We start from the raw sequence: 56396 nt of genomic DNA on the forward strand, positions 1-56396 counted from the left end.
GCTGAACATGGAACTGACCGCGGATGTCGGGAAGGGCTATGTCGCCGCGGTGCAGAACCGCCCGGCGGATGCGCCGATCGGCCTGATCCCGGTCGATTCGCTCTACTCGCCGATCAAGCAGGTGAGCTACAAGGTCGAGAACGCCCGTGTCGGCCAGGAACTGGACTACGACAAGCTGAACCTGACCATCGAAACCGACGGTACGGTCACTCCCGAGGACGCCGTGGCCTACGCTGCGCGCATCCTGCAGGACCAGCTGACCCTGTTCGTCCACTTCGAAGATGGCATTCCGCAGCCTTCCAGCCCGATGATCGGGATGGCTGCAGAACCGCAGGAATCGGATGCCAACCAGCTCAACCGCTACCTTCTCAAGAAGGTCGACGAGCTGGAGCTTTCGGTGCGTTCGGCCAACTGCCTCAAGAACGACAACATCATCTACATCGGCGATCTGGTCCAGAAGACCGAAGCCGAGATGCTGCGCACGCCGAACTTCGGCCGCAAGTCGCTCAACGAGATCAAGGAAGTGCTTTCCAGCATGGGCCTGCGCCTCGGGATGGACATCCCGGGCTGGCCGCCGGAGAACATCGAGGAAATGGCCAAGAAGCTCGAACAGGAGCTGCTCGGCTAATTGGGCCTGCGGGCTCAAGAACGGGGTGGGGCCGGACCCGCAAATTCCGGCCCGTATCGGGCTACCTCATACGGGCCCCCTACGAACGAAGGACTAGAATATGCGTCACGGACTTTCGCAGCGTAAGCTGAGCCGCAAGTCGGGTCACCGCACCGCCATGTTCCGCAACATGTCGGCCGCCCTCATCAAGCACGAGCAGATCCTCACCACGCTTCCCAAGGCGAAGGAACTGCGCCCCTACGTTGAAAAGCTGGTGACGCTGGCGAAGCGTGGCGGGCTGTCCAACCGTCGCCTCGCAATGGGCCGTCTCCAGGACGAGACTCAGCTCAAGAAGCTGTTCGACGTTCTGGCAGAGCGCTATTCCGACCGTCAGGGCGGCTATGTCCGCATCATCAAGGCGGGCTACCGCGCATCGGACAGCGCACAGCTGGCGATCATCGAATTCGTCGACCGTGACGAAGACGCCAAGGGTCAGGATAGCGGCCCGGTGATGACGGACGAAGACGAATACGAAGACGCCTGATCGCAAGGCGCGTTTCGAACGGATTGAAAGGGCCGGGGGTGATCCTCCGGCCCTTTTCTTTTGCGCGCAAGCTGGCACACTCGCGCGCCATGATCCGCACCAGCCTAGCCGCACTCGCGGCGCTCGCCCTGCCAGCATCGCTCTCGGCACAATCGACCACGCAGGACCAGTTCGATGTGCGCTATGATCGCGCGCTGGCGGCGGGCTACAAGGCGCTGTTCCTGTGCAGCGCGCTCGCCAATGCGCAGCGCAACGGGGCCGAACGCACGCCGGAGAGCGTCGAGCAGTGGGAGTTGACCGGGGTCTATCCGCGCATCCAGCCCATCATGGACGAGCTCGAATACACGATCCTCCCCGATGCAGCGGGGCGGGTGGCGCTGGTGCAGGTCGACTGGGCGGACGACATGCCGCCACGCTTCGCCGAGGGCTCTCACGATCAGGGGTGTCGGCTCGCCCCGATCGGCCTCGATGCGCCGATGCCGGAGATGCGCGTGCCGCCCCGGCCTGGCGAAGAGGGGCCAGCGGGCACAGGCAAGGTGCGCAAGGGAGGCGGCCTGACCATCCCGGTCAAGGAGGTCGAAACGCACGGGGGCGCCACTGAAAGCGCGCCCCGTCCGCTCGATCCGGTTATCGATCGCGCGTTTGGCGCAGATTACGGTGAGGGCACCAGGACCACGGCGGTTGTGGTGCGCCACGCGGAAGACCGCAACGGGGTGCTTGGACAGGGCCGCTACGCCCCCGGTTTCGGACCGGACACGCCGCAGCGCACCTGGTCGGTCGCCAAGAGCATCGCAGCCACGCTGATCGGCGCCGCTGTCCAGCGCGGCGAGGCCAAAGTCACCGATACGCTGGCCTATGGTGACTGGCGGTGGGATGCGCGCCGCTCGATCACCATCGACAATCTCCTGCGCATGGCCTCCGGCCGCTACAGCGATACGCCGGGCAACCGCACCGATCCGCTATACATGGGCGGGGCGCTGGTGGAAGAAAGCGCGACTGGCTGGCCGCTGCTCCACCCGCCGGGCACCGTGTTCCGCTACGCCAACAACGACACGCTGATGGCGGTCAAGGCGATCGAGGATACCTTCGACGATTACGATCCGGCGGACCTTTTCGCCGATATCGGGATGACCGGGACCGTCGCAGAGACCGACTGGGGGACCGACTACATCCTTTCCAGCCAGGTGTGGGCAACCGCAGAGGATCTCGCCAAGCTGGGACAGCTCTACCTCGACGATGGCGTGACGCGGGACGGCAAGCGTCTGCTGCCGGAGAACTGGCGCGATTATGTTTCCACGCCATCCGGCCCGCAACCGGGTAACGGCTTCGGCTACGGCGCGTCGTGGTGGCTATTCAACGTCCATCAAGGCATTCCCGCCGATACCATCGCGGCGATGGGCAATCGCGGCCAGTTCGTGGTTGTCGTGCCCAGCCGCGATATCGTGATCGTGCGCCGGGGCGAAGACCCGGTTGGCAGCCGGTTCGATATTGTCGCCTTCACTCGCGACGTGCTCGCCTCGATCCCGTGAGTTGCACGGTCCCACCGGCGAACTAGATATATTCGCACGATTTTTCCCAAGCCCCAGACACAAGAGGTTCCCATGTTCCGCAACAGCCTTCTCGCCGGTGCCGCCAGCGTGCTCGTCGCCAGTGCCGCCCCCGCGATCGCGCAGGGCCAGGACCTTACCGCGCCCGAATATCCCGAAACCCGCGCCGGCGATGTCGTCGACACGCAGTTCGGCGTGGATGTCGCCGATCCCTATCGCTGGCTCGAAAACGACGTCCGCGTGGACGAGGAGGTGGCCGACTGGGTCGAGCGTCAGAACGCCGTCACCAACGCCTTCCTTGCCCAGCTGCCGGGCCGTGAGGCGCTGAAGGAGCGCATCACCCAGCTGACCGACTACGAACGCTTCGGCCTGCCCACGAGCAAGGGCGGGCACTATTTCTACACCCGGAATGACGGGCTGCAGAACCAGAGCGTGCTTTACGTACGTGACGGGCTGGATGGGGAGCCGCGCGAGCTGATCGACCCCAACGAGTGGGCAGACGACGGCGCCACCGCGCTGGCCGACTACGCCATCACCGATGACGGCTCGAAGCTGCTTTACGCGATCCAGGATGGCGGCAGCGACTGGCGCACGGTCAAGGTGATGGATGTGGCCACGGGCGCGGTGCTGGAAGACACGGTCGAGTGGGTGAAGTTCTCCAACCTCGACTGGGCGAAGGATGGCAGCGGCTTCTATTACAGCCGCTTCCCCGCCACCGGCGAGGGCGAGACCTTCCAGGCGCTCAACACCAATCAGCAGGTCTATTTCCACAAGCTGGGCACCGAGCAGGGCGAGGATCGCCTGATCTACGAGACGCCGGACCAGCCCGAACTCAACCATACCGCGCAGGTGAGCGACGATGGCCGCTGGCTTGTCGTGACGAGCTCCAGCGGAACGGATGAACGCTACGAGATCAACCTGATCGATCTGGAGCGGCCCGAAGCGGAGCCGCTGCTGCTCGTTCCCGGGTTCGACCACGACTACACGTTCGTTGGCAATCTCGGCCAGAAGTTCTTCTTCACCACCAATGACGGCGCGCCGCTGATGAAGGTGGTTTCCGTCGATATCAGTGCGCCCCAGCAGGGTTGGACGACAGTCATTCCCGAACGTGAGGAAACGCTGGGCGGGGCCTCGCTGGTCGGTCGCAAGCTGATCGCCAGCTACCTTGTCGATGCCAAGAGCAAGATCGAGGTGTTCGGGCTCGACGGTACGCCTCAGGGCGAGGTCGCGCTGCCCGGTATCGGCAGCGCAGGCGGCTTCGGCGGCGATCCGGACGAGACCGAAACCTTCTACGCCTTCTCCAGCTACAACCGGCCCACGACCGTCTATCGCTACGATGTGGCCAGCGGAGAGAGCACCGTGTGGGCGCAGCCCGAAGTGGCGTTCGATCCGGACAATTTCGTGGTGGAACAGAAGTTCTACACCTCGAAGGATGGCACGCGCGTGCCGATGTTCCTCGTGCGCAGCCGCGAGGTTGCGGAAAGCGGAGAGGCAGCACCCACGCTGCTCTACGGCTATGGCGGGTTCAACGTCAGCCTGACCCCGGGCTTCAGCCCTTCGCGCCTTGCGTGGATCGAAGCGGGCGGTGCCTATGCCGTTGCGAACATCCGTGGCGGCGGCGAATACGGCAAGGCCTGGCACGACGCCGGGCGGCTCGACAACAAGCAGAACGTGTTCGACGATTTCATCGCCGCGGGCGAGTATCTGATCGACCAGGGTATCACGCCCGAGGATGGCCTGGCGATACAGGGTGGGTCCAACGGCGGTCTGCTGGTCGGCGCGGTTGCCAACCAGCGGCCGGACCTGTTCGCGGCGGGCAACGCGGCCGTCGGCGTGATGGACATGCTGCGCTTCAACCAGTTCACCGCCGGGCGCTACTGGGTGGACGATTACGGCTACCCCGACAGGGAAGACGATTTCCGCACGCTGCTGGCGTATTCTCCGTACCATAATGTGCGCGACGGGGAGGATTACCCTGCGCTGCTCGTCACCACTGCGGATACCGACGACCGCGTGGTGCCGGGTCACAGCTTCAAATACACCGCCGCGCTGCAGGCGGCGGATCTGGGAGAGCGGCCGCAGCTGATCCGGATCGAGACGCGGGCGGGCCACGGCTCTGGCAAGCCGACCGACAAGGCAATCGAGGAGGCATCGGACATCCTCGCCTTCCTCGCGGCCTTCACCGGGCTCGATCTGAGCGAATAGGGTGTCCGGGCGGCGGAGCGATCGTTTCGCCGCCCGCAGCGCCAGCTCGTCCGACCGGCGGTAACGGGCCATCAGGATGGTTAACGATTCGGGTCGCGCGCTCAGTGCAACGGGCCGGAACTGGCTGAACAATGGCTGTCGGGTGGGTCTTGCCGGGCCACACCTGACGGCGGGCCGAACCATGATCGATTGGCGTCAGGGCGCGGAAAACCGGGCTAAATCGCCACATCCGACTTGTTCAGGTTTGTCGCCATTTGTATGAACGGCGGCTTTCCCCGCAATTCAGTCCCACCTCACGGCGCTCCTCCTAGAACAACAGGCGTTCGGGCAATGGAGCTCGGCACCACAGTGAGGAGACCCCCATGCAAAGCTTCACCAAGGCCGCCCTGTGCACCGCTGCTGCCGGCGCCATGGCCTTCACCTCCGCCGCCCCTGCCGAAGCCCAGCGCTACAGGGACCGCGACAATGACGGGATCAGTGCGGGCGAAGTCATCGCCGGTGCGCTGATCATCGGTGGTATCGCCGCGATCGCCTCGGCTTCCAACAAAGACCGCGATCGCTATCGGGATAACCGCTATCGCGACAACTACTATCGTTCCAACGGCAATCCGCGCCGCGCGATCAACAAGTGTGTCCGCGTTGCCGAGAACCAGGCGCGCCGCGCAGGCTATCGCTTCGCCAATGTCGTCGACATCAACCGGGTGCGCGATACGCGCCGTGGCTGGAACATCACCGGCCGGATCGAGGTCGATGGTGCACGCGGCTATCGCGACCAGCGTCGCGGCTACCGCGATTACGACCGGCGCGGCTATAACCGTCGCGGGGACACCGGCCGCTTCAGCTGCCAGATCCGTCGCGGACGCGTCGTCGATGTCGACTATCGCGGCATCCGTGGCCTGAACCGCATCTAACCGACGGTTTCGTCGCGCTCTTGCCGGAAACCGGCGGGGCGACAGGGGAAGGCGGTTCAGCCCCATGACAGGGCTGGCCGCCTACTCGCGTGCAGCTTCTTTTTATGGAAAGAACACCTCATGGGCCGGATTTCCCAATTTTCGCTCGCCTGCGCGGCGGCCGCAATGGCTGCAACGCCTGTCGCCGCAGCCGAACTGCCGCATCGTGCGGCACCTGCGCCAGCGTATTACCCCCATGTCTCGCAGACCGTCCTGAACGATGGTGGCGACGAAGCCTCCCAGTACCGCCGCTATCGCTATCACCGGCGCCATCGTGACCGGATCGATGCGGGCGACATCATCGCGGGGGCCGTCATCATCGGTGGCATCTTCGCGATCGCCTCGGCGGCCAGCAAGAACAGCAACCGCAATGATCGCTATGACGATGATTACGTGAACAGTTCCGATTTCGACCGCGCGGTCGACAGCTGCGTGAACCGCGTCGAACGCGACCGGCGGATCGGATCGGTCGACAATGTGGGGCGCACCCGCAGCGGCTATTCGGTCAGCGGGACTCTCAGTAACGGCTCCGGCTTCCTGTGCGAGGTCAATGGTGCGGGCCGCGTCCTGCGGGTCGATTATGGCTACAGCGGCGTGACCTACCAGTCAGGCGGCGACACCTATGGCGATCCGCAATATTCCGACGAGACCTACGCCCGCGCGAGGGCCAGCACCTATTCTTCGCCCGACAGCTATTCCTCGCAGGACGGTTACGCCTCGCCGGACAGCAGCGCCCAGCCTGCCTATCCGGGCGGGCCGCTCCCTGGCGAAGACGGTTACGGCGACACCTATGACGGTTCCTACGGCGACGATTACGAAGGCGAACCCTACTAGGGCGTGCCGCCGAACCCCGGGCTAGACCCCGGGGTTTTTCTCGTCGACAGTCACGGCGTCCTCGAAATAGAGGCCGTCGCTTTCCGGGTCTGCCGCTTCTGCCTCGGCCACGGCCTCCACGCCGATCTCGGTCTCGCGTTCGCTCGCCTGGCCGCGTTCGTGGAAGGCCGGCAGGCCGAGGTTGTAGCGGATCGCCGCGCTGCGCAACGCCAGCCCCGCCAGGGCGGCCACCGCCCAGAGAGCCCAGTCGATCCCCCATCGGTCGGGCAGCAGCCACATGCCGAAACTGCACATCGAGGCAGACAGGGCAGCCGCCGTCACATAGAGTTCGGGTTTCATGAGGATCGACGGACGGCCTGCGATCACATCGCGGATAATGCCGCCGACGATGCCGGTGATGATCCCCATGATTGCGGCGGGAACGGGCGGCAGCCCGTAACTCATGGCCTTCGCCGCGCCGAGCACCGAATAGGCCGCCAGCCCGATCCCGTCCGCGTAGTCGAACAGCCTGCCCTGCCACCAGCGCGTCGGCGTGTTCCACACGATGGCGGCCATGGTGATGCACAGGGCAGCGTACCAGGGGTGCTTCACCCAGAACACGGGCGCATCGATCAGGATATCGCGCACCGTGCCCCCGCCTACGCCCGTGACGAGCGCAAAGAAGCTCATGGTGACGAATGTCTGCCGCTCGCGCGCAGCGATGAGCGCGCCGGAGAGCGCGAACAGCGCCACGCCGAACAGGTCCAGCCAGTCGAGCACGGGGGTCAGGATTACGGCAGCTTCGGCTACGGGCATGGCGCGCTGCTAGCGACGATGGCCCCGCCGCACAATCGGCGCGAGCCTCACTCGCTGGCGAAAAGTTTGTCCGGGTCCGCCATCGCCTTGATCTCGAGCGCATTGCCACTGGGATCGCGGAAGAACATCGTCGCCTGTTCGCCCGGGGCATCGCGGAAGCGCACTGTGGGTTCGATGATGAATTGCAGGCCGGCCCCGGTCAGCCGGTCCGCCAGCGCCTGCCATTGATCCATTGGCAGCACGACGCCGAAATGCGGGACCGGCACGGCTTCACCGTCCACAGCATTGCGATCCTCACCTGCGGCGCGCGCCGCAACGCTGGCGGGGGCCACGTGGGCTACGATCTGGTGGCCGAAGAAATCGAAATCCACCCAGTCCTTGTCCGATCGCCCCTCCGGGCAGCCAAGCAGTGCGCCATAGAAATTGCGGGCGGCGTCCAGATCGTGGACGGGGAAGGCGAGATGAAATGGTGGCAGTGTCATGGTGGCGATTGTGTCCCAGCGGGCAGGGCGAAGGCAAGGGTGTGGGCGAATGCGAAGCCGATAATCGCCGCCGCGCCATATCCGGCGAGCGGGGTGGGATAATTGTTGATCAGCGCGGCGAGCAGGAAGCCGACCAGGCTCATCCCCAGCGGATAGCGCGCCGTGCGGGGCAGGCCGGTGCCGAACAGCATGGCCACCACCGAGCCCGCCAGCGCCAGAGCGAGGATCGCGGCCATCGCAGGCGATGCCGCAGTGGCATCCTGCAGCACCCGCTCCACAAAAGGCGCCGGCGGCAGTTCGCCGCGCAAGGCGGCCGATATGGCGATGAAAAAGCCCGCGATTATGACCAGTCCGATCCGCCAGTCGCCGCGCACCTGATAGAGGCCGATTGCCGCCCCGGTGAGGGCAAAGGCGCTCGCGAAATCGGGCTGGGCGAGGGCGACCAGCAATGCGGCGAACAGCGCAACTGGCCCCAGCACATTCTCGCGCGCTGCCAGCACGCCGAGGGCGGGGATCGTGAGCATTCCTGCATGGAGGATAAACGGGCCGAGCGGCAGCCACCGGGCTATTCCGCTGGTCTCCGGCCCCGTCAGCAGCGGCAGGGCAAACAGCGCCAGCAGGCCTGCACCCGCAATCCGGCGCGCCCGTTCGCCGACTTCGGGAAGCCCGACCAGCACAAGCGCGGCCGCGAGGGCCAGCGCGATCGCGTTGACGATCGGATAGCTGGGGGGCGCGCCCCGCAGGGCCATGTAGGCAAGCCCTGCCAGGACCGGCAACGCAATGGCGAGGAGCGCGGGAAACCTTTCTTTCCAGCGCTCCGCCATGATACCTGCCACTCCAGGCTCAGAAGTGGATCGGCTTGCCCTGAACCGCCATCGCCGCTTCCTTCGTGGCTTCGGCATGGGTGGGGTGAGCGTGGCAGGTATAGGCGATGTCTTCCGACGTTGCGCCGAACTCCATCGCGATGGCCGCCTCGGCGATCATCGTGCCTGCGGGCACGGCGATGGCCCATACGCCCAGCACGCGGTCGCTTTCCGCCTCGGCGATCACCTTCACGAAGCCATCGCCCTCGTGATTGGTGCGGGCGCGGCTATTGGCCAGCATCGGGAACTTGCCGACCTTCACCGCCTTCTTGTCGCCGCCCATCTTCTCGATGGCTTCCTCGGTCGTCAGGCCCACGCCCGCGATCTCGGGCCAGGTGTAGACGACGCTCGGGATGATCGCGTGGTTCACGATGCCGGTCTGCCCGGCGATGTTCTCCGCCACGGCAATACCTTCATCCTCGGCCTTGTGCGCCAGCATCGGGCCGGGGATGCAGTCGCCGATCGCCCACACGCCATCGACCTCGGTGCGGAAATCGTGATCGGTTTCGATCTGGCCGCGCTTGTTGGTTTCCAGCCCGATCGCATCGAGGCCAAGGCCGTCGGTGTTCGGCTTGCGCCCGATCGAGACGAGCACGCAATCGGCTTCCATCGTCTCTTCGTCGCCGCCTGCGGCAGGCTCGAGCGTCAGCGTGGCGGTCTTGCCCTTTACGGACACACCGGTGACCTTGGTCGAGAGCTTGAACTCGATCCCCTGCTTGCGGAAGATCTTGCGCGCTTCCTTGCGGATGTCGCCGTCCATGCCGGGCAGGATTTCGTCGAGGAATTCGACGCAGGTGACTTCCGCACCCAGACGGCGCCAGACCGAGCCGAGCTCCAGGCCGATCACGCCGCCACCGATGACGACCATCTTCTTGGGCACCTTGGGCAGTTCGAGCGCGCCGGTGGAATCGACCACGATACCCTTGTCGTTGTCGATCTCGACACCCGGCAGGGGGGTGACCGAGGAGCCGGTGGCGATGACGATGTCCTTCGCGGTCACCGTCTCCTCGCCCACCTTCACCGTGTGCGCATCCTGGAAGGTGGCGTAACCCTTCTTCCAGTCGACCTTGTTCTTCTTGAAAAGGCCTTCGATGCCGCCGGTCAGGCCCTTCACCGCATCGCGGCGCTGGGCGTGCATCTGGTCGAGGTTGAGCTTGGGCTCCACGTCGATGCCCAGTTCCTTCATCGCGCCGTTCTTGGCCGCGTCGAAAAACTCGCTCGCATGCAGCATCGCCTTGGAGGGGATGCAGCCGACGTTGAGGCACGTACCGCCCAGCGTCTCGCGCCCTTCGGCGCAGGCGGTCTTGAGGCCCAGCTGCGCGGCGCGGATCGCGGCGACATAGCCGCCCGGGCCTGCACCGATGACAAGGAGGTCGTAATCGTATTCGTGGTCAGCCATTCTCTTCTCTCGTCATCCCCGCGAAAGCGGGCTTCCCGCTTTCTTCATTGTGCTCCCGATATAGGAAGCGGGACCCCCGCTTTCGCGGGGGTGACGGCAAACAGTCTTACAGGTCGATCAGCATCCGCGCCGGATCCTCGATCGCTTCCTTCATGATCTTCAGTGCGGTCACGGCCTCGCGCCCGTCGATAAGGCGGTGGTCGTAGCTCAGCGCAAGATACATCATCGGGCGGATTTCGACCTTGCCGTTGATCGCCACGGGGCGATCCTCGATCCGGTGGAGGCCCAGCACCGCGCTCTGTGGCGGGTTGATGATCGGGGTGCTCATCAGCGAGCCGAACACGCCGCCGTTGGAGATGGTGAAGGTGCCGCCCTTCATGTCTTCCATCGTCAGCGTGCCGTCCTTGGCGCGCGCGCCGAAGTCCGCAATGTCCTTCTCGATCTGTGCGAAGCCCTTCTTGTCGGCGTCGCGGATCACCGGGACGACGAGGCCGTTGGGCGCGCTCACCGCGACCGAGATGTCGACGTAATCGTGGTACACGATCTCGTCGCCTTCGATGTAGGCATTGGCGGCGGGCACGTCCTTCAGGGCAAGGCACGCGGCCTTGGCGAAGAAGCCCATGAAGCCGAGCTTGATGTCGTGCTTCTTGGCGAACAGGTCCTTGTACTTCTCGCGCGTTTCGATGACCGCGCTCATGTCGCAATCGTTGAAGGTGGTCAGCAGCGCGGCATTGTCCTGCGCGCCTTTCAGCCGCTTGGCGATCGTCTGGCGCATGCGCGTCATCTTGACGCGTTCCTCGCGGCGTTCGCCCGAGGCGACGGTCGCGGGCGCAGAGGGTGCGGGCGAGGGCGAGGACGAAGCGTCATCGCCCTTGTTCTTCGCCGCGGCGATCACGTCTTCCTTGGTCAGGCGGCCGTCCTTGCCGGTGCCCTTGATGCTGCTCGGGTCGACGCCGTATTCGAGCACCGCGCGGCGCACTGCGGGGGAAAGCGTCTGGCTGCCTTCTCCGGTGCCTTCGTCGTGATTGCCGTAAGCGGCCTGACCCGCATCGGCGTCCTTTGCCTTGGCGGGCTCTGACCCGGGCTTGTCGCCGCCGGATTTGCCGTCACCCTGGTCGCGGTTGGCTTCCTTGCCCTTGGACGCAGGCGCGCCGCCTTCGGCCACGGTGGCGAGCACCGCGCCCACTTCGACCGTGTCGCCCACTTCGGCGCGCAGTTCCTCGATTACACCGGCGACGGGCGAAGGCACGTCGACGGCGACCTTGTCGGTCTCGAGGCTGGCAATCGGCTCGTCGACGGCAACGGCATCGCCGGGCTGCTTGAGCCATTCGGCGATGGTGCCTTCGGTGACCGATTCACCAAGTTGGGGGACCGTGATCTCGGTAGCCATGATGCGTCAGACCTTCTTTTCGGCTTTTTCGGTTTTTTTCAGGGCACGCTTGGCTTCGCCGCCGTCGGCGAGGCCAAGTGCGATAGTGACGAGCGCATCCTGCTGCGCCTGGTGGCGCTTGGCGAGCCCGGTGGCGGGGGAGGCCGCTTCCTCGCGCCCGGCATATTGGGGGCGCATGCCATCCTTGCCGGCGCTGGCCAGCGAGGCCTCGATCTTCTCGTGCACGAAGGACCATGCGCCGTTGTTGCGCGGCTCTTCCTGGCACCAGACGACGCTTTCCAGATTGGTCATCCGGCCGATGCGCTGGGCAAGCGGCTCGCCGGGGAAGGGATAGAGCTGCTCGATCCGCAGGATGGAGACATCCTCCAGCCCCTCTTCCTCGCGCTTTTCCATCAGGTCGAAGGCGACCTTGCCCGAACACAGCACAAGGCGCCTGATCTTCTTGTCGTCCGCGCTGTCCGGCGCCATCGCCGGGTCGGACAGGATGCGCTTGAACTGCGCATCGTCCATGAACAGGCTGGCCGGGCTCTTGGCCATGGGATGGCGCAGCAGGCTTTTGGGCGTCATGATGATGAGCGGTTTGCGGAAGGGACGCAGCATCTGCCGCCGCAGCACGTGGAAATAATTGTGCGGCATGGTGATGTTGCACACCTGGATATTGTCGTTCGCGCACAGCTGCAGGAAGCGTTCGAGACGCGCGGAGCTATGTTCCGGCCCCTGGCCCTCGTATCCGTGCGGCAGCAGCATCACGAGGCCGTTGGCCCGCAGCCACTTGACCTCGCCGGATGCGATGAACTGATCGATGATGATCTGCGCGCCGTTGGCGAAATCGCCGAACTGCGCTTCCCACAGCACCAGGGTCTTTGGATCGGCGAGCGCGAAGCCGTATTCGAAGCCGAGCACGCCGTATTCGGACAGCGGGCTGTCGTAGACCTCGAACTTGCCGTGGGGCAGCGTGGTGAGGGGGATGTATTTCCCCTCGTCCTTCTGGTCGTGCCACACCGCATGGCGCTGGCTGAACGTGCCGCGGCCCGAATCCTGGCCCGACAGCCGCACGCCATAGCCTTCGGAGACCAGGCTGCCGAAAGCCAGCGCTTCCGCCGTCGCCCAGTCGAAGCCTTCGCCGCTCTCGAACATCTGCCGCTTGGCATCGAGCACGCGGTTGAGCGTGCGGTGCGTGGTGATGTCATCCGGCACGGTGGTGAGCGTGCGGCCGAGGCTTTCGAACAGCTTCTTCGGGATCGCGGTTTCGACGTTGCGGCGCGAGGTCTCCGGGTCGGCGGGCTTGTTCAGCCCGGCCCAGCGACCGCCGAACCAGTCCGCTTCGTTGGGCTTGTAGTTCTTGCCCGCCTCGAACTCTTCCTGGAGGTGATCGATGAATTCGCTGCGCTGGCCTTCCGCGAAGTCCGCGTCGATGATGCCCTCTTCCAGAAGGCGATCGGAATAAAGAGCGCTGATCTTGGGATGCTGCTTGATCGCATCGTACATCTGCGGCTGGGTGAAGCTGGGCTCGTCGCCCTCGTTGTGGCCGAAGCGGCGATAGCACCACATGTCGATCACGATGTCGCGGCCGAAGGTCTGGCGGTATTCGATCGCCAGCTTGCAGGCGAAGGTAACCGCTTCGGGATCGTCGCCGTTCACGTGCAGGATCGGCGCCTGCACACCCTTCGCCACGTCGGACGGGTAGGGGGAACTGCGCGCGAACTTGGGACTGGTGGTGAAGCCGATCTGGTTGTTGATGATGAAGTGGATCACGCCGCCGGTATTGTAGCCGGGGATGCCCGAGAAGCTGAGCGTCTCCCACACGATGCCCTGGCCTGCGAAGGCGGCGTCGCCGTGGATCAGCACCGGCAGCACCTGTTCGTGCTTGCTCAGGTCGTCGCGGAAGGCCTGCTGCGCACGGGCCTTGCCCAGCACGACAGGGTCGACCGCTTCGAGGTGGCTGGGGTTGGGCACCAGGCTCATGTGAACCTTGATCCCGTCGAATTCGCGGTCGGTGCTGGTGCCGAGGTGATACTTCACATCGCCCGATCCGCCAACGTCTTCAGGATTGGCACTGCCGCCCGAAAATTCGTGGAAGATCACGCGGTACGGCTTTGCCATCACGTTGGCGAGCACGTTGAGCCGCCCGCGGTGCGCCATGCCGTAGATGATCTCGCGCACGCCTTGCTGGCCGCCATACTTGATGACGGCTTCCAGCGCCGGGATCATGCCTTCGCCGCCGTCCAGACCGAAGCGCTTGGTGCCGACATATTTCTTGCCGAGGAAGTTCTCGTACTCCTCGCCCCGGATCACCGCGGAAAGGATCGCGCGCTTGCCTTCGGGCGTGAACTGGATGACCTCTTCGGGCCCCTCGATCCGGTCCTGCAGGAAGCGGCGTTCCTCCACGTCCGAGATGTGCATGTATTCGAGGCCGACCTTGCCGCAGTAATTGGCCTTGAGCACCTCGTAGAGTTCGCGCGGGGTGGTCCATTCGAGGTTGAGATTGCCGCCCACGAAAATCTGCCGCCCGTCCGCGTTGTCCGGGAAGTGCCATTCCAGCTTCAGGTCTTCGGGCAGTTCGCGCTTCGACAGGCCCAGCGGATCGAGATCGGAGGCCAGGTGCCCGCGCACGCGGAAGGTGCGGATCAGCAGCATGGCGCGGATCGCGTCCTGCGCCGCCTGTTCGACACTGGCGTGATCGGTGGCCTTGCCGGCCTTTTCCATCGCCTGCTTGACCGCGATCTTCATCGCGGTCGGGTCCATCGCCTGGGTCAGGTCCGCCTCGCTGCCGATATCGGTCAGCGGCCAGTTGGGATTGCCCCAGCTGGGCCCCTTCTGGGGGCCTTCCTGGTCGCCGAGCTCCGGCAGGAAAGACTGGTTTTCGTTACCCATCGAAATTCACTCATGCATTCCGGAGAAAGAGGACGCTTCCATCATAGAAGCATTTACCCGGCAGATAGGTCCTAAACTCCCCTCCCGCGCGGCGTGGCGGCCCCGGACTTCGCCCGGAGCCGCCACCGGAGGGCGTCAGGCGTCTTCCTTGAGCAGTGCGGCCAGCGTGGTGCCGAGTTCGCTGGGCGATTGCGCCACGCGAATCCCCGCGCGTTCCATCGCCGCGATCTTGTCGTCCGCGCCGCCCTGGCCGCCCGAGACGATGGCGCCCGCGTGGCCCATGCGGCGGCCCGGAGGCGCCGTGCGGCCTGCGATGAAGCCGACGGTCGGCTTCCAGCGGCCCTTCTTCTTCTGCTCGGCGAGGAACTCGGCTGCTTCCTCTTCGGCGCTGCCGCCGATCTCGCCGATCATGATCAGGCTCTCGGTTTCCGGATCGTCGAGGAACAGGTCGAGCACGTCGATGAAGTTGGTGCCGTTGACCGGATCGCCGCCGATGCCCACGGCGGTCGACTGGCCGAGGCCCGCATTGGTCGTCTGGTGCACGGCTTCATAGGTCAGCGTGCCCGAGCGGCTGACGACGCCCACGCTGCCCTTCTTGAAGATGGAGCCGGGCATGATGCCGATCTTGCACTCGTCGGGCGTCAGAACGCCGGGGCAGTTCGGGCCGATCAGGCGCGAGTTGCTGCCCTCGAGCGCGGCCTTGGCGCGCACCATGTCGAGCACGGGGATGCCTTCGGTGATCGTTACGATCAGCTCCACGCCCGCATCGATCGCTTCGCAGATCGCGTCCGCGGCGAAGGGCGGCGGAACGTAGATCACGCTCGCAGTCGCGCCGGTTTCGGCCACGGCTTCGCGCACGGTGTTGAAGTTGGGCAGGCCGAGGTGGGTCGTGCCGCCTTTGCCGGGCGTCACACCGCCAACCATCTGCGTCCCGTAATCGAGCGCCTGCTGGGTGTGGAAGGTGCCGGTTTCACCGGTCATCCCCTGGGTGATGACCTTGGTATTCTTGTCTACGAGGATGGACATGAACTGTCTCCGAAATGTCTAACCGTGTTTGGTGAGTTTGCGAGAGGCAAAGGCGAGCGCGAAAAAAATCCAGCCGAGAAAGATTGGCCCAATTATCATCGCAAATAGAAGCGGTCCGTAAGGGTCTGCCCACATGGGTGGTCCCGCAGTGTTCAATTCAACCCAAATGAGCAGAGCAACGAACGGAGCGGTAAGCGCCAACCCAAACCGCCATTTGCCTGCCAGACCAAAGCGAATCATCGCAGCCCAAACCGCAATCATCGCCAGGACGGAGACCCAGCCGGTGTAGGTTAGCGGCCCGATCACGCCAGCGAGCTATCCAGCCCCTTGCACGCTTCGAGCAGTTCCTCGACCGCGTCGGTGCTGACCTTGAGGTTCTTCTTTTCCTCGTCCGACAGCTCGATCTCGATCACGTCCTCGGTGCCGCCCGCGCCGATCACGGTGGGGACGCCGACATAAAGGCCGTCGAGGCCGTACTTGCCTTCGACATAGCTGGCGCAGGGCAGGATGCGCTTCTGGTCGCCCAGATAGGCCTCGGCCATCGCGATCGCGCTGGTCGCGGGGGCGTAGTAGGCGGAGCCGTTGCCGAGCAGGCCGACAATCTCGCCGCCGCCCTTGCGGGTGCGGTCGACGATCTCATCGATGCGGCCCTGATCGACGCCCTTGATCTTGGCGAAGTCGTTGACCGGAATGCCGTTGATCGTGGTGTAGCTGGTGACGGGCACCATGGTGTCGCCGTGGCCGCCGAGGACGAAGGCGTTCACGTCCTTCACCGACACGTCGAATTCCCACGCGAGGAAGGTCGCAAAGCGCGCGCTATCGAGCACGCCCGCCATGCCGACGACCTTGTTGTGCGGCAGGCCGGAGAATTCGCGCAGCGCCCAGACCATCGCGTCGAGCGGGTTGGTGATGCAGATCACGAAGGCGTCGGGTGCGTTGTTCTTGATGCCTTCGCCGACCGCCTTCATCACCTTGAGGTTGATGCCGAGCAGGTCGTCGCGGCTCATGCCGGGCTTGCGCGGCACACCGGCGGTGACGATGATCACGTCCGCACCGGCGATGTCGGCATAGTCGTTCGAACCGGTGATCTTCGCGTCGAAGCCTTCGACCGGACCGCACTGGCTAAGGTCCAGCGCCTTGCCCTGCGGCATGCCCTCGGCAATGTCGAACAGGACGATGTCGCCCATTTCCTTTTTCGCCGCGAGATGGGCGAGGGTGCCTCCGATCATGCCGGAGCCGATGAGGGCGATTTTCTTGCGTCCTGCGGAATTGGCCATGGGAGCGTATCAGTCCTTGGATTGCCGGGGACGCTGCGGCTTGCCGAAAAGGTTTCGCGATCCATCGCGCTCCGCCGGCGTCCCCGAGGGATCACGCGCGAAGGGCCGCGTTCTGGCGAGAGGGACTAGGCCTGCTAAAAGGGGATTGCAACCGGCAAAAAGCGAGTTTTTCCGCCGGTTATGATATTGATTTGCAGCAGCGTTTACGTGGCTAGGCAGCGCGCGTCGCGTCGGCGCTTCTATCCTGCGCCAGCAGCATCGCGGCGAGGTAATCCGGCACTGCGCGGCTGAAGAAATAGCCCTGGCCCTGCGTGCATCCCGCTTCGCGCACCGTATCGACCTGTTCCTGCTCTTCGAGCCCCTCGGCTACGATCTCCATGCCCAGCTGGTGGCCCATGGCGGCTACGGCGCGGATGATCGCATGCGCGCGCGGGCCGGCGCCCGAACCCGAGACGAAGCTGCGATCCACCTTGATCTTGGAGAAGGGGAACTTGTGGATGTAGGCCAGTGAGGAATAGCCGGTGCCGAAGTCGTCCAGTGCGAAGCGCACCCCCCTGGCGGCCAGTTTCTCGATGAAGGCAGCGGTCTGGTCGCTGTCCTCGATGAACAGGCTCTCGGTGACTTCCAGTTCGAGCCGCGAGGGGTCGAGCTTGGCGTCTCGCAGGGCCTGTTCGATGGCGAGTACCGATCCGGGTGCCCTGATCTGCAGCGGCGAGAGGTTTACCGCAACGCTCACGTCCTCGGGCCACTGGGCGCAGGCAAGTGCGGCCTGGCGCGTAATCCAGTTGCCCAGCGTGACGATCACGCCCGTTTCTTCCGCCACCGGGATGAACTCGCCCGGGCGCAGTTCGCCCTTCGTCGGATGGAACCAGCGCAGGAGCGCCTCGAAACAGCGGATGCGGCCGGTCTTGAGGTCGATGATCGGCTGGAAGAACAGCGACAATTCGTCCCGCTTGATCGCCAGACGCAGTTCGGCCTCTATCTCGCGACGATTGGCCAGCTCGCGGGTCATCGCGGCGTCGAAGAAGCAATAGCCGCCGCGCGCATTCAGCTTGGCATTGAACAGCGCCAGATCGGCCCCCTGCATCAGCCGGTCCGCGTCGATTCCGTCGTCCGGCATCAGCGCGATACCCATCGAACAGCTGGTTTCCATGCGTTCGCCATCGAAGCGCATGGGCCGTGCGACCTGTTCGAGGATTCGTCCGGCGAGCGCTTGGCAATCCTCCCGATCGCGAACCTTGCAGAAGAAGACGAATTCGTCGCCGCCGAAACGGGCGATCCCGGCGTCCTCTGGCAGGCTGTCGCGCAGGCGGCGGGCGACTTCGGACAGCACCCGGTCGCCGATCTGGTGGCCGAGCAGGTCGTTGACCTCCTTGAACCGGTCCAGGTCGAGCCAGAACAGCGCCAGGACCTGGTCCGCATCGGCGGCCATCAACTGGGTCACCAGCGTATCGTTCAGCCCGGCGCGATTATGCAGCCCGGTGACCACATCGGTATGCGCCAGGATTTCCATCTTGCGGGCCAGCCGCTCGCTCGTCTCGGCGGATGCGATCGAGTTGCGCAGCGTCCGCTGCACGTTGAGCGTGATGCTCGCCATGGCCGGGATCACGAGCAGGATGGTCGTTCCCAGCGCCAGCATCGGGATCGACCCCTCAATGAAGCAGGCAACCAGGATCGGCAGGTAGGAAAGGAACATCTGCCCCAGCGCGATGGCCGGGCGTCCCGCATTGCGCGCGCAGATCGCGGTCGCGAAGCACAGCGCGTTGGCGACCATCATGACCTCGACCGTCTGGGGCGTGGGATAGATGATCACCAGCGCGCCGAGCAGGCCGAACAGACCCGCATAGACGAACGCACCGACTTCGAAGACGATTTCCAGAAAGCGCGTGGTCGCACTCTTGCTTCGCGCCATCATCTTGGCTGCGACGACCCGTGCCACGGCGACCAGCGAGAAGGCGATCACGCACACCAGGATCACCGGCTCCGGCACGTAGAAGGCGGTGACGACGGCCGCGACCATGCCGTTGAGCGCGCCGACCGCCAGGCTGATGGGCTGGGTATAGAGCGTGCTCACCAGCGTGCGCCGCACGCGCTCGCTGATCTCGTCTCCCGACAGGAGGCGATGCCAGTTCCTTAGCGTGGTCTGAAGTTTGACGAGGATCATCTTGCCGACCGGACTAAGCAATAAGCGTCACAAATTGCTTAACGCGCGCGTTACCACGCTGGCGCGCGGAAAACCGCGGCAAAGTCCAAGGGGGTCCGGTTGGCGCGTGCGTCAGCCCGGAACCTCGCGCGGATTGGAGAGCGTTCTGGCCAGTCGCCGGTCGAGCGCGCCGCAGATCTGCGCCCAGAATACGAAGTCCGCCTCGTTCCCCGAAGCCAGCGCGGCCCTGGCCCGTGCATGGGCATCGTGGGCCGCATTGAGATGGTGCCGGGCGAAATGGCCCAGCGCGGCGCGCAACTCCGGTTCGCCAAGGGCGGGGCGCCCTGCGGCGATGTTGTCGTTCGATGCTTCGGGAATGCGTATCGGCGCGGACCCCGAGTGGGAGAGCCGGTATGAGGGGCGCTTGGGGGCGAGGCCGCGACTCATGCTTGCGATGATCCTTGATCAGTGAAACTCGATGCTGGCAGACCTAGCCCGCCGGCGGTAAAACATTGGCGGACAAGCAGGGTTTCGATGATTTAACCACGTCGCCGGGATGCGCGCTGCACCTTGGACACGGAGCTTCACTGCGGACGCGCGATCCACTGCCCGCTGTTGGCATACTCGGGTCGCACGCTTCCTGGCCCCTGTTCCGGGGCAGGCGCGGTCTGCCTGTCGTTCTGACTGCGGCGATTGGCCGGCCCCGCCTGCGAAACCACGCTTTCTGCCGGACCGGATCGTGCCTCCGAGGCAGCGGCGCTTTCATAGCGTTGCGCAATGGCGACCGGGTCGGGAGCGGCCTCTACCGTGCTTGCCGCACGGGCGGGCGCGGGGGAAGGCTCCCCGCCGGAATAGAAATCGGTGAAGGCATCCGGGCGGCTCGCCGCCCCGGGCCAGCGGTAGAAACGGTGCGCGCCGATGGTGCCGATATGCGCAAGGCTGGGCGCCCAGTACGGGTTGACCCAGGTGGTGTGGTAATGCGTCGCCAGCCCGACCGGGGCGTAGACCTGCCCGGAAAGCGCGCGCCGCGCGACCGAGAGGGCCTGCGCCCAGTATCGCGCGGAAGGCTTGCGCGCCATCGAGCCGTCGCAGGTGAAGCTGAACTGGCAGCCCGTGCGCCGCTGCGATCCCTGATAGACGACGCCGCACACCGTCCTGGGGTAGGCAGGGTGCGCCACCCGGTTCAGAACCACCTGCGCCACTGCACGCTGGCCGCCCTCGCTTTCGCTCGCGGCTTCGTAATAGACCGCCTTGGCGAGACAATCGAGCGCGCGCGCCTTGTCGATCCCGGTGCCACGGCTGACGAAGGCGCGCGCGGCGGGCCCTGCGGTCTCGATTGCGATGGCCGCTTCGGGATCGCCGTTCCAGGCGGCGATCGGGTTCACGCCTTCGCTGTTTGTCACCCCGACGTTCGCGGTGCTGGCGGCGGCGGGCGGATCGGCGAGGAAATAGAGCGCGGAGCCGGGGAAGGTCGCCCCCGCCTTTTCGAAGGGGAGCGGTTCGACCAGGCTGTCCGCCACGATCTCGCTCGCCTGTGGGGCCATTTCAGGCAGCCGCCATTCCGCCTGCGCCGCCATCGAGGGCAGCGTGATCGCCGCCAGCAGCACCGCGCCACCGCGCAGCGCATTGCGCGGGCGGGCGGGGCGTTTCGTCGATGGAACCGGGCGGCGGGGGTGGTGCAAGATGGGCCTGACTGGGTGGATGGATCGGGGCGTGCGGGCAGCCTAGCCGGAAATTCTCAGTAACGTCTGCATGGCCGGCCGCACCGTATTCTAACGGGACAGGGGAGAGGGAAGGATGAAGCGGCATGGTTAATGCGCGCGATCATGTGCGGGCAGGGTGTTGCCTGCCTGCGACGAAGGCTCTAGGGGCGCCGGCAGTATCGCAGGTGTGGGTGTGCCGGTCCGGCGCATCCGCCTAAGAGGGAATGGAGTGAAAAACTCCAGCTGCCCCCGCAACTGTAACCGGGGAGCGGTCCGTTCGATATGCCACTGTCCTGCGGCTTGCCGCAGGGCGGGAAGGTGAACGGAACCGCCACGATCCGGCAAGCCAGGAGACCTGCCCGCGATGCGTCGTTCGGCCAGCGGGCGGGGTGTACCGAGGGCAGCGGAGGAAAGGCACGGGGGGCAGACCCCGCGCTTTCCGTCATGAGCGACAGTTATGCTTGTGATGGAGATTCTATGCGTACATTCCTGTTTCTCGGCGGCTCGATCCTGGGCCTGTGTTCTCCCGCGTTCGCGCAGGATGCACCGGACGAAGGCGATGAGCTTGTTCTGGCCTCGGACGCCTACACGCTGGCGGAAGAGGCGGTGACGATCACCGTCACCGGCAATCCCAGCGAAGTGGAAGACACCGGCCAGCCCGTCACCGTGATCGGCGCAGAGGAAATCGCCGATGTCCAGGGCCCGGACATTTCCCGTGTGCTCCAGCGCGTTCCCGGCGTCACCATCAACCGCAACGGCGGGCTGGGCGCGACCACCGGCGTTTCGGTGCGCGGTGCGAGCAATGACCAGCTGCTGGTTCTGGTCGACGGGGTGCGCGTGGCCGATACGGCTGCGCCCGCGACCAGCTTCGACTTCGGCACGCTGACCAGCGCCAACCTTTCCAAGATCGAATTGCTGCGCGGATCGAACAGCGTCATCTGGGGCGCGGACGCGGTGGGCGGCGTGCTGGTCGCCTCCACGTTCGAGCGGACCGGGCTTGCCGGATCGGTGGAAGCAGGATCGCGCGACACCGTGTCCACCAGCATCGAAGGTGGGATCGCGGGCGATATCGGCTTTATCGGCGGATCGGCCAGCTACCTGACCACCGACGGCTTCTCTGCCGCGGCCAGCGGCACCGAGCCCGACGGGTTCCGCCAGCAGGCCTACAACCTGCGCGGCCGCGCCTATCTCAGCCGCACATTCGAGGTTTTCGCCAGCGGTCGCTATGCGGAAAGCGACCTCGAAATCGATGGCACTCCGGCACCGGCCTATGTTCTGGCCGATACGCTGCAGGTGCAGGAAACCCGCCAGCTGTCCGGCGTGGTCGGTGCGCTGTACGATGGCGGCCCGCTCTACCTGCGCGGTGCCTACAGCTTTTCCGACACCGAGCGCGAGAACCTGCCGCGCCCCGGCGCCGCGCCCAGCTTTCAGAGCGACGGCGAATCCGAGCGTGTCGAGCTGCGTGGCGAATGGCGCCCGATCGGTCCGCTGATCGTCAATTTCGGCGCTGAGAACCTGTGGTCCGAGTATGAAAGCGGAACCAGTGACGAGAGCACCAGCATCCTTGGTGCCTATGCCCAGCTGGGGATCGAGTTTCGCGGTCTGTCAGGACATGTCGGTGTGCGGCAGGACGAGCACGACGATTTCGGCGGCGCGACCAGCTTCGGCGCGGATCTGACCTACGAGATCGTCGACGGCCTGCGTTTTCGTGCGAGCGTGGGCGAGGGCTTCAAGGCGCCCTCGCTGTTCCAGCTGTTCTCCGATTACGGCAATCCCGCGCTCCAGCCCGAGGAAAGCACCAGCTACGACCTCGGCCTCGCCTATGGCACGCGGGTTTCGCCGGTCTACGTGAGCGTTACCGCCTTCCAGCGCGACAGCGAGAACCTGATCGGCTTCATCGGGTGTCCGGTGCAGACGGGCATCTGCAAGAATCGCCCCTTCGGCACCTACGACAATGTTTCGCAGGCGCGGGCGCGCGGCGTTGAGGTAGAGGCGGGCGCGTCGCCTTTCGACGGGCTGCGCCTGCGCGCTGCCTATGCCTATGTCGATGCGCAGGATCGCAGCGAGGGAACCGCGAATTTCGGCAACCAGCTCGCCCGGCGTCCGCAGCATGCGGGCACCTTGTCGGTCGACTGGGCGCCCGCTCCCGAAACCATCGGAGCGCCGGTGATCGGCGGCGACCTCAGGATCGTGGGCGATGCCTTTGACGATGCGGGCAATAATAAGCGGCTGGACGGCTATACCGTGGCCGACCTGCGCGTCTCCGTGCCGCTGGGCCTTATCGCGGGCGAGCGCCCGGTCGAGGTGTTCGGCCGGGTGGAGAACGTCTTCGACGAGCAGTACCAGACCGCCGACGGCTATGCCCAGGCGCCGCGCGGGTTCTTCGCCGGGATCCGCGTGGGGCTGTGACCATGCGCCACGCAGCCATCTGGCTTGCGGCACTCGCGTTCGGTTTGGGGGGATGTGCGGGACCGCCGCCGCCCCCCGCCGGGCACACGGACCAGCTGCGTATCGTCAGCCTGAACCCGTGCAGCGACGCGATCCTCGCGGAAATCGCGCCGGGCAAGCTCGTCGCGGTATCGCATTACAGCCACGATCCCTCGGCCGGATCGATGCCGGTCGATCAGGCACACCGCTGGCCTTCGACGGGCGGATCGGTTGAGGAAATCCTGGCGATGGATGCGGACATGGTGGTCGCCTCCACCTTCCTGCCGCCTGCCACCCGCAGCGCGCTGGACAAGCTCGGTATTCCCGTTGTCACCCTCGGCATGGAAAACACCGTGGCGGGCAGCCTCGGCCAGGTGCGCAAGCTGGCCGTCGAGGTCGGCGAGGCGCAGGGGGGCGAAGCACTGGCGCATCGGATCGAAGCGGCCATCGCCCGGGCTGCGCCGGGTGAAGGCGGTGCCTCGCCAACCACAATCCTGTGGCAGCCCGGCGGAATCGTGCCGGGCGAAGGCGCTCTGGTGGTGGATCTGATGCGCCGCCTCGGCCTGCGTCCCGCCAGCGCGACGCGCGGGCTGGGGCAGGGCGATCGCCTGCCGCTGGAGGCCGTGCTGGCCGATCCCCCCGAACTCCTGCTGCATGCCGGGCCGAGCGGCGACGAGGAATCGCGCACGCTGCATCACCCTGCTCTGCGCAAGCTGGCCATGCGCCGCGCCGAATTCTCCCCCCAGCTCTACTTCTGCGGCGGGCCGAGCCTGATCCGCGCGGCCGAGCGGCTGGCCCAGATACGGGACGAGCAAGCGTGAACCGCCCCACGCTCCTGCTGCTGGCGGCCCTGCTTGTTGCGATCCCGCTGTCGCTGGTGGCGGGCCGTGCCTCGATCTTCGCGCTGGACGATGCGCGCGCCCTTCTGATCGTCCTCGAACTGCGCCTGCCGCGCGCGTTGCTGGCGGTGAGCGTGGGCGCAGGGCTGGGTGCGGCGGGGGCCGCGATGCAGGGCTATCTGCGCAATCCGCTGGCCGACCCCGGCCTGTTCGGGATTGCGCCCGGCGCTGCGCTGGGCGCGGTGCTGAGCTTTTCCTTCGGATTTGCTGCCAGCGGCTGGCTGTTGCCGATCTTCGCGCTCGCCGGAGCGGGCGGTGCGATGGCGCTGCTGGCCCTGATGGCAGGCCGGGGCGGCGGGATCGCGCTGTTCACGCTCGCCGGGCTGATGATCGCGAGCCTTGCGGGCGCGCTCACCAGCCTCGTCATAAGCCTGGCACCCAACCCCTGGGCGCTGAGCGAAATCGTGACCTGGCTGATGGGCGCGCTGACCGACCGCAGCTGGGCCGACGTCGCTCTGGCCGCGCCGCTGACGCTGGCGGGCATCGCGGTGCTGGCCCGCGCCGCCCCCGCGCTCGACGCGCTGACGCTGGGGGAGGACGCCGCGCGATCGATGGGGGTGGATATGGACAGCCTTCTCGCGCTGCTGGTGATCGGCGTCGGCCTGACCATCGGCAGCGGTGTGGCGGTGGCAGGGATCATCGGGTTCGTCGGCCTGATGGTGCCGCACATGGTGCGCCCCTTCACCGACCGCCGACCCTCCTCGCTGATCGTGCCGAGTGCGCTGGGCGGCGGGTTGCTGGTGCTGGTGGCGGATGGCGTGCTGCGCATGCTCCCGCTGGTCAGCGAGCTGCGCCTGGGCATCGCCCTTTCGCTGATCGGCGCGCCGTTCTTCCTGTGGCTGTTGCTGCGCTATCGCCGCTCCGGCGCGCTGGGGCTGACCTGATGCTGGTTGCACGCAAGCTTAGGCTGGATGAGCGGCTGCGCGGTGTCGACACGCAGGTACGCAGCGGGCAGGTAACGGCGATCTGCGGGCCGAACGGCGCCGGCAAGTCGACCCTGATCCGCCTCTTCGCAGGGGTTCTCTCCCCCTCCAATGGCGAGGTCCTGCTCGATGGCGAGCGAACGGCGGATATTCATCCGCGCGTGCGCGCGCGGGCGCTGGGTTACCTGCCGCAGGAACCGCAGATCGCGTGGGATATGTCGGTCCGCAACCTCGTCTCGCTCGGTCGGCTGGCGCACGGCGACACGCATGCCGAACCGGTCGAGGCAGCGCTGCAGGCGATGGACCTGCACGATTTCGCGCGGCGTCCGGTCTCCACCCTGTCCGGCGGCGAGCGCGCGCGGGCACTGCTGGCCCGCGTGCTGGCGGGTGAGCCGCGCTTCATCCTCGCGGACGAGCCTTTCGCCTCGCTCGACCTCGGTTACCAGTCCGCGCTGGCGCGGCACCTGCGCGCGCAGGCCGCCGACCACGGGCGCGGCGTGGTGGTGGTGGTCCACGACCTGAGCCTCGCGCATAATCTGGCGGACCGGGTGATCCTGCTGAACGAGGGGGTGGTGCATGCCGAGGGGGCGCCTGCGGATGCGCTCTCGCCCGGGAATCTGCTCGATGTGTTCGGGATTGAGGCGCGCTGGCTGGGCGATCCGGGTGCGCAGGTGCTGGCGGTGAGGAAGTAGCTACGCCCGCCGGGCATGACAGCACTTGTAACTGGTATTCGCAGCCCGCCGCGCCGAACCTGCCCCTCGATCCTGGAGTGGAAGACAGAGGGGAGTTCTTCATGCGCACTGCACTTATCGCCACCTTGCTGGGGCTGACGCTTCCGACCGCCGCCCTGGCCGCTTCCATCACGGGCGCACAGGCGGTGAAGGCCTACGAAACGGGCAAGGCGGGCGCTGCGCCGCATAACGGGTACGACTATGCCAGCTGCGCGGGCTACTGGACCGGGTGGACCAAGCACTCGCTCGAAAACTACCAGGACCCTCTCGTCCGCGCATTGCCCGACGGCATGAAGTCTTCGGGGGCGCTGAAGAACCAGCTCTACTGGCAGGAAAAGACGGTCGCCGAAGTGAAAGCGGGGCGCATTCCGGGCGCGCAGGCCCAGTCCATGCTGGTGACATCCAAGGCGCTGGTCGAAACCAGCATCGCCGAGGATAGCGAAACCGCGATGACGCGCATGTTCGGCGAACTTGGCCGCTGTCACGTAAAGCGCTGATGGGGCCGTCCGGGGCCCGACATCCTGCAAGAGATCCATGGAGAGCACCATCATGCGAACCGCAATATTGACCGCAGCACTGGCGATATGGCCGGCTGCGCTCGCTGCCTCGATCGGGGCCGATCAGCCATCCACCGCGACTGCCGCGGCTCCAACGCAGCAAGCGCCCAAGCCGCTGTGCGAATACAGGACCCGCATGAATTTCAGTATCGGCGAGGGTACGACCGGCGCGCTCCATGTGCGCCACGTCCGCATCAACGATGCCCCCGAGCCCACCACGGAACTGCGAATGACGATCGAAGCGCCGATGACCAAGGCGCATTCCGATAGGGCCGAAGGGATGGTGAAGGTTACGCTGGGCTTTGCAGACGGTTATCTGCCGCCTGCAGATGGTGATGCAGCCGTCCGCAAGCCGGGCCCGCAATGGGTTCATGTCCGATCGCGGCAACTGGAAGGCACGAGCCCCAGCCACCCTGCCTACAAGAACAAGCCCAAGCCCGCGGTGCGCTGGAACGTCGGGGGCAAGCCCCTGATGTCAGACGGATTTTCCCCGGAGGGCGGCGCCCTGTTCCTCCTGGGTCCCGCCGGTGGCGATGCAGCGGTGTCGGACCCGGCGAAGCTCTTTTCCGATGGCGACTGGACTTTCGAAACATCCAAGAGCTTCGGCAATTCCTGGGCCGATTACACCATACCGACCGCGTTCCTGAGCGGCATCATCACCGACATCACGAATGTCATGGCGTCGGTGGAAAAGGCTGCCGCTGATGGTGAATGTACGATCAGCACCAGCTTTGGCGACATGCCCGAACAGGATATCGTGTATTTTTGAGGGGAGGGGCGGGCGCACTCGCCGCCCCGCATCAGACCTATCCGGCCGTGCCGGTTGCCTCCCACGATCAGACCTGTGACCGGCATGAAAAAGGCGGGGGCGGCGCCAGGCCACCCCCGCCTTCCATCAGCCGGCCGGTTGCTTATTCGGCAATCGGCGCGTCTCCATCCACCGTCTTGGCGGGCAGCTTGCCATCCGACGGGTCGCCCACGGTCTGGCCGGGCGTGCCGGGTTCTTCCTCGGCAAGGCCCAGCGCGATCAGCATGTATTTCACGTCCGGATCGCGGCCCGCGAAGTTGCGGTACATTTCGCCGTAATCCATCGTTCCGCCCTGGCTCAGCACTGTCTCACGATAGTGATCGCCGTTCTCGCGCGTCAGGCCGCCGTTCTGGAGGAACCAGGCGCGGCTGTCGCGGTCCAGCATCTGCGTCCACAGGTAGCTGTAATAGCCCGCCGAATAGCCTGCGGGGCCGGAGAAGATGTGGTTGAAGTAGCTGGTGCGATAGCGCGGCGGCACCAGATCGACCTCGAGGCCCAGATCGCGCAGCGAGCTGTCTTCGTAGGCCGAGACCTTCCCGGGCGTGTCGATCGCTTCGGCTTCATCGGCCGAAAGCGCGTGCCACTTCATGTCGAGCAGCGCGGCTTCGAGCACTTCGCCGAAATCATAGCCCTGGTTGAACTTGGACGATGCCTCGATCTTGTCGACCAGCTCGGTCGGGATGGTTTCTCCTGTTTCGACATGCTTGGCGTAGTTGCGCAGCACCTCGGGGTAGGTCGCCCACATCTCGTGCACCTGGCTCGGATATTCGACGAAGTCGCGCGCGGTCGCCGTGCCCGAAAGGCTCGGATACTGCTGGTCGGCGAAGAAGCCGTGCAGCGCGTGGCCGAATTCGTGGAACGCGGTGTTCACCCAGTCGAAGCTGACCAGCTGCGGCTCGCCTTCGGGGGCCTTGGGGATGTTCAGCACGTTGTAGATGACGGGCTTCTCGTTCCACAGATAGGACTGGTCGACGAAGTTGCTCATCCACGCACCGCCGCGCTTGGAAGCGCGCTGGAACGGATCGAAGTAGAACAGGCCCATGTCCGAACCGTCGCGGTCCTTCACGGTGTAGACCCACACATCCGGGTGATAGACCGGCAGATCGGTGCGCCGTTCGAAGGTGAGACCGTAGAGCTTTTCGGCCATGTAGAACACGCCGTCTTCCAGCACCTTGTCGAGCTGGAAATACTGCATCACCTCGTCGTCATCGACTTCGTAACGCTCCGCCTTGATCTGGTTGGCGTAGCGATACCAGTCCCATGGCTGGACCTCGAAATTCCCGCCTTCTTCGGCGATCTTCTCGTTCAGAAGGCCCGCTTCACGGCGCTGGGTTTCGGCCAGCGCGGGGACCATCTGGCCCATGAAATCGAGCGCCGCCTGCGGGCTTTCGACCATGCGATCATACATGGTGTAGCTGGCCCAGTCCGGCTCGCCGAACAGCGCGGCCTTCTCGGCCCGCAGCGCGACGATCTTCGCGACCAGATCGCGCGTGTCGATATCGGTAGTGCCGTCGGCGCGGTGGTAGCTGGCCATGAACAGCTTCTCGCGCGCCTCGCGGTTTTCCATGCTCGGCAGCAGCGGCTGCTGCGTGGTGTTCTGCAGGGCGATGGCGAACTTGCCCGGCTGGCCTTCTTCCTCGGCCAGCTTGGCGGCAGAGGTGATGTCGCTTTCGGACAGGCCTGCCAGTTCCTCGCGGCTGTCGAAGAACACCGGCTGCTCGGCCATCGCATTGCGCGCTTCCTGCGCGAATTCGGTGGTGACGGTGGAAAGCTCGGTGTTGATTTCCTTCACCCGCTCACGCTCGGCATCGGTCAGTTCCGCGCCCGCATGCACCATGCTCTTGTAGGTTTCCTCGAGCAGCTTGGCGTCTTCGGGCAGCATGCTCATCGCGGCGCGATTGTCGTACACCGCCTTCACCCGCGCGAAGAGTTCGGGGTTCAGCACGATGCTGTCCCCATGAGCCGAAAGTTTCGGGCTGATCTCGGTGTTGATCTCGTCGAGGCGATCGGTCGTGTTTGCGCCCGTCAGGTGGAAGAAGACCGCGCTCACGCGGCCCAGCATGCGGCCGGACTTTTCCAGCGCAACGATCGTGTTCTCGAAGGTGGGGGCTTCCGGATTGTCGATGATCCGCTGGATCTCGCCCTTCTGGATCGCCATCGCCTTCTCGAAGGCGGGCATGTAATCATCTTCCGAAATCGCATCGAAATCGGGCGCCTTGAACGGCAGGGTGCTTTCCAGCTCGAAATAGTTGGCGCCTTCGAGGCGGTCCTGGGTGGTTACGCCACCGCTGGTGGTATTGTTCGTCTGGGCCATGGCCGCTCCATGAAAGCCGCCTGCCAGGGCGAGGCTTGCGGCGGTGGCGAGAAGAATTCGCATTATGCGTGTCTCCGGTCTGGTTATCGATAGAAATTGCGTTGGCTCATGGCCTAGCAGCGTTCACTTGAACAGTGGCTGGCGGATCGTTCATGTCCTATTCGGACGATTTGGCGGGGGCTTCGGTTCCCCTGCCAGCCTGGGCCTGGGCGCGCATCGCTCGCGCCGCCTCGTCCAGTGCCTGCCGGTTGACGGTGACGATCCGCGGACGGCCTCCGTTCCGGTCCACCACCAGCCAGACCGATCCCAGCTCCACGAAGGCGCCCTGGTCGGGCACCACGGTAAGCGCATCGAGGTCGACCTCGCGCAGCAGGGCGAGCACGTCTTCGTCGAAGACTTCCGCGAAGGTGCCGTCGATATCGTCCGGTCGGGTAAGTTCGCGGCGGTTTCCCTCCGCATCGATATAGAGCAGCGGCAGCCCGACTTCGCGCAGGATCGCGGCCTTGTCGTTGGCCCGCGCCGCTGTGCGAATGGCGGAAAGCGCGCTCGCAAACTGGCTTGCGCTGGTGCCGGTGGCGCACGAAATCGCCCCGCCATCGGCGCTGTCATGGGCGAGATCGAAGCTCTCGTCGCGGGTGTCCTGATCCTGCCATACGACCAGCAGACAATTGTCCGGGCCGGGGGGCGCCGGGCTGGGGGAGAGCGCCGCATCCTCGCCCTTCGCGCTGCCGGACGCGGCATTGTGTGCGGTGGTGTCGGGGGCGTCGGCGGCCGCGCTTTCGACCGAAGGCGAACACGCGCCCAGCGCGCACCCGCCCAGCAGCAACGCCAGCCTAGCCCGGGCGGACATCCGCATAATCGGCCTCGAGGAAAATCTGCGCGCGCCTCTCGGAGCGATGGACGAGCCCGCCCGCTACCTCGCCATCGGCAAAGCGGTAGTCGAGTTCCTGCGCGATGCCTTCGTAATCCGCGCTGGCGATGGCCCGGTTGAGAGCGGGGCTCTTCGCAGGCGAGAGCGTGCCTTCGCCGACATTATAGGCAAGATCGACCAGCGCATCGAATTCGTGCTGGTAGAGCTTCAGGTTCCCCACCACGTCTGCGACAGCCCGCTCCGCCTTGGCGAGGTCCGCCTTGAGGAAGTCCATCGCCTGCTCGCGCGTGATCCGGTCACCCACGCGCAAACCGTCTTCGGGAAGTACGAGGTGCCCGATGCCCACGGTCGGATAGCCGGCGACGTCGCGATACACGGTCAGGCGAATACCCTCTTCCTGGGCAAGCGCCTTGTGCATGCGCTCGCTCGTGGTGAGCAGCGCGGCATTCATGCGCGTGTAGTTGGGATTGGTCTTGAGGTTGGTTTCATAGGACCAGCCGCCGACATCCTCGGCCGTCTGCGAAGGTGCATAGGCGCCCAGCGACCCGGCCGCTGCCGATACCGCCGCGATGGCGATCGGCGTGCGCCTCAGGAGCCGTCTGCGCCATTTGCGCGTGCGACCGCTCGTCTGGCCGGGCTGGCCACCCTCGCGCATTGCTTGCAGGCGTGCACGCTGGTCGCTCCGGCGCCGGTCGCGCACAGAGGGCATGGCAGTAGCGGCGCTCATAGCGCACCGCCGCGAGGCGTTCTCGTGAAAATTGCCGGTTTTCGGGGGCTGAATAGCATCCCGTGTTTCCCTGTTCGACCAACTCTGCGTGTGTCTTCACCCCTATAACGGACGAGGCAGGGGCAAGGGTCCGCAGTTCGTCCGGCATGGCCCACGCCTCGGAGCGCGGTGGTCCACGGCGCGGCCCTATAACGCAAACTCCAGCAGCGGCTCGTAATGCGCACCGCCCGCGTCCAGCCTGCTTTCATAGAGGTGAAAGCGCGGCACGTGCCAGTCGGGCAGTGTCAGCCGGCCGTGCTGCGCCAGCCAGCCGCCGATGGGCCCGGTCGACGCATTGACCCGCGCGATGGTGACATGCGGCACGAACTTGCGCGTCTCGGGCGCGAGACCTGCCGCCCGGCACGCACGCTCCACCCGCCGGTGCAGTATCGTGAGCGGCTCGCTCTCTTCCACCTTCGCCCACAGCGCGTTCGTGCGCCCCTTGCGCTCGAACGTGCCCACGCCGCGCAGTCGCAGGGTGAATGGCGCCGCGCGGACCGCCTGCAGCGCGCTCACCAGATCATTGGCCTGCGCCGCATCCACCTCGCCCACGAAACGCAGCGTCAGATGCAGCTGATCGTCCCCCTGCCACCGCGCGCCGACGACACCTTCCATCGTGTCGATCAGCGGATCGCGGATCTCGGCAGGTGGACGCAGTGCGACGAACAGGCGGTGCATGGGGCCGGAGGCTAGCAGGCCAATCGATCAGATGCCGACAGATTCCATCGGCACGACCCGGTTTTCCAGCGCGTCGTCATCGACTGCGCGCACCAGCACCGCCGCCAGATCGCCGCGCGCGGTTGTGCCGTCGCCTTCGACATCGTCGCCCAGGCGAATGTCGCGCGTGCCGTCGTCATGGGTGAGCGCACCGGGCCGGATGATGGCATAGGGCACGCCGGAGGCGATCAGGTGATCGTCGGCGGCCTTCTTGGCGAGCGCATAGTGATAGAGGTCCGAGTCCGGATCGGGATCGTCTACGCCGCGCGCGCTGAGCATCACGAAGCGCTTCACGCCCGCCGCCTTGGCCCGGTCGACCAGCGCCTTCGCGCCGTCGCGGTCGACCTTGTCGGTCATCTCCGGCCCCGTCTTGCTGCCCGATCCTGCGGCGAAGATCACCGCGTCGATGCCTTCGCAAACGCCCTGCGGCAGGTCGGTCAGGTCGCCCTTGCGCGTGTCGCATCCCTCGGGGAGCGACGAGGTGTCGGAGCCGTCGCGCACCAGCGCGATGGGCGCATGGCTCGCTTCGATGAGCTGCGGGACAAGACGCTGGCCAGTATGCCCGGTCGCGCCGGAGACGAGAATGTTCATGGGGGTGTATCCTTCGAATTGGGGGTTCGAGGGATCAGCGGATGGGCGGGACGGTGGTTCCGGTGGAGAGGCGGATATGGACGGTCGGGTGCTTGACCGGGTGGCGGGTGCGGGAGAAGGTGATGGCGCGGGGAGGATACGATGCGTATATTCGGAAAAGTTCTGGGTTGGCTTTTCGCGACACTTTTCGTGGCAACGGCCGCCATCCTGCAGGCATACAGCACCTATCGACCGCAGCCTCCCGATCCGGATTTCATGGAGGTGATTTTCTGGATTGTCGAATTTCGGGATCCGGTGTCGCTGATCCTTCTTCTGCTCGGCGCCATCACGACCTTTCTCACCATCCGCTCGGCGATGACGGCCCTTTCCCGCGAGGATTTGGAAAAGGTCGTAGCCGGGGACGGTGCGCTGACCCGCGAGCGTGTATACGAAGCTGCGGCGCAGACTCGGGCTGAAGGGCAGGCTTCGCAACAGCGCCACGAGCATACTCACCGAGCGCAAGCAGAGCAGGCGAGAAAGCTCGATGATATCGATGAGCGCATCCGCCGCATCGAAGCCAGCACCGGTTCCATCGTTCCGGGCAGCGTTCTGCGCGAAACCGTCATCTACGAGCTGGAGGCAAAGCCGGGTGCCGACGACAGGCAACTGGCCGACGCCGTGAGGGCGCTGAAGGCCGAGAACGAGGATCTGCGCCGAAATCTCGAGAAGATCGAGGTTTTCGACAATCAAATGGCATCGCTCAAGGCCGATGCCGAACAGGCCTTGGCGAAATATGAGCACCGAGAGGTCGCCGCGATTTATGGTAAAATGCGCGACCTGCTGCGCGAAAAGACCATTGAGAACATGCGCCGCGATGCGGGTTTCGCACGTGAGCAGGGGCGTGCGCTGCTCGCCGCACGCGACTGGGCGGCGGCGGCAGATATCTGGGAGTTGGCGGCCAAGGAAATAGAGCAGTTCGATGAAGATGAAGCAGGCGAATTGCGATCCGACGCTGCACGTGAATTGTATCACTTCGGAGAACGCTATGGCGGCGGATCTCTCGCCAAAGCGATTGACTTGATCAGGCCATTTTGTACGGATGATCGGCTTGAGCCAAATATTCGTGCTTTATGGCTAGGACGTTTAGGGTCTTCCTTAAATATGAAAGGTCAGCTGCAAGTCGAAAAAGAGCGTGACGCTTATTTGGGAGAAGCCATAAAAACATACAAATCCGCGCTGCATTTAATCAAGCGAGAAGACGACCCTAGGATATGGGCGTGGATCCAAAGCGGACTAGGCAATACCCTCACCTCACACTCACTTGGTAAGTATGGCTTTTTCAGAAGGAGAGTTCTTCGTAAGGCAGTCCATGCTTTCGAAGAGGCCTTGAGAGTAACTAATAAAGAGCGGGAGCCAATTGTTTGGGCCGGCATAAAGAACAATTTGGGTATAGCAAAGGACGGGCTGTCGTCCGCGTCCCATGGGAGTGCCATAGCGAGAGAGAGGGACGCCGCGATATCGGAATATCGCGCGGCTCTCTGTATCTATACCCGGGACAACGACCCGGATGGGTGGGCCAATGCTCATGCCAACCTTGCGGGATCACTTCGCAGAAAAGGAAGTGCCTTGGGTGGAGTGAAGGGCAAGAAGTTGATTTCCGAGTCTATCGATATCTATCAACTAATGCTCAAAGTAGAAGATAGAGATACGTGGCCGCTGCATTGGGCGATGACACAGGAAGACCTTGGTCTCGCATTGGAAGCTTTAGCCGACTTATCCCCCTCAATGATGTGCGATCATCTCGCAGTCGCACGGGGCGCCCTAAGCGCATCTCTCGAGGTTTTTGACGAACGATCTTCTCCCTTCAACTTTAAGAAAGCTTCTCGTAGTCTTACTCGGGTCGAAGAAAAAATCGCCCAGCAATGCTCGTAAGACTGGCGACCGCATGCGCACCTTAAATTCCGTGCGCACTGATGGCACCGGTATTGCCCACCTTCAAATCCCGCGCCGCCGCACCACATTCTCCCCAACAGGGCGGAACCGCCCATGCCGGTCGCTCGCTTCACTGCGGACAGCCCTCTCGGCAACCTTGACAGACAAGAACACAAGCGGAACACGCGCCCTATGGCACTTACCAAAATCTCCGTGCGCGGTGCGCGCGAGCATAATCTCAAGGGCGTCGATATCGACCTGCCGAGGGACTCTCTGATCGTGATCACCGGGCTCTCGGGCTCGGGGAAGAGCTCGCTCGCCTTCGATACGATCTATGCCGAAGGCCAGCGGCGCTATGTTGAGAGTCTCTCCGCCTACGCGCGCCAGTTCCTCGAGATGATGCAGAAGCCCGATGTCGAGCATATCGAGGGGCTCAGCCCCGCGATCTCGATCGAGCAGAAGACGACGAGCAAGAACCCGCGCTCGACCGTCGCCACCGTCACCGAGATTTACGACTACATGCGCCTGCTGTGGGCGCGGGTGGGCGTCCCGTACTCGCCTGCGACGGGGCTGCCGATCGAGGCGCAGACCGTCTCCAACATGGTCGACCGGGTGATGGCTTTGCCCGAAGGCACGCGGCTCTACCTGCTCGCGCCGGTGGTGCGCGGGCGCAAGGGCGAATACCGCAAGGAACTGGCCGAGTGGCAGAAGGCGGGCTTCACCCGCGTGCGGATCGACGGGGAGATCTTCCCGATCGAGGACGCGCCCGCGCTCGACAAGAAGTTCAAGCACGACATCGAAGTGGTGGTCGATCGCCTGGCGGTGAAGGAAGGGCTTGAGACGCGGCTAGCAGACAGTTTCGAGACCGCGCTGCGGCTGGCCGAGGGGCTAGCCTACGTGGACCTCGCCGATGGCGTGGTGCCGGGGCGCGAGGGCGAGGATACGGGCGAGGGCAACCTCAAGGGCGCGGGCGTGCCTGCCAACCGGATCGTCTTCTCCGAAAAGTTCGCCTGTCCGGTCAGCGGATTCACCATCGAGGAGATCGAGCCGCGGCTGTTTTCCTTCAACGCGCCGCAGGGTGCATGTGCGACATGCGACGGGATCGGCGAGAAGCAGCTGTTCGACCCGCAACTGGTGGTGCCGAACGAGGCGCTGACGCTGAAGCAGGGCGCGATCATGCCGTGGGCGAAGAGCAATCCGCCGTCGCCCTATTACATGCAGGTGCTCGCCAGCCTGGCGAAGGAGTACGGCTTCGATCTGACCACCCCGTGGCAGGATCTGGGCGCGGAGAACCAGGACGTCATCCTCTACGGCACCAAGGGCAAGCGCGTGCCGCTGACCTTCAAGGACGGCCGCAAGCAGTACACGGTCAACAAGCCGTTCGAGGGCGTGATCGGCAACCTCAATCGCCGCCTGCTGCAGACCGAGAGCGCGTGGATGCGCGACGAACTGGCCAAGTTCCAGACCGCGCAGCCGTGCGAGACCTGCGGCGGCAAGCGGCTGAACGAGAAGGCGCTGGCGGTGAAGATCGGCGGGACGCCCGGCTCCGGCGAGGACGCGATCGATATCGCCACCCCCTCGCAGATGAGCGTGGGCGATGCGAAGGTGTGGTTCGAGGACCTGCCCGAACGCCTCACCGAGCAGCAGCAGCAGATCGCCCGCGCGATCCTCAAGGAAATCAACGAGCGGCTGGGCTTCCTCGACAACGTGGGCCTCGACTACCTCAACCTCGACCGCAAGTCGGGCACGCTCAGCGGCGGCGAGAGCCAGCGCATCCGGCTCGCCAGCCAGATCGGCAGCGGGCTGTCGGGCGTGCTCTACGTGCTGGACGAGCCGAGCATCGGCCTGCACCAGCGCGACAACGACCGGCTGCTGGAGACGCTGAAACGCCTGCGCGACCTCGGCAACACGGTGATCGTGGTCGAGCACGATGAAGACGCGATCCGCGCTGCCGACTATGTGGTCGACCTCGGCCCGGGCGCCGGCGTCCACGGGGGCGAAATCGTGGCCGAGGGTACGCTCAAGCAGGTGCTCAAGTCCAAGAAGTCGCTCACTGCGGCCTACCTCAACGGCACGCGCGAAATCGAAGTCCCCGCCAAGCGCCGCAAGGGCAACAAGCACAAGCTGACCGTCCACGGCGCGCGCGCCAACAACCTCAACAACGTCACCGCGTCGATCCCGCTGGGCACCTTTACCTGCATCACCGGCGTCTCCGGCTCGGGCAAGTCGAGCTTCACCATCGACACGCTCTACGCCGCCGCCGCGCGCGAGCTGAACGGCGCGCGGGTGATCGCCGGCGCGCACGACAAGGTCACCGGCCTGCAATATTGCGACAAGGTGATCGAGATCGACCAGTCGCCGATCGGCCGCACGCCGCGCTCCAACCCCGCGACCTATACCGGCGCCTTCACCCAGATCCGCGACTGGTTCGCCGGCCTGCCCGAAAGCCAGGCGCGCGGGTACAAGCCCGGCCGCTTCAGCTTCAACGTCAAGGGCGGCCGGTGCGAGGCGTGCCAGGGCGACGGCCTGATCAAGATCGAGATGCACTTCCTGCCCGACGTCTACGTCACCTGCGAGGAATGCGGCGGCAAGCGCTACAACCGCGAAACGCTGGAGGTGAAGTTCAAGGGCCACTCCATCGCCGACGTGCTCGACATGACGATCGAGGATGCGGAAAGCTTCTTCAAGGCGGTCCCCCCGATCCGCGACAAGATGGCGATGCTGAACGAGGTGGGGCTGGGCTATATCAAGGTCGGCCAGCAGGCGACCACGCTTTCGGGCGGCGAGGCGCAGCGGGTGAAGCTGGCCAAGGAGCTGAGCAAGCGCAGCACGGGGCAGACGCTCTATATCCTCGACGAGCCGACCACCGGCCTGCATTTCGAGGACGTGCGCAAGCTATTGGAAGTGCTGCACCGGCTGGTCGACCAGGGGAACTCCGTGGTGGTGATCGAGCACAACTTGGATGTGATCAAGACCGCGGACTGGGTGCTCGACCTTGGGCCAGACGGCGGTGTGCGGGGTGGGGAGATTGTCGCTGAGGGGACGCCCGAGCAGGTGGCGCAGGTGAGCGGGAGCTATACGGGTAGCTATCTGAAGCCGATGTTGGAGCGGCAGGCGGAACCGGCAAAATAATTTCAGACATCCTCCTCTTGGGAAATCCAATCATCGAACTCATTTTGGTCGAAGAGATCGTCCGTGAGGCCAATTCCGTTATCGGCGAGGAACTGTCCCAGTTGTGGTCCGTCCATCGGAATGATGCCGGATTTCTTCATTAAATCTTTGGAGTCCCTAGAGAAGCGGCCGGTCGTAATAAACATACTAAAGACAGGTTCGCAGAGTCTCGCTGAAAACTGCCTCATTGGATCTTTTTCGCCGGCAAATAGTTTTGCGCGGGCTAGGCTGACTGAGCCGACAATTTCTCTAATGTCTTTTGTGCCGACTTGAGAGGCGTCATAGTGTTTGGCCTGTCCGACAAACCACACGCGCATGTGTTTTTCTGCGCCTGCAGGAAGTATCTCGGGTTTCAGGATGAAGCCAAAGTTCGAATATCCATAAAAGTCAACGCCCCCATCGCCAGCCCTTGGCGTTCCATTTGGTCGACTGACGCCAAGAAGCCGCAGAAGTTTCACGCATAGCAATTCTAGGTCATCAGCCGTTCTTGCGCTAATTGCTTGATACAACTTAAGCGTATTGGCGCGACGCCGTTTTGCCTTTAAAACTTCCGCGTCGTCTCCGGGCTCGCAATAGCATGAGCCTTGTAAATAATCTGGATTTCCAGAATTGAAGCAGTAGTGCTGGTAAGTCCCATCTTCGACCGCCCTGTTAAGGAACGTACGGGCGCGCTCCAAAAATTTGGATGCCCATTTTTCGGCATTCTCTGCAGCTTCTTCGCCCTCAGCCCAGCCTTCCCCAATCACGATTGCGCGCAGAAGTGTTTCCGCCGACATTGGCGAGCTGTCGATATCGACATATTTCTCTATACTAGAGACGGCAGCTGCAGGACCAGGCCTCAAGATTTAATCAGCCTTTATTTTTTCATAAATCTCTAGAACTTTTTCCGAGGTCGAGATCAGATTTTTAACAATTCCAATGTCATCTTCTGAGAAGTCTTCAACCTCTAAGGCGCTAATTTTTTTGAGTGCAGTGATCGCCTCTCCAACCTCTCCACGCCACTGCTTGGAAATCTCATCTCTCTTCACGATGGTTTGAGCGTCGAGAAAGCTCTTATTCTTCTGAAGGAGGCACGCCCTCGCCTCATCATTAGGCAGAATTTCCCGCAACTGCCTTACTTGGTTGTACGAAGTTATCTTTGGTTCGGTATCGTCTTCCGTGGCGTCTTCGTCATCCGGAGGAGGGGGCGTGATTAGGGAGTACAAGATGTCCCTATTTTCTTCATTTTCGAATCTATTCGTATCCGCATCCCATCCAGCCCAATTTCTCAGCACGGGGAGGGAAACCGCTTCATGAAAGAGAGGGTACATACCGGGGTTGGCATACTCGCCAAACTCTTCGTCCTCTTCCATCTGTTTCAATGCGGAAAAGGCTTTGTAGCGACGGTTCACTTCCTGAACGCTCATGCCAAGTCTGTCGGCGATGTCGCTTGATTCTAATTTATGCGTGTTCTTTAAATCTGCAATTAGCTTTGCGCGTTGAAATCCTCCCCATTCTTTTATTCCGCCTACATGACGGATGCCCATTAGTGCCTCTTTAAAGAACTCTTCTCCGTCACCATCTGCAATCAAGCAGGGTACTGCTCCGAATACGTTTATCACGCTATCTGGCACATCAATGCCACCTTCGTGATCGTCCCTCAATTGCTTGAGCGCCGCAACGCGACGGTTGCCCTCGATAACGAGAAATTTCCCTTCCGCGTGTTCGTACGGAGTGACTACGATCCGCTCAATTTCAAGGAAGCCATTCGAGCGTATCGATCGAACTAGCTCCTTTAAGGAGTGCTTAGATAGCTTTTTAAGCGTCCTTTCTTGGACATTCTCTTCGGCAAATCGCTCCTCATTAACGAGGTTATATGTGTCATTATCTTGAAGGCGATAATTGTTCGGATCTAAGAGAAGATCATCGAGCGGGATATCTCGCGGTTCCATGTGAGCTCCTTTTGGTCGGGGGTATTTCAGTGTCAAAGATAGGGCAAGCTCGGATGGCGATCGGTCAACTTAGAGAAGCCTTACGTTAGCCTCCGATAGAGTTCGCTGTCCTACACCCCCTCTCCCCCACTAGCCTCTCCGGTTCCTCAACCCACGAATCCGAGAGGCACCCCATGTCCAAACCCTCCCCGCAGCATCCCGACCTTGCGGCCAACCCCACGCGGGCCGAGCGCGAGGCGTTCGATGCGTGGCAGGCCCATGTCGATGCAGGCCGCATCGGGACGCGCGCTGCGCCCGATCCTGCGCGGCTGCTTCATCACATGCGCAACGAGGAAGTGCTGCTGGGCAGGGCGGTCGCGGTGACAGTCCATGTGCGTGAGGGGTTGCGGGGGCGTCGCTGATGGCGGTGGGCTTGTCGCAAGGCGGGGTTTGGCCTAGTTAGTCCGCTTCGCCTCCGGCCATTTCCGGCTCGAACCATTCCGTGCGCAAGCGAAGGTGCCCGGCATGTAGCGGAGGCAGTCCCATGCATCATAAACGCCACCGCCCGCGCAATGCTCGTGCCGGGTGCAAGATGTGCAAGCCGTGGAAGGTCAACGGCTATCCGACCGAGCGGGTCGATGGCGAAGCCTTCTCCGACCATCGTCGCCGCATGGCCGCGCGGATCGAGTATCCAGCCGGAATGTGAGCGGAGGATGTGCTGCTGGGCAGGGCGGTCTCGGTGAGGGTGCATGTGCGCGAGGGGTTGCGGGGGCGGTAGGGACCCCCCTTTCTTTTCCCGCTCATGCTGAGCTGGTGGCGCTTCGCGCCGTCTGCGACTCCGAAGGATCGTCCTTCTCTTGAAGGGGTGGGCCCAAAGAAAATGCAGTGCTTCGACAGGCTCAGCACGAGCGGTGACGGGGAAAGGCGCGCTGTCCTACACAGCCTCGCGCGTATAGATGGATCGGTCCCTCGACGCTCAGCCTCACGGACCGCATATGACGCACACCCCCTCGCACGACACCGCCAGCCTTCCCGCGCTCTCGCCCGAGGCGCTGCCGCGCGCTCCGCAGCAGTTCAGCAGGGAGGATCAGGCGTTCTTTCTCGATCGGCTCGCGCAGTGCGGCAACGTGCTGGCCTCGGCGCGGGCTACCGGTGTCTCGCGCTCCACCGCGTACCGGATGCGGCGGGCGTGTCCGCGTTTCGCTCGCCTGTGGGACGGGGCGCTGCTGCTTGCGCGGCCGCAGGTGGAGGCGGTGCTGGCCGACCGGGCGATGAACGGGGTGGAGGAGACGATCTATTACCACGGGGAGGCGGTGGCGACGCGCACGCGATATGACGCGCGGCTGCTGCTCGCGCATCTCGGGCGGCTCGACCGGCTGGCGCGCGATTACGCCGCCAGCGATGCGGCGGCGGATTTCGAGATCGGGCTGGACGAGCTCTCCACGGAAGAAGAGGTCACCTTCGTGCATTGCGCGCCCGCTCGGGCACCCGATGCAGCGGCGGGCGCGGGTGATGCGGGCCGCGATGGGCCGCCCGACGAGCGGCCCGATGAGTGGCCCCGGGAGGACGAGGTTTTTTCGCCCCTGGACACTGTGTCAGGTGTGTCAGGCAACGCTCCCGACCGGGCGCGGCGGTGGTAGAGCGCGCCAGCGCGGATGGACGGTCAGGCGAGCCCCGGAATGCTCCACGCGCTCACCGCGTACAGCACCTGCGTTGCAAGGATGAAGAGCATCAGCGCGATGCACACGCGCTTGCCCTTGCTGAAGGTCAGCCAGATGAAGGCCGGATAGTTGAGGAAGATCATCAGGGTCGATGCGAGGAACAGCGGGTTGGCCGCGATCGCGGCGGCCTGCGCCTCGTCCGGGCTGACCGCCGCGCCGAGCGCCAGGCCCGCGGCGCTGGTCGCCACGTTGATCAGGAACATGCCGCCCACCACCCAGCGCTTCTGCTGCCAGAAATACGCGTCGAAATCGGGCCACATCTCGGGCTCGTCGGGAAAGACCAGCGTGGCGACGAGGTAGTAGCCGCCGATGAGGACGAGGACGCCGAAGATCATCGCGGTCCGCATGTCGAGCACGCCGCGCATGGTCCACACGATGCTCCAGAACGTGCCGAGGTCGACCAGTACCAGCACGCCGAGCAGCGGGACCAGCCAGCCGACACGCACGTTGATCGCGCTTGGATCGACCCCGGCCTTGCGCCGCGCACGCAGCTTCAGGATGCGCGAAAAGCCCATCAGCATCTCTGCCACGGCGAGGCCGATCAGCAGCGTGAAGAGTTCGAAGATGTAGTCGAATTGCGGATGCACGCGGCAGGTCCTCCCCCGGGGCGTCTATTGCCCGGGACCTGCCATCAGGCAAGCGCCGTCAGTCGACCAGGGCCAGTTCCACCGTGCCGTGGCCGCGCTGGATGAGGCCGAGCTCGATCGCGGCGGCGCGGCTGACGTCGATCTCGCGGCCATGGGCGTAGGGCCCGCGGTCGTTGATGCGCACCACCACGCTCTTGCCGGTGCGCGGGTTGGTCACGCGGACCTTCGTACCGAAGGGCAGCGTCTTGTGCGCGGCGGTGAGGGCGTTCATGTCGAACCGTTCGCCATTGGCGGTCTTGCGGCCATGGAAGCGGCGGCCGTAATAGGAGGCAACGCCGCTGCGCCAGGTGGCGGGCTGCGCCTCCACCGGCGGATCGAAGGTGTCGAGGTCGACCGCACGCGGAGCCACGTCGGGCGCGGGCGGCTCGATATCGAAGCGCGCGAAGCTGGCGTCGAAATCGGCCGCGTCGGCAGGCACGATCTCGTCCGTCAAAGGCGCCGTATCGGCTGGCGCGATCCTGGCCACCAGAGCCTGCTGGCCGTCTGCATCCTGCGCAACGGCACCGGCGAGCGGCAGTGCGAAAATGCCAAGCGTCAGCGCTGGCAAGGCCGCGTGGCGAAGTCGAGTGGTAATCCCGTCCATGGCGGGGCAAGTTAAGCCCGAATTCCTGATACGGAATATGGAACGAAGCGCTTCGCCGCGCTTCCGCCACATTTGAACGGATTGCTTCGGACCTTTCGCGGGCCTTGTCGATTATTGCCTGATTTCAGTCGAGAGGCGACCTCTGATCGCGTTTTGCCAGCAATTTCAACCGCAAAGCGTTGAGCGAAATGAACCCTGCCGCATCGCGCTGGTCGTAGGCGCCCGCATCGTCCTCGAAGGTGACATGGGCTTCGGAATAGAGGCTGTGCGGGCTGCGGCGACCAACAACACCCGCATTGCCCTTGTACAGCTTCAGCCGCACCTCGCCGGTGACCCGTTCCTGGCTGTGATCGATCGCCGCCTGCAGCATCTCGCGCTCTGGGCTGAACCAGAAGCCGTTATAGATGAGCTCGGCGTATTTCGGCATCAGCTCGTCCTTGAGATGCGCTGCGCCGCGATCCAGCGTGATCTGCTCGATCCCGCGATGCGCGCGGGCGTAGATTTCGCCGCCCGGCGTCTCGTACATCCCGCGCGACTTCATGCCGACGAACCGGTTCTCCACCAGATCGAGCCGCCCGATGCCGTGCTTGCGGCCCAGATCGTTGAGCGCGGCGAGCAGGGTCGCGGGGCTCATCGCTTCGCCATTGAGCGCGACGCCGTCGCCCTTCTCGAACGCCAGCGTGATGTATTCCGGCGTGTCCGGCGCATCCTCGGGGTTGTCGGTGCGCGAATAGACGTAGTCGGGCGTTTCCTCCCACGGGTCTTCGAGCACCTTGCCCTCGGACGAGGTGTGGAGGAGGTTGGCGTCGGTGGAGAAGGGGCTTTCGCCGCGCTTGTCCTTGGGCACGTCGATCTGGTGCGCTTCGGCCCAGGCGATAAGCGCGGTGCGGCTGGTCAGGTCCCATTCGCGCCACGGAGCGATCACCGTGACATCGGGATCGAGCGCGTAGGCGCTGAGTTCGAACCGCACCTGGTCGTTGCCCTTGCCGGTTGCGCCGTGCGCAATCGCACCCGCGCCGGTCTCGCGCGCGATCTCGACCAGACGCTTGGAGATCAGCGGGCGCGCAATGCTGGTGCCCAGCAGGTAGTCGCCTTCGTAGCGGGCATTGGCGCGCATCATCGGGAACACGAAATCGCGCACGAATTCCTCGCGCAGATCCTCGATGAAGATGTGCTTGTCGGGAATGCCCATCGCCTGCGCCTTGCGGCGTGCGGGCTCAAGTTCCTCGCCTTGGCCGAGGTCGGCGGTGAAGGTGACCACTTCGAGGCCACGCTCGACCTCCAGCCACTTCGCGATGACGGAGGTGTCGAGGCCGCCCGAATAGGCGAGGACGACCTTGTTGTTCTTGGATGCACTGCTCATGCCGCGCGGCTAGCAGCAGTGCCGCTCTGTAGGCAATCAAGAATAGGCGCCGTCAGCGCAGTTGACTGTCCTTGCTGCCACGCCGGTTGATGCCACTGCTGCGCACGGCCGCATCCTGACCGGACTGGCATGCGACGCAGCGCTTCACGCCGGGCAGGGCCACCCGCCGTTTCTCGGGAATCTCCTCGCCGCATTCGATGCACCACTCTTCGCTCTCGCCGCTAGGCATGCGCGATCGCGCTGCGCTTACCGCGTCGGAAACCGTGTCGTCGATCTGATCCTGCACGGCGCCATCACGCGCCCATCCGCCTGCCATGATACTATCCCTCTTGCCGGTTCATCCCGTTGAAAATGGGGGCGAACACCGCGAGAATCAAATCGGGCGCGGAACAGCGCCGGCCGGAACGCGACCCGGACCGTACCCTAGCCTTTGGAAAGCAGTGCCGCTTCGGCTTCGCCGATATAGTCGCGCGCGTAGGGCAGGGCGTGCCGGTGGCGGGCGTACTGGATCTGGTAATTGCACATCGCGCCGCTTTCGAAGGAGGCCGCAGCCCCAGCGAGGTAGAAGGTCCACATGCGGTAGAACCGTTCATCATACAGGGCGATAATGCGCGCGCGGTTCGCCTCGCAATTGGCGTACCACGCGCGCAAGGTGTGTGCGTAGTGCAGCCGCCACGTCTCGACATCTGTGGCGATCAGGCGCGATTTCTCGCTCGCGGCGACGGTTTCGCTCAGCGCGGGAATGTAGCCGCCGGGGAAGATATACTTGCGGGTGAAGGCGTCGGTCGATCCCGGAACGCCCATGCGCCCGATCGTGTGCACCAGCATCACGCCATCGGTTTTCAGCAGCTTGCCGGTGCAGCGAAAGAACGTCTCGAACTGCGCCTGGCCGACATGTTCGAACATGCCGACCGACACGATCCGGTCGTACTTCGCGCCCGCATCCGCATGGTCGCGGTAATCGATCAATTCGATGCTGACCTTGTCCGAAAGGCCTGCGGCGGCCACCCGTTCGCGCGCCAGTGCCGCCTGCTCTTCCGACAGGGTGATGCCGGTAACGTGCACATCCGCGCGCGAGGCGAGGAAGATCGCCATGCCGCCCCAGCCACAGCCGATATCCAGCACCCTTTGACCGGGCTCCAGAGCCAGCTTGGCCGCGATATGCGCCAGCTTGGCTTCCTGCGCCTGCGCCAGGCTCATGTCCGTGCCGCCGCGATCCTCGGGCCAGTAGCCGCAGCTGTACTGCATGTGCTCGGTATCGAGCATGAGGCGGTAAAGTTCGTTGCCGATGTCGTAATGGTGCGAAACGTTCGCGCGGCTGCGCACGGCGTTGTTGAGCTGTTCGCCGTGGAAAGCGATCCGGTTGGCCAGGCGCTTGGCGGCGCTGGGCCGACTGTAACTCGCGCCCGCCTCCCAAGGGGCATTGCGCGCGAACAGGCTGACCAGCCCCATCACGTCGCCGCGTTCGATCACCAGGCGGCCGTCCATGAAGGCCTCTGCCGCCCCCAGGGCGGGGTCCAGCAGGATTTCGCGCGGCACGCGCCCGTCGGCAAAGCGGATCGCAATGTCGAGCGCGTTCGAACCGGGGGTGCCGAAGCGCTCCCTCGAGCCGTCCGCGAAGGCGACCTCGAGGCTGCCACTGGTAATGTGGCTGTCGAAGAAGCGGCTGAGGAGCAGGCTCGAGGGTCCGCGATTGCGGCCCTTGTCGCCTGCGGTCAGTGGATCGGACTTTCTGATTTCTGACATTGGTCGCGTTTTACTCCGGCACGAATTCAGGGTTCTGCGCCCCGTTGATACTCAGCCCGATTTCTTTCCCGAAAGAATCCGGTCCAGCAGCGGTGGCTTGCCGGGCTTCGGGGGCAGCTTGCCCGACATCTCGTACAGCATGTTGCCCAGCTGGACCGCCTGGTCCCTGTTCAGCACCATCCGGGATATCAGCACATCGTCCTTGCTCTCGGGCAGGTTGGTGACGGTTTCCAGCCGCAGGACCATGCTGGCGCCGTAATCCTGAGCGGTCCAGCCGACCAGCACACGCACTTCCTCGTCGTTCCAGCTATCGGCCATGGCCGGTCTTTCCTATCCGGTTGATGCAGCGGTCCCGTATCGCCCGGGCGCCGCACCGACAAGGTGGTCACATGCCGGCGTACCATTGGTAGCCACCATAATCCTCCCAGTAGCCCCCCTTGCCAAGGCCGATATCGTCGAGGCTGGCGACCGCTTCCACGCCGGTCAGATACTTGGCGTGCTTGTAGCCCAGCTGACGTTCTACGCGGGCCCGCAGGGGGGCGCCATTGCGGATGGGCAGGGGCTCGCCGTTCAGTCGGTGGGCGATGATCGTCTGCGGGTGGAGGGCATCGATCATGTCGATACTCTCGTAATAGCGGCCCTGCGTGTAATCGTCCGCACAGCGGAACACGATGTAGTTCGCGCTGTCGCGCACGCGCGCGAGATCGAGGAAGGTGGACAGCTGCGGCCCGGTCCACTGGCCGATCGCGCTCCACCCTTCCACGCAGTCGTGCCGCGTGATCTGGGTTCGCTGGGGCAGGCGCATGATCTGGTCGAGCGAGAGCGAAAGCGGGCGCTCTACCAGGCCGGTGACGGTAAAGCGCCAGTCCGCAAAGCCGTTGGCCGCGTGCTGAGGATAGCCATCGTTCTGCGGATCGGTGGAACCATTGCCGCGAAAGAAGGGCGAGATGTCTTCGGGCGCATATTCCCGGGCAAGCGCATCGCGCGCCCGCACGAAGCGCTGGAGCCCCTTGTGCCAGTCGTCCACGCTTTCGAACAGGCCGCGCCCGGCATCGCTCTGCTGGATTTTGGAGCACGCCCCCAGCATCAGCGCGCCCGAACCCAGCAGCACGGCGCGACGTTTCATCAGGATGCTCATGCCGGGTCTCCAGTATCGGTCTTTGCGAAGGGCGGATTGGCCGGCTGGTGATCGCCGCCCAGCGTCATGGACCGCAGGTGGCCGATCGGCCCGGTCAGCAGGACCAGCGCGACATGGATCACGAAGAAGCCGAACAGCCCCCAGGCGAAAAGGAAGTGGATCGACCTTGCGCTCTGGCGTCCGCCGAAGATGTCCAGCAGCCATGGAAAGGCCGCATCCATGCCGGGGCTGATCGCCATTCCGGTCAGGACCATGCCGGGCAGCAGCACGCCCAGCACGAGGCCGTAGGCAAGCTTCTGCAGGAAGTTGTATTTGCTTTCCCCATGGCTGAAATCGAACCGCAGATGCTGGAAGATGTCCTTGCGGATAGCCTGCCAGCGCCACTCACGCTTGCCGGTCATCAGATCGCGCCCGAAGTGACCGTTCCACAGCATGGCGATCCACATGCCCAGCAGCCCGAAGGCGAAGGGAAACGCCATCAGCAGGTGCCAGTCGCGCGCCTTGGCAAGGCTGTAGAATCCCGGGATCGTCATCCAGCCGGGAAAGCGCGGCACCTCCAGCCAGGCCTGTTCCGGCGCGAAGCCCCACTCGCCCCAGTAAAGGTAGGGGTGGGCGTTGGAGATGTTCAGTCCGCTCATGAACAGCACCACGATCGCGATCAGATTGATCCAGTGCCAGATGCGGGTCGGGGCGGCATGTCGATTACGCTCTCTATCGCCGGTCATCTTGCGGCTTCCCGTTCCAGATAGATCACGTCACGCGGCTGACTGAGCAGATGCTGCCCGCTATCGACGAACAGCGTTTCCCCGCTCGCCAGATCGCCGCTGGCGAGGAAGACCGCCGCCTCCGCCACGTCCCGCGGGGAGGTCCGGCGGCGGCGCAAGTTGAGCAGATGCGATCGTTCCGCTTCCTCCTCGCTCTGATCGTGGCTGGGGAGAATCGCACCCGGCGCAAGGCCGTAGATCCGGTCGTCCGGCTGTGCCGCCCCCATTGCGAGCATGCGGATAGTCGCGTCGAGCGCATGCTTGCTCATCGTGTAGCTGAAGAAGTCGGGGTTGGGATTGGCGAGCTTCTGATCGGTGATCTGGATCACGCGGCGCCCCCCGCGCGCGGTTGCATGGGCGAGATAGCTCTGGGCGAGCATGGCGGGCGCACGCGCGTTGACCTGCATGGCCCGGTCGAAGATTCCCGGGTCGAGCGCGGCCACATCGTCGGGCTGAAAGACCGCCGCGGAATTGACCAGCGCGCGCCAGTCCTCCAGCTGAGCCGCCACATCGCGCGCGAGCGCATCGGCGGCGCCGTTTTCCGCCAGATCGGCCTGCATGATTTGCGCGGAGGGAAGTTCCCCCGCGAGCGCCGCCGCTTCTTCGCCAGACGAGCGATAATGGATCACCACGTGCCACCCGGCCGCGGCAAAGGCGCGAGAGAATGCTGCGCCAAGCCTCTGGGCGCCTCCGGTGACGAGAACGGCTGGCCTGGTCATGGCACGACAAGACCACAGCCCGGTGCGCGAATAAAGGCCAATCTCGGAACGGAGCCGGGTGGCACCGGTTCGAATGCGCAAGGGGGCGCCATGACACTCAAGCGCGACATGGGCCTTGGCGGCCTCGTATTTTACGGCACCGGGACGATCCTGGGCGCAGGGATTTTTGTCGTCATCGGCGAAGTCATGGGGGAAGCCGGACCCGCTGCGCCGCTCGCGTATGCGCTTGCCGGATTGGTCGCCGTGTTTACCGCCTTGTCGTTCGCGGAAATCGGCGCACGGGTGCCTACGGCTGCGGGTGCGATCGACTATGTCGAAGCGGGTTTTGGCGACAGGGCCGCGCTTCCCGCCATCGTCGGCTGGCTGCTGATCCTTGCGAATATCGTTTCCGGGGCAACGATCACCACCGGCTTCGTCAGCTACCTCTCAAGCTTCGTCGAGTTGCCTGGCTGGATGGCGACACTCGGATTGCTGGCGCTGGTGGGCTTCGTGGCCGTCGCCGGAATGAAGCAGGCCGCCTGGTTCATGACTGCGACCACCGCGCTTGGCCTCATTACTCTGCTTGCTGTCTTGTGGCTGGCACGTGACGGGCTGTTTGCCTGGCCCGGTCTGCTGAGAGACGGCACCGTATGGGAAGGGGCGGGCTCTGCCGCCTTCACGGGCATATTGGCTGGCGCCTTCCTGGCGATCTACAGCTTCATCGGTTTTGGCGACATGGCGCAGACGGCAGAGGAGTTGAAGCGTCCCAAGCGCAATCTGCCGCGCGGGATCATCATTACGATCCTTATCGTTTTCGCCTTTTACCTGCTGATTGCGACGGCGTTGGGGGGCTTGGACGGCATTGCTGGAATTGCGCAGGCCGATGCCCCGCTCGTGTACGCAGCGACACGAGGCGGCGAATTTCCGGCCCTGCCGCTGGCGCTCGCCAGCCTGCTGGTCATCGTCAACGGCGCGCTTACACAGATTGTCGCTGCAAGCCGCTTGCTGATGGACCTCGGGCGTGACGGCCGTGGCGGCGTGCCGGGCAAGGCAGGCGAGGTCAGCGATACGACCAACACGCCCGTTTTCGCCACGTTAGCCGTCCTTGCGGTCGTCCTGATCCTCGCGCTGTTTGTGCCGTTGGGCACATTGGCGAGCGGAACCAGCCTTGTCATCCTGATGGTATTCGCGATGGTCAACGCCGCGCTGTGGCGGCTGAAACGAAAGACGCAGCCAGAGGATGTGCCCAATCTTTGGGTGTCGGTTCCTCTCATAGGGCTGGTGCTGTGCGTGCTGACGATCGTCGGGCAGGTACTCCTATGGACAACCGGGGGGAGCTGAGGCGGAGGTTCGCCCAGTATCACCGATCCCGCGCGCAGGTATCCTCGATAGCCGCGCGCAAACCGCGCTTCGTCAGGCACGCCGCATCGCGCCTGGTTTCGTCACCCGGCTACAGTCTGCCGAGGAAGGACTGGCCGGTACCGACTGCTAGCGTGCGCAAGGACAGCCTGCGCCGATAGCGAGAGAGGATTTTGCTTTCATGCAGCGGGATGTCTGCGGCGAATGTCGTGGATCAGCCGATCCGATACGCGGGGGAGGGCTGCGAGTTCTTCGAGTTCGCGACGATCAGGCTTGCCGCCGCCGTAGACGAGATGAAACGCACGCCTCACTGGCCAGTCGAGCGCGCCTCTCTCCATCCGCTCGAGCGTGTCGCCAGCTTCGGCGATTCCGGGTTCCACGACCCGCAAGAAGATGCCGCAGCGTCCGCTTTCGACGATGGCCTTCACCACGCCCTTGCAGCCCAAGTGGCGCTCGATCGTGGCGCAGGGCTGGCGCGGTTGGGAGACTTCGATGACCGCCGTGCCCAGGCCGTATCGGTCGCCTATGCAGGTCGTGGCTTCGTCGATCCCGTGAACGAACAGGTTCTCACCCATGCTTCCGGGCCCGCTCAACGCGGGGAGCTCGCCGAATTGATCGCGCAGCCAGGCATAGTGGTCGGCAGGGTAGAGATGGACGGCCATGGCGGGAAAGCCGTGGTGACGGCGATCGACCTGCTCGTCACCCGCAACGCCGCGCAGCCCGATTTCGATCGGGCCTTCGAGAGCCGATTTGGCGATGGCGCTGCGTTTGCCGTCGGGAAGCGAGGCTGCGCGTCCGGCGCAGATCGCTTCGACCAGCATGGTCACGCGGCGTCGACTGTTGCGGCCGCTTCCGCCGCTTCCCGATCACGCTGCGCGCGGGACTTCTTCTCGGCGGCGGTCTTCAACTGGCCGCACGCCGCGCCGATATCGCGCCCGCGCGGGGTGCGAACGGGCGCGCTGATCCCGCCTTCGAACACGATGTCGGAGAAGGCACGGATGCGCTCGGGCAGGGAGGTTTCGTAGTCGCTGCCGGGCCAGGGGTTGAACGGGATGAGGTTCACCTTCGCGGGCAGATCGTACTTCTTCAGCAGGCGGACGAGTTCGCGCGCGTCATCGTCGCTGTCGTTCTTGTCCTTGAGCATGATGTACTCGAAGGTGATCCGCCGCGCGTTGCTGGCGCCCGGATAGTCGGCGCAGGCCTGCAGCAGTTCCTCGATGCCGTACTTCCTGTTCAGCGGTACGATCTCGTCGCGCACGTCCTTGCGCACTGCGTGGAGCGAGACCGCCAGATTCACGCCGATTTCCTCGCCGCAGCGTTCCATCATCGGCACCACGCCGCTGGTAGAAAGCGTGATGCGGCGCTTCGACAGGGCGAGGCCATCGCCGTCCATCACCAGCTTCATCGCGTCGCGCACATTGTCGAAATTATACAGCGGCTCGCCCATGCCCATCAGCACGATGTTGGTCAGCAGGCGTCCGTCAGAGGTGTACTCGGAACTGTCCTCGACCTCGTCGAGCCCGGCCATCGAACCCTTGGGCCATTCGCCAAGGCTGTCACGCGCGAGCATCACCTGACCGACGATCTCGCCCGGCGTCAGGTTGCGCACCAGCCGCATGGTGCCGGTGTGGCAGAAGCGGCAGTTGAGTGTGCAGCCGACCTGGCTGGAGATGCACAGCGTGCCCCGGTCCGCATCGGGGATGAACACCATCTCGAAATCATTGCCGTCGGCGGTGCGCAGCACCCACTTGCGGGTGCCATCGGTCGAGTGGTGCGCTTCGACCACTTCGGGGCGCCCGATCACGAAACGTTCGGCGAGCCAGGGCCGCATTGTCTTCGCAATGTCGGTCATCGCATCGAAATCGGTGACGCCGCGATGATAGAGCCAGTGGAACACCTGCTTGGAGCGGAGCTTGGCCGCCTTGGCATCGAGCCCGGCTGTCTCGAACAGCTCGCGAATGCGCGCCTTGGGCAGGCCGATCAGGTCCACGCGCCCGTCCGCCCGCGGCGTGATATCGCGCGGGGTCGGCACCGGATCGATCGGGCCGGGCGAGGGCATGAGGTCGGTATTGGCCATGAGACGTCGGCACATAATGCGATCCGGCGCGAAATTCCAGCGCCGTACGCGGACCGGGTGTTGTAGTTCCTTACACTCGTCGCGCGCCAAACTCGGTTGGACGAACGATTGTTACCCTCATGCAACACATCCTTGTTGTGTCACATTCATGAAACTTCGCCCGATGCGGCTCATTCCTTCTCCGCATGCCGCATCGCAGACGGCATGGAATTGAAGAAGGAAGTTCCCCCTATGAAAACTCTTATCGCACTACTCGCCACGGGTTCGCTCGCAGCGCTGGCCACCCCCGCCGCCGCTCAGGTTGAGGAAGATTCGCCCTTCACCGGCCTGCGCATCCAGGGCAATGCCGGTTACGATCAGATCCGCGCCGGCAGCAGCGTGGACGACGATCTGAACGAGGACAACAACGACCAGTCCGCCGAAGGCTTCCTCTACGGTGCCACCGTGGGCTACGATGTCGATCTCGGCAGTGTCGTGATCGGACCGGAAGCCGGAATCTCCGGCTCGACCGCCGATACCGACTTCGAGGACGGCGATTTCGAAGGCTTCGGTTTCGGCAACGTCTCCGCCGGACGCGACCTGTTCCTGGGTGCGCGCATCGGTGTGAAGTCCAGCGAAGACATGATGTTCTACGCGAAGGGCGGCTACACCAACGCCAAGCTCAATGTGCGCAGCAACGACGGTACGACCGAGTTCGACACCGATTACGATCTCGACGGCTACCGCGTTGGCGGCGGGCTTGAGTATGCCTTCGGCAACAACCTCTTCACCAACATCGAATACAACTATTCGAACTATTCCGAGGCCGAAGTGGACTTCGACGGTACGCTGCCCAGCAGCGACCGCTTCGATGTCGACACCGATCGCCACCAAGTGACCGTGGGCCTCGGCATGCGCTTCTAAGCGGCCTCAGGACCGAAAAAAGACTAAGGGGCGTGGCCTTCGCGGGCCGCGCCCCTTTCTTGTGCGTCCCCTTGGCGAAGGGTCAGGGGCAGGTATCGCTCAGTCGCGCGCGCAAGCGATGGTCGCCGCGTCGATCGCGGTTGCGACCCCCGAAAGACTGTACTGGTCGGTGAAGCGGTTGCCGCCCCGGTCGGTGGCGGACACACGCATCCGCGATCCCGCGCGCATTGCGGCGACGATTGCCGCGTCCATCCGCTTGTCCACCGCCCATGCATCCGCTTCGCCCGCGGTAAGGCGATAGGTGTCACCGCCGATCGCCAGGCTGACGCGCCCGTTGGCGGCGAGCCTGCGCGACAGGCGCAGGTGGATCTGGTTACGGATCTTGCGGTTGGGCCAGGTGCCGACTGTGGCGTAAGGCTCGAAATCGCGCGCGCCCCGGGTTCGTTCCCCCTTGGAAATGGCATAGCAGCGCGGCAGGCGCGGATCGCGGAACGCGCCCCAGTCCTCGAATATTCCGAGGGACGACCGTGCAAGAGCCGGGGGCGCCTGCACAACGCCGAGGAGCAGCGCTGCGGCGAGGGCCAATGCCATGGTCCTCTTCCAGTCGAATTCGGCGAAGGCTGTGAAAAATCGCATCTTTACCGCTTGTTATGTCTGCATGGGTAGTGGTGATCGTGGGACAGTTCAGGGATTTACTTCTATGCCTTCGTGCGATGGGTGCCGCAACGGTACGGGCCTCGATTTCGATCTGAAGATTGCTTTTCAGCCGATTTTCGACTGCGAGGCGGATGCGCCCTTCGCCTACGAGGCTCTGGTCCGCGGACCACACGGCGAGAGCGCGCGCTGGGTGCTCGACCAGATTCACGACGGCAATCGCTATGCCTTCGATCAGGAATGCCGCGTCGCGGCGATCCGCGCCGCGGTGGCTGCCGGACTGCTGGATGGCCCGGCGAAGCTATCCATCAATTTCATGCCAAATGCCGTCTACTCGCCGCAGGCCTGCATACAGTTGACGCTCAAGACGGCGTCCGAAACAGGCTTGCCGACGGATCGGCTGATCTTCGAGTTCACCGAAAACGAACAGGTCGATACTGCGCATGCGCGCGACATCATCGATGCCTATGCTGCGCTCGGTTTTGCGACTGCGGTGGACGATTTCGGGGCCGGGTATTCGGGGCTGGGCCTGCTCGCCAATCTCAAGACCGACATCATCAAACTCGACATGGAGCTGATCCGCGGGATCGATGTGTCCGAACCGCGCCGCCAGATCGTGCGAGCAACGGTAAGTCTGCTGCGCGAAATGGGCCGCGTGGTCGTTGCCGAGGGCATCGAGACGGCTTCCGAGCTCGAGGTGTTGCGAGATCTCGGTGTTCGCTATGTGCAGGGCTTCCATATCGCGAAGCCGATGCTCGGCGCTTTTCCTCCCGTCGATCTGGGCAGGGACCGGCTGGGGCGGGCCGCAGCAGCCTAGGCCGCGCGCTCGGGATAGGAAATCGCGAGTACTTCCCACTCGCGCAGGCCCGTCGGCCCTCTGACCATCCGCACATCGCCGATTTCGGCTCCGCGCACCGCCCGAGCCAACGGGGAGGACCAGCCGACCAGCCCGTTGCCCGCATCCTGCTCGTCATCGCCGACAAGAGTGAGCGTTCTTTCGCGCTCGTCCTCGTCCACCAGCTTCACGGTGGCGCCGAAGAAAACCCGGGTACGGTCCGGCTGTTCGGCAGGGTCGATGACCCGCGCGGCCTTCATGCGCCGCGCAAGATGTGCCAGCTCGCGGTCGATCTCGCGCATTTTCTTGCGGCCATAAAGGTAATCGCCATTCTCGGACCGATCGCCGTTGCCGGCCGCCCAGCTGACGATCTCGACGATCTCCGGCCGGGCGGTGCCCAGCAGGTGATCGTAGCGCGCTTTCATCGCGGCATAGCCTGCGGGCGTGATCGGGTTGTCACCTTTCATGCGCGTCAAACCTGCCGGGGCTCAGCGCAGGAAGTCGCCCGCCATCCTGGGCTTGCCGTACTGCGCGCGATCGGGGTTGAGTTGTTCGTACACGGCGGCGTTCTCGATCACGCGCTGGACGTAGTTCTTCGTCTCGTAGATCGGAATCCGCTCGATCCAGGTGACGTAGTCGATCCCGCCCTGGCGCGGATCGCCATTGGCGCGCAGCCAGCGGTTCACGTTGCCCGGCCCCGCGTTGTAGGCCGCGATGGCAAGCGGATAGGCGCCGCCGTAATAGTCCAGCATGCGGGCAAAATACGCATTTCCGAGCTGCATGTTATAGCTCGGATCGGCGATCAGGTTGTCGCGGCTGTAGCCGAGACCAAGCTGGCCTGCCTGTTCGCGCGCTGTGGCGGGCATCAGCTGCATGAGGCCGCGCGCGCCCGCGTGGCTGATCGCATTGGCCGCGAACTGGCTTTCCTGCCGCGAAATGGCGTGCACCATCGTCCAGTCGGCGCCGCCCGGGGGGCTTACAGTGGGGAACCCTTGCTCCACGAACCCGCGATGGCCGTCTGCCGCAGCGGCTTCGGCGACGTTTACCGCCAGATCCCGGCGACCGGTATCGCGCGCCAGTTCGGCGACCAGCGCATGCTCTTCGGGCGTGTCGGCCTGGTCGGAAATCGCCTGGTAGAACTGAATGCCCGTGCGCCAGGGTGTCCCGCGCGCAACCTCGCGGACGGCCCTGGTGAGCGTTGCCCCTTCGAATGCGGCACGTTGCTGGGCGCTCGGCAGCGCGACGTTGCTGGTCCCGAGCGAGGGCATGTCCCGACCAAGCTTGGCAAGCGCAAGCTGGCCATAGAAGCGGTCCGGGTATGCTGCGGCCATTTCGTAATAGCGGCTGGATTCGCTGCGGTCGCCCGCGCGTTCTGCAGCAAGGCCGGCCCAATAGAACCCCTTGGAGCGGGTCTGGGGCGTTTGCGCGGCTGCACCGTAGCGATAGAACAGCGGGGCCGCGCGGCCCGGCTGGCCAAGGTTCCAGTAGGCGTTGGTTCCGCCCAGCCACATCAGTGAGGTGTAATCGTCGCGCAGCCGATAGGCTTCCTTGCTGATATCGGTGCCCGGCGCGAACAGATCGTCGACCTTGGCTGCAATCTGCGCTGAAGGATCGGAACCCGCTCCCTGCGCGATCCGGAGGGCCTCACCGACGAAATCCTCGGGATCGAAGGCGGGGTTCTCGAACGCGGGGCGATTGGCCAGCAGCGCGATGGCCTGCGGTAGCTGCCGGTTCTCGCGGTAATACTTGGCGAGATTGTAGACGTAGCCCGGATCCTGCCGGGCGTCGGCCGGGATCGGCACGCCTGCGGTTTCCGCACCATAGCCCTGGATCAGCGCCAGCCGGACGGTGAACAAGTCGCGGTTGGCGGGCGATACGCGGGTGATCTGCCGCTGGGCGGCCTCGATCTCGCTCTGCCACAGCAGCGCGTCCATCCGCGCGTCCTCGTCCGCGGGTGTGAACGTGTTGCCGAACAGCGAGACCAGATAGGGCTCGCTCGTCGCGCTCATCCTGCCCGCGCGCCACGCCTCGCGGGCCACCTCGGCGGCTTCCGGGCGGGATACGGAAGAGAGCGCCAGAGCATAGCGCGCGCGGCCCGCATTGGTCACGGGCGGCAGCGCGTCGAAATAGGCTACCAGGCTCTCGGGGGAGGCCGTGCTGCTGTCGAGTGCATCCTCGGCCCTCTGGCGCAGGCGGTCCGTCTGCGGGAAGTCGGGATAGGCGAGCAGGAAGCTGGCATATTCGGTGAACGGCAGATCGTCCTGCTCGATGAGGTATTCCCACCGGCTGACCACTTGCGCCATCTGCGTGGGGGCGCTGGCGATCAGCGAAGCTCGGGCACGATCCCAGCTCGCCGCGTCCTGTGCGAGGGCGGGCGGGGTGATGGAGGTGGTGGAAACAAGCGCGATGGCCAGAAAGGGAAGTCGGGTCATGCTGGACATTATGGCCGCTGGCTCCTTATCAGGCACTGAACGAATTGGGCGGAAGGGACGAAGCAGTCCCCTGTCTCGGCCCCTTATATAGTACTACGAAAGAGCGGCTCAAATGTTCTCAGGCTCCATTCCCGCGCTGGTAACCCCGTTTCGCGACGGCAAGCTGGACGAAGCGGCGTTTCGCACGCTGGTCGACTGGCAGATCGAGCAGGGAAGTTCTGCGCTCGTTCCTTGCGGAACG

The 56396-nt window shown here is 64.5% G+C and carries 53 protein-coding genes and 1 riboswitch (2 of these 54 only partly in view); of the genes, 21 read left to right on the forward strand and 32 right to left on the reverse strand.

The genetic code is table 11. The annotated features are described in order from the left end of the window. From ADAD_RS0106235 to ADAD_RS0106260, 6 genes are all read left to right on the forward strand, one after another. Positions 1–628, forward strand: partial view of a DNA-directed RNA polymerase subunit alpha gene (locus ADAD_RS0106235; protein ID WP_010411184.1) — the 3' portion only. Its footprint begins 431 nt before the window's first position; the window shows 628 of its 1059 coding nt (coding positions 432–1059); its start codon lies beyond the left edge, outside the window; the stop codon is at positions 626–628. A 100-nt stretch (positions 629–728) separates the two neighbouring features. Next, a complete protein-coding gene (gene rplQ / locus ADAD_RS0106240; protein WP_010411186.1) occupies positions 729–1151 on the forward strand; it encodes a 50S ribosomal protein L17 in 423 nt (140 codons plus the stop codon). A gap of 89 nt (positions 1152–1240) precedes the next feature. After that, on the forward strand, positions 1241–2680 hold the full coding sequence (locus ADAD_RS0106245; protein ID WP_029139949.1) for a serine hydrolase domain-containing protein: 1440 nt from the start codon (positions 1241–1243) through the stop codon (positions 2678–2680). 72 nt (positions 2681–2752) lie between these two features. Further along, a complete protein-coding gene (locus tag ADAD_RS0106250; protein ID WP_010411193.1) occupies positions 2753–4903 on the forward strand; it encodes a prolyl oligopeptidase family serine peptidase in 2151 nt (716 codons plus the stop codon). Positions 4904–5265: 362 nt separating this feature from the next. Beyond that, positions 5266–5814: a hypothetical protein gene (locus tag ADAD_RS0106255; RefSeq protein ID WP_010411196.1), complete on the forward strand. Its 549-nt coding sequence runs from the start codon at positions 5266–5268 to the stop codon at positions 5812–5814. Between the two features lie 165 nt (positions 5815–5979). Then, entirely contained in the window at positions 5980–6687 is a 708-nt protein-coding gene (locus tag ADAD_RS0106260; protein WP_237700783.1) for a hypothetical protein, read from the forward strand. Between the two features lie 21 nt (positions 6688–6708). Here the strand turns inward: ADAD_RS0106260 and ADAD_RS0106265 are convergent, their stop codons facing one another. The 11 genes from ADAD_RS0106265 to ADAD_RS0106320 form a co-directional block, all read right to left on the reverse strand. Further along, positions 6709–7482: a TRIC cation channel family protein gene (locus ADAD_RS0106265; RefSeq protein ID WP_010411202.1), complete on the reverse strand. Its 774-nt coding sequence runs from the start codon at positions 7480–7482 to the stop codon at positions 6709–6711. A 47-nt stretch (positions 7483–7529) separates the two neighbouring features. Further along, entirely contained in the window at positions 7530–7964 is a 435-nt protein-coding gene (locus tag ADAD_RS0106270; RefSeq protein ID WP_010411205.1) for a VOC family protein, read from the reverse strand. Further along, a complete protein-coding gene (locus ADAD_RS0106275) occupies positions 7961–8800 on the reverse strand; it encodes a hypothetical protein (protein WP_010411207.1) in 840 nt (279 codons plus the stop codon). The genes ADAD_RS0106270 and ADAD_RS0106275 overlap by 4 nt, the downstream gene beginning before the upstream one ends. Before the next feature lie 7 nt (positions 8801–8807). Next, on the reverse strand, positions 8808–10226 hold the full coding sequence (gene lpdA, locus ADAD_RS0106280) for a dihydrolipoyl dehydrogenase (protein ID WP_010411211.1): 1419 nt from the start codon (positions 10224–10226) through the stop codon (positions 8808–8810). A 106-nt stretch (positions 10227–10332) separates the two neighbouring features. After that, positions 10333–11616, reverse strand: a complete 1284-nt coding sequence (gene odhB / locus ADAD_RS0106285; protein ID WP_010411214.1) for a 2-oxoglutarate dehydrogenase complex dihydrolipoyllysine-residue succinyltransferase — start codon at positions 11614–11616, stop codon at positions 10333–10335. A 6-nt stretch (positions 11617–11622) separates the two neighbouring features. After that, entirely contained in the window at positions 11623–14490 is a 2868-nt protein-coding gene (locus ADAD_RS0106290) for a 2-oxoglutarate dehydrogenase E1 component (RefSeq protein WP_010411218.1), read from the reverse strand. A 135-nt stretch (positions 14491–14625) separates the two neighbouring features. Beyond that, positions 14626–15516, reverse strand: coding sequence for a succinate--CoA ligase subunit alpha (sucD, locus tag ADAD_RS0106295; RefSeq protein WP_010411221.1), 891 nt, complete (start codon positions 15514–15516; stop codon positions 14626–14628). A gap of 302 nt (positions 15517–15818) precedes the next feature. Continuing rightward, on the reverse strand, positions 15819–16793 hold the full coding sequence (gene mdh / locus ADAD_RS0106305) for a malate dehydrogenase (RefSeq protein ID WP_010411227.1): 975 nt from the start codon (positions 16791–16793) through the stop codon (positions 15819–15821). A gap of 211 nt (positions 16794–17004) precedes the next feature. Beyond that, positions 17005–18957 (reverse strand): putative bifunctional diguanylate cyclase/phosphodiesterase, encoded by a 1953-nt coding sequence (locus ADAD_RS0106310; RefSeq protein ID WP_010411230.1) that lies wholly within the window; start codon positions 18955–18957, stop codon positions 17005–17007. A gap of 111 nt (positions 18958–19068) precedes the next feature. Further along, positions 19069–19383 carry a hypothetical protein gene (locus ADAD_RS15645; protein ID WP_237700784.1) on the reverse strand — a complete coding sequence of 105 codons (315 nt, stop codon included), beginning with the start codon at positions 19381–19383 and terminating at the stop codon, positions 19069–19071. Between the two features lie 137 nt (positions 19384–19520). Further along, entirely contained in the window at positions 19521–20618 is a 1098-nt protein-coding gene (locus ADAD_RS0106320; RefSeq protein ID WP_237700785.1) for a cell wall hydrolase, read from the reverse strand. Between the two features lie 193 nt (positions 20619–20811). After that, a riboswitch (cobalamin riboswitch) is annotated at positions 20812–21015 on the forward strand. A gap of 101 nt (positions 21016–21116) precedes the next feature. Here ADAD_RS0106320 and ADAD_RS0106325 point away from each other — a divergent pair. From ADAD_RS0106325 to ADAD_RS0106350, 6 genes are all read left to right on the forward strand, one after another. After that, positions 21117–23048, forward strand: a complete 1932-nt coding sequence (locus tag ADAD_RS0106325) for a TonB-dependent receptor plug domain-containing protein (RefSeq protein ID WP_010411243.1) — start codon at positions 21117–21119, stop codon at positions 23046–23048. A 2-nt stretch (positions 23049–23050) separates the two neighbouring features. Beyond that, positions 23051–23887 (forward strand): ABC transporter substrate-binding protein, encoded by an 837-nt coding sequence (locus ADAD_RS0106330; RefSeq protein ID WP_139020355.1) that lies wholly within the window; start codon positions 23051–23053, stop codon positions 23885–23887. Beyond that, complete coding sequence (locus ADAD_RS0106335; RefSeq protein WP_010411250.1) at positions 23884–24849, forward strand: FecCD family ABC transporter permease; 966 nt, start codon at positions 23884–23886, stop codon at positions 24847–24849. Before ADAD_RS0106330 ends, ADAD_RS0106335 begins: the two co-directional genes overlap by 4 nt. Further along, entirely contained in the window at positions 24849–25580 is a 732-nt protein-coding gene (locus ADAD_RS0106340) for an ABC transporter ATP-binding protein (protein WP_010411252.1), read from the forward strand. The genes ADAD_RS0106335 and ADAD_RS0106340 overlap by 1 nt, the downstream gene beginning before the upstream one ends. A 101-nt stretch (positions 25581–25681) precedes the next feature. After that, positions 25682–26116, forward strand: a complete 435-nt coding sequence (locus ADAD_RS0106345; protein WP_010411254.1) for a hypothetical protein — start codon at positions 25682–25684, stop codon at positions 26114–26116. Between the two features lie 37 nt (positions 26117–26153). Continuing rightward, the gene (locus tag ADAD_RS0106350) at positions 26154–26945 is read left to right on the forward strand and encodes a hypothetical protein (protein ID WP_010411257.1); all 792 of its coding nucleotides are present in this window, start codon (positions 26154–26156) and stop codon (positions 26943–26945) included. Positions 26946–27087: 142 nt separating this feature from the next. Here the strand turns inward: ADAD_RS0106350 and ADAD_RS0106355 are convergent, their stop codons facing one another. From ADAD_RS0106355 to ADAD_RS0106375, 5 genes are all read right to left on the reverse strand, one after another. After that, positions 27088–29361 (reverse strand): M3 family metallopeptidase, encoded by a 2274-nt coding sequence (locus ADAD_RS0106355; RefSeq protein WP_033193201.1) that lies wholly within the window; start codon positions 29359–29361, stop codon positions 27088–27090. Between the two features lie 94 nt (positions 29362–29455). Continuing rightward, entirely contained in the window at positions 29456–30154 is a 699-nt protein-coding gene (locus tag ADAD_RS0106360) for a hypothetical protein (protein WP_010411262.1), read from the reverse strand. Continuing rightward, entirely contained in the window at positions 30132–30896 is a 765-nt protein-coding gene (locus ADAD_RS0106365; RefSeq protein WP_139020356.1) for a lysozyme, read from the reverse strand. The genes ADAD_RS0106360 and ADAD_RS0106365 overlap by 23 nt, the downstream gene beginning before the upstream one ends. A 186-nt stretch (positions 30897–31082) precedes the next feature. Continuing rightward, complete coding sequence (thpR, locus tag ADAD_RS0106370; protein WP_010411266.1) at positions 31083–31613, reverse strand: RNA 2',3'-cyclic phosphodiesterase; 531 nt, start codon at positions 31611–31613, stop codon at positions 31083–31085. A gap of 27 nt (positions 31614–31640) precedes the next feature. Next, positions 31641–32243, reverse strand: coding sequence for an SDR family oxidoreductase (locus ADAD_RS0106375; protein WP_010411269.1), 603 nt, complete (start codon positions 32241–32243; stop codon positions 31641–31643). Positions 32244–32384: 141 nt separating this feature from the next. On the opposite strand from ADAD_RS0106375, the gene ADAD_RS0106380 reads away from it, so the two are divergent. After that, positions 32385–34154, forward strand: a complete 1770-nt coding sequence (locus tag ADAD_RS0106380; RefSeq protein ID WP_010411272.1) for a hypothetical protein — start codon at positions 32385–32387, stop codon at positions 34152–34154. A 192-nt stretch (positions 34155–34346) separates the two neighbouring features. Further along, positions 34347–37286 carry an excinuclease ABC subunit UvrA gene (gene uvrA, locus ADAD_RS0106385; RefSeq protein ID WP_010411275.1) on the forward strand — a complete coding sequence of 980 codons (2940 nt, stop codon included), beginning with the start codon at positions 34347–34349 and terminating at the stop codon, positions 37284–37286. Between the two features lie 2 nt (positions 37287–37288). Here uvrA and ADAD_RS16620 read toward each other — a convergent pair whose 3' ends face one another. Next, positions 37289–38101, reverse strand: a complete 813-nt coding sequence (locus ADAD_RS16620; protein WP_083825571.1) for a restriction endonuclease — start codon at positions 38099–38101, stop codon at positions 37289–37291. A gap of 69 nt (positions 38102–38170) precedes the next feature. Next, positions 38171–39256 (reverse strand): ParB/RepB/Spo0J family partition protein, encoded by a 1086-nt coding sequence (locus ADAD_RS16325; RefSeq protein WP_010411283.1) that lies wholly within the window; start codon positions 39254–39256, stop codon positions 38171–38173. 173 nt (positions 39257–39429) lie between these two features. Between ADAD_RS16325 and ADAD_RS0106400 the strand changes: the two genes are divergently transcribed. The 3 genes from ADAD_RS0106400 to ADAD_RS17085 all read left to right on the forward strand — a co-directional run bounded on the left by ADAD_RS0106400 (position 39430) and on the right by ADAD_RS17085 (position 40875). After that, entirely contained in the window at positions 39430–39657 is a 228-nt protein-coding gene (locus ADAD_RS0106400; protein ID WP_010411285.1) for a hypothetical protein, read from the forward strand. 122 nt (positions 39658–39779) lie between these two features. Beyond that, the gene (locus ADAD_RS17080; RefSeq protein ID WP_192807575.1) at positions 39780–39941 is read left to right on the forward strand and encodes a hypothetical protein; all 162 of its coding nucleotides are present in this window, start codon (positions 39780–39782) and stop codon (positions 39939–39941) included. A 289-nt stretch (positions 39942–40230) separates the two neighbouring features. Then, positions 40231–40875: a hypothetical protein gene (locus ADAD_RS17085; RefSeq protein WP_010411290.1), complete on the forward strand. Its 645-nt coding sequence runs from the start codon at positions 40231–40233 to the stop codon at positions 40873–40875. 23 nt (positions 40876–40898) lie between these two features. Here the strand turns inward: ADAD_RS17085 and ADAD_RS16330 are convergent, their stop codons facing one another. The 9 genes from ADAD_RS16330 to ADAD_RS0106455 form a co-directional block, all read right to left on the reverse strand. Next, complete coding sequence (locus tag ADAD_RS16330; RefSeq protein ID WP_010411293.1) at positions 40899–41543, reverse strand: hypothetical protein; 645 nt, start codon at positions 41541–41543, stop codon at positions 40899–40901. A 58-nt stretch (positions 41544–41601) separates the two neighbouring features. Further along, positions 41602–42186: a septal ring lytic transglycosylase RlpA family protein gene (locus ADAD_RS0106420; RefSeq protein ID WP_029139953.1), complete on the reverse strand. Its 585-nt coding sequence runs from the start codon at positions 42184–42186 to the stop codon at positions 41602–41604. A gap of 124 nt (positions 42187–42310) precedes the next feature. Next, entirely contained in the window at positions 42311–43549 is a 1239-nt protein-coding gene (locus tag ADAD_RS0106425; RefSeq protein WP_010411299.1) for an argininosuccinate synthase, read from the reverse strand. 52 nt (positions 43550–43601) lie between these two features. Further along, positions 43602–43865: a DksA/TraR family C4-type zinc finger protein gene (locus ADAD_RS0106430; protein ID WP_010411303.1), complete on the reverse strand. Its 264-nt coding sequence runs from the start codon at positions 43863–43865 to the stop codon at positions 43602–43604. Between the two features lie 107 nt (positions 43866–43972). Beyond that, positions 43973–45295 carry an SAM-dependent methyltransferase gene (locus ADAD_RS0106435; protein ID WP_010411306.1) on the reverse strand — a complete coding sequence of 441 codons (1323 nt, stop codon included), beginning with the start codon at positions 45293–45295 and terminating at the stop codon, positions 43973–43975. A 51-nt stretch (positions 45296–45346) separates the two neighbouring features. Further along, positions 45347–45613: a hypothetical protein gene (locus ADAD_RS0106440; protein WP_010411309.1), complete on the reverse strand. Its 267-nt coding sequence runs from the start codon at positions 45611–45613 to the stop codon at positions 45347–45349. Between the two features lie 67 nt (positions 45614–45680). Then, positions 45681–46433, reverse strand: a complete 753-nt coding sequence (locus ADAD_RS0106445; protein WP_010411311.1) for a molybdopterin-binding protein — start codon at positions 46431–46433, stop codon at positions 45681–45683. Then, entirely contained in the window at positions 46430–47158 is a 729-nt protein-coding gene (locus ADAD_RS0106450) for a cytochrome b/b6 domain-containing protein (RefSeq protein WP_010411314.1), read from the reverse strand. Before ADAD_RS0106450 ends, ADAD_RS0106445 begins: the two co-directional genes overlap by 4 nt. Continuing rightward, the gene (locus ADAD_RS0106455; RefSeq protein ID WP_029139954.1) at positions 47155–47916 is read right to left on the reverse strand and encodes an SDR family oxidoreductase; all 762 of its coding nucleotides are present in this window, start codon (positions 47914–47916) and stop codon (positions 47155–47157) included. The genes ADAD_RS0106450 and ADAD_RS0106455 overlap by 4 nt, the downstream gene beginning before the upstream one ends. A gap of 90 nt (positions 47917–48006) precedes the next feature. On the opposite strand from ADAD_RS0106455, the gene ADAD_RS0106460 reads away from it, so the two are divergent. Then, positions 48007–49236, forward strand: coding sequence for an APC family permease (locus tag ADAD_RS0106460; RefSeq protein WP_010411320.1), 1230 nt, complete (start codon positions 48007–48009; stop codon positions 49234–49236). A 197-nt stretch (positions 49237–49433) separates the two neighbouring features. Here ADAD_RS0106460 and ADAD_RS0106465 read toward each other — a convergent pair whose 3' ends face one another. Both ADAD_RS0106465 and rlmN read right to left on the reverse strand, forming a co-directional pair. Further along, on the reverse strand, positions 49434–50075 hold the full coding sequence (locus tag ADAD_RS0106465) for an MOSC domain-containing protein (protein ID WP_237700791.1): 642 nt from the start codon (positions 50073–50075) through the stop codon (positions 49434–49436). A 2-nt stretch (positions 50076–50077) separates the two neighbouring features. Then, positions 50078–51331: a 23S rRNA (adenine(2503)-C(2))-methyltransferase RlmN gene (rlmN, locus tag ADAD_RS0106470; RefSeq protein ID WP_010411326.1), complete on the reverse strand. Its 1254-nt coding sequence runs from the start codon at positions 51329–51331 to the stop codon at positions 50078–50080. Between the two features lie 231 nt (positions 51332–51562). Here rlmN and ADAD_RS0106475 point away from each other — a divergent pair, with 231 nt between their 5' ends. Next, positions 51563–52234 carry an outer membrane protein gene (locus ADAD_RS0106475; protein ID WP_010411329.1) on the forward strand — a complete coding sequence of 224 codons (672 nt, stop codon included), beginning with the start codon at positions 51563–51565 and terminating at the stop codon, positions 52232–52234. Positions 52235–52333: 99 nt separating this feature from the next. Here ADAD_RS0106475 and ADAD_RS0106480 read toward each other — a convergent pair whose 3' ends face one another. Continuing rightward, on the reverse strand, positions 52334–52870 hold the full coding sequence (locus ADAD_RS0106480) for an invasion associated locus B family protein (protein ID WP_010411331.1): 537 nt from the start codon (positions 52868–52870) through the stop codon (positions 52334–52336). 64 nt (positions 52871–52934) lie between these two features. Between ADAD_RS0106480 and ADAD_RS0106485 the strand changes: the two genes are divergently transcribed. Continuing rightward, complete coding sequence (locus ADAD_RS0106485; protein WP_010411334.1) at positions 52935–53705, forward strand: EAL domain-containing protein; 771 nt, start codon at positions 52935–52937, stop codon at positions 53703–53705. Here the strand turns inward: ADAD_RS0106485 and ADAD_RS0106490 are convergent. Further along, the gene (locus ADAD_RS0106490) at positions 53702–54190 is read right to left on the reverse strand and encodes a GreA/GreB family elongation factor (protein WP_029139956.1); all 489 of its coding nucleotides are present in this window, start codon (positions 54188–54190) and stop codon (positions 53702–53704) included. The two genes, ADAD_RS0106485 and ADAD_RS0106490, sit on opposite strands and share 4 nt — an antisense overlap. Positions 54191–54211: 21 nt before the next feature. After that, positions 54212–56164, reverse strand: a complete 1953-nt coding sequence (locus ADAD_RS0106495) for a transglycosylase SLT domain-containing protein (RefSeq protein ID WP_010411341.1) — start codon at positions 56162–56164, stop codon at positions 54212–54214. Positions 56165–56267: 103 nt separating this feature from the next. Here ADAD_RS0106495 and dapA point away from each other — a divergent pair, with 103 nt between their 5' ends. Then, positions 56268–56396, forward strand: partial view of a 4-hydroxy-tetrahydrodipicolinate synthase gene (dapA, locus tag ADAD_RS0106500; protein ID WP_010411342.1) — the 5' portion only. 753 nt of this gene lie beyond the right edge of the window; the window shows 129 of its 882 coding nt (coding positions 1–129); it begins with the start codon at positions 56268–56270; its stop codon lies beyond the right edge, outside the window.

Origin of the sequence: Citromicrobium sp. JLT1363, assembly GCF_000186705.1 — a bacterium.
Classification (GTDB): Bacteria; Pseudomonadota; Alphaproteobacteria; order Sphingomonadales; family Sphingomonadaceae; genus Alteriqipengyuania.

Bases quoted from the DNA above. Each gene is read 5' to 3' on its own strand.
- ADAD_RS0106350 (WP_010411257.1), top strand. From the start codon at position 26,154: ATGGAGAGCACCATCATGCGAACCGCAATATTGACCGCAGCACTGGCG.
- ADAD_RS0106435 (WP_010411306.1), bottom strand. From the start codon at position 45,295: ATGTCAGAAATCAGAAAGTCCGATCCACTGACCGCAGGCGACAAGGGC.
- ADAD_RS0106450 (WP_010411314.1), bottom strand. From the start codon at position 47,158: ATGACCGGCGATAGAGAGCGTAATCGACATGCCGCCCCGACCCGCATC.
- ADAD_RS0106325 (WP_010411243.1), top strand. From the start codon at position 21,117: ATGCGTACATTCCTGTTTCTCGGCGGCTCGATCCTGGGCCTGTGTTCT.
- ADAD_RS16325 (WP_010411283.1), bottom strand. From the start codon at position 39,256: ATGGAACCGCGAGATATCCCGCTCGATGATCTTCTCTTAGATCCGAAC.
- ADAD_RS0106425 (WP_010411299.1), bottom strand. From the start codon at position 43,549: ATGAGCAGTGCATCCAAGAACAACAAGGTCGTCCTCGCCTATTCGGGC.
- uvrA (WP_010411275.1), top strand. From the start codon at position 34,347: ATGGCACTTACCAAAATCTCCGTGCGCGGTGCGCGCGAGCATAATCTC.
- thpR (WP_010411266.1), bottom strand. From the start codon at position 31,613: ATGCACCGCCTGTTCGTCGCACTGCGTCCACCTGCCGAGATCCGCGAT.
- odhB (WP_010411214.1), bottom strand. From the start codon at position 11,616: ATGGCTACCGAGATCACGGTCCCCCAACTTGGTGAATCGGTCACCGAA.
- ADAD_RS17085 (WP_010411290.1), top strand. From the start codon at position 40,231: ATGACGCACACCCCCTCGCACGACACCGCCAGCCTTCCCGCGCTCTCG.
- ADAD_RS0106290 (WP_010411218.1), bottom strand. From the start codon at position 14,490: ATGGGTAACGAAAACCAGTCTTTCCTGCCGGAGCTCGGCGACCAGGAA.
- ADAD_RS15645 (WP_237700784.1), bottom strand. From the start codon at position 19,383: ATGAGTCGCGGCCTCGCCCCCAAGCGCCCCTCATACCGGCTCTCCCAC.
- ADAD_RS0106270 (WP_010411205.1), bottom strand. From the start codon at position 7,964: ATGACACTGCCACCATTTCATCTCGCCTTCCCCGTCCACGATCTGGAC.
- ADAD_RS0106265 (WP_010411202.1), bottom strand. From the start codon at position 7,482: ATGCCCGTAGCCGAAGCTGCCGTAATCCTGACCCCCGTGCTCGACTGG.
- ADAD_RS0106250 (WP_010411193.1), top strand. From the start codon at position 2,753: ATGTTCCGCAACAGCCTTCTCGCCGGTGCCGCCAGCGTGCTCGTCGCC.
- ADAD_RS0106365 (WP_139020356.1), bottom strand. From the start codon at position 30,896: ATGAGCGCCGCTACTGCCATGCCCTCTGTGCGCGACCGGCGCCGGAGC.
- ADAD_RS0106490 (WP_029139956.1), bottom strand. From the start codon at position 54,190: ATGAAAGGTGACAACCCGATCACGCCCGCAGGCTATGCCGCGATGAAA.
- ADAD_RS0106480 (WP_010411331.1), bottom strand. From the start codon at position 52,870: ATGCGATTTTTCACAGCCTTCGCCGAATTCGACTGGAAGAGGACCATG.
- ADAD_RS0106400 (WP_010411285.1), top strand. From the start codon at position 39,430: ATGTCCAAACCCTCCCCGCAGCATCCCGACCTTGCGGCCAACCCCACG.
- rlmN (WP_010411326.1), bottom strand. From the start codon at position 51,331: ATGGCCAATACCGACCTCATGCCCTCGCCCGGCCCGATCGATCCGGTG.
- rplQ (WP_010411186.1), top strand. From the start codon at position 729: ATGCGTCACGGACTTTCGCAGCGTAAGCTGAGCCGCAAGTCGGGTCAC.
- ADAD_RS17080 (WP_192807575.1), top strand. From the start codon at position 39,780: ATGCATCATAAACGCCACCGCCCGCGCAATGCTCGTGCCGGGTGCAAG.
- ADAD_RS0106485 (WP_010411334.1), top strand. From the start codon at position 52,935: ATGCCTTCGTGCGATGGGTGCCGCAACGGTACGGGCCTCGATTTCGAT.
- ADAD_RS0106430 (WP_010411303.1), bottom strand. From the start codon at position 43,865: ATGGCAGGCGGATGGGCGCGTGATGGCGCCGTGCAGGATCAGATCGAC.
- sucD (WP_010411221.1), bottom strand. From the start codon at position 15,516: ATGTCCATCCTCGTAGACAAGAATACCAAGGTCATCACCCAGGGGATG.
- ADAD_RS0106495 (WP_010411341.1), bottom strand. From the start codon at position 56,164: ATGTCCAGCATGACCCGACTTCCCTTTCTGGCCATCGCGCTTGTTTCC.
- mdh (WP_010411227.1), bottom strand. From the start codon at position 16,793: ATGGCCAATTCCGCAGGACGCAAGAAAATCGCCCTCATCGGCTCCGGC.
- ADAD_RS0106380 (WP_010411272.1), top strand. From the start codon at position 32,385: ATGCGTATATTCGGAAAAGTTCTGGGTTGGCTTTTCGCGACACTTTTC.
- ADAD_RS0106255 (WP_010411196.1), top strand. From the start codon at position 5,266: ATGCAAAGCTTCACCAAGGCCGCCCTGTGCACCGCTGCTGCCGGCGCC.
- ADAD_RS0106310 (WP_010411230.1), bottom strand. From the start codon at position 18,957: ATGATCCTCGTCAAACTTCAGACCACGCTAAGGAACTGGCATCGCCTC.
- ADAD_RS0106245 (WP_029139949.1), top strand. From the start codon at position 1,241: ATGATCCGCACCAGCCTAGCCGCACTCGCGGCGCTCGCCCTGCCAGCA.
- ADAD_RS0106465 (WP_237700791.1), bottom strand. From the start codon at position 50,075: ATGCTGGTCGAAGCGATCTGCGCCGGACGCGCAGCCTCGCTTCCCGAC.
- ADAD_RS0106475 (WP_010411329.1), top strand. From the start codon at position 51,563: ATGAAAACTCTTATCGCACTACTCGCCACGGGTTCGCTCGCAGCGCTG.
- ADAD_RS16620 (WP_083825571.1), bottom strand. From the start codon at position 38,101: ATGTCGGCGGAAACACTTCTGCGCGCAATCGTGATTGGGGAAGGCTGG.
- ADAD_RS0106360 (WP_010411262.1), bottom strand. From the start codon at position 30,154: ATGCGGATGTCCGCCCGGGCTAGGCTGGCGTTGCTGCTGGGCGGGTGC.
- ADAD_RS0106460 (WP_010411320.1), top strand. From the start codon at position 48,007: ATGACACTCAAGCGCGACATGGGCCTTGGCGGCCTCGTATTTTACGGC.
- ADAD_RS0106355 (WP_033193201.1), bottom strand. From the start codon at position 29,361: ATGCGAATTCTTCTCGCCACCGCCGCAAGCCTCGCCCTGGCAGGCGGC.
- ADAD_RS0106420 (WP_029139953.1), bottom strand. From the start codon at position 42,186: ATGGACGGGATTACCACTCGACTTCGCCACGCGGCCTTGCCAGCGCTG.
- lpdA (WP_010411211.1), bottom strand. From the start codon at position 10,226: ATGGCTGACCACGAATACGATTACGACCTCCTTGTCATCGGTGCAGGC.
- ADAD_RS0106455 (WP_029139954.1), bottom strand. From the start codon at position 47,916: ATGACCAGGCCAGCCGTTCTCGTCACCGGAGGCGCCCAGAGGCTTGGC.
- ADAD_RS0106445 (WP_010411311.1), bottom strand. From the start codon at position 46,433: ATGAGCATCCTGATGAAACGTCGCGCCGTGCTGCTGGGTTCGGGCGCG.
- ADAD_RS0106330 (WP_139020355.1), top strand. From the start codon at position 23,051: ATGCGCCACGCAGCCATCTGGCTTGCGGCACTCGCGTTCGGTTTGGGG.
- ADAD_RS0106440 (WP_010411309.1), bottom strand. From the start codon at position 45,613: ATGGCCGATAGCTGGAACGACGAGGAAGTGCGTGTGCTGGTCGGCTGG.
- ADAD_RS0106340 (WP_010411252.1), top strand. From the start codon at position 24,849: ATGCTGGTTGCACGCAAGCTTAGGCTGGATGAGCGGCTGCGCGGTGTC.
- ADAD_RS0106375 (WP_010411269.1), bottom strand. From the start codon at position 32,243: ATGAACATTCTCGTCTCCGGCGCGACCGGGCATACTGGCCAGCGTCTT.
- ADAD_RS0106260 (WP_237700783.1), top strand. From the start codon at position 5,980: ATGGCTGCAACGCCTGTCGCCGCAGCCGAACTGCCGCATCGTGCGGCA.
- ADAD_RS0106345 (WP_010411254.1), top strand. From the start codon at position 25,682: ATGCGCACTGCACTTATCGCCACCTTGCTGGGGCTGACGCTTCCGACC.